Source organism: Amycolatopsis sp. NPDC043885 (genome assembly GCF_056435685.1).
Genome location: NZ_JBWKEA010000009.1, coordinates 95,573 through 153,243, shown reverse-complemented (window position 1 = coordinate 153,243; position 57,671 = coordinate 95,573). Strand labels below are relative to the sequence as shown.

Genomic DNA, 57,671 nt, shown 5'->3' with positions numbered 1-57,671 from the left:
GGGTTCTTCCAGGGTGCCGCCGCGCTGCGGTCGCGCGGGCTCGAAGCCGCCACGCTCCTGCCCTACGCCACCAAATGGTTCGAGATGATCATTTCGGTGCTTCCGATGTACGCCAAGGAAATCGACAGCGGCGACTACTCGGATCCCGCGGCCTCGGTGGACATCTTCCACGCCGGCGCCGCCGCCGACCTCGAACTGGCCGAGGAAGGCGTCGACGTCGGCTGGCAGTCGCCGATGCACGACCTCGTGCGGCGGGCCGCCGAGGCCGGGCACGGCGACCGCAGCATCGCGGTCCTGACGGAACTGCTCAGCGTTGGGGCCGCAGGGTCTTCGACCACAGCGAAGCGCCCGTAGCGTCCCTCAGGTCGACCGTGAGCGCGCCGCTTCGTCCGTCGATGTTCACCTCGCCGAAGTGCTGGAAACCGTCTGCGGGCGAGGTGTTCGCGGCGGGCGGGGCGTGCACGAACACCGCTTCCGGCCCGAAGGTCGGGTCGAGGGTGTTCGGGCCGAACGCGCCGGCGTTGAGCGGGCCGGACACGAACTCCCAGAACGGATCGAAGTCGGAAAACGACGCGCGATCCGGCGAGTAGTGGTGCGCCGCGGTGTAGTGCACGTCGGCGGTCAGCCAGACGACGTTGCGCACCCGGCGCCGCGAGATCTCCCGCAGCACCCAGGCGAGTTCGGTCTCGCGGCCGCCGGGGGCGCCGGGCAAGCCGTTGGCGACGCCCTCGATGGCCTTGCCGTCCGGGACGGTGAGACCGATCGGGAGGTCGGCCTGGATGATCTTCCAGGTGGCGGTGCTGCGGTCGAGCGCGTCGACGAGCCATCGGGCCTGGCGGTCGCCGAGGACACGGCCGGGTTTAGTCTGGTCCGAGGTGTTGGCGTCCTTGTAGGTCCGCATGTCCAGCACGAAGACCTCGGCACGCGAGCCGTGCCGGAAGTTGCGGTAGACGCGGCCGTCGACGGCCTGGCGCCGGTCGATCGGGTGCCACTCGTGGAACGCCTGGAACGCGCGGGCGGCGAGCACGTCGACGCGTTTCTCGGTGTATTCAGGGCGGTCGTTGAGGATCTCCCCGGGGTACCAGTTGTTCACGACTTCGTGGTCGTCCCACTGGACATAGGCGGGCACGTTCGCGGTGAAGCGCTTGAGGTTCCCGTCGAGCAGGTTGTAGGCGAACTGGCCGCGGTACTCGTCGAGCGTCTCGGCGACCTTCGCCTTCTCCGGGGTGACGATGTTGCGCCACACACGCCCGCCGGGCAGCGCGACGGTCTCGGTGAGCGGCCCGTCGGCGTAGACCGTGTCTCCACAGTGGAGGAACAGATCGGGGCGGCGATCGGCCATCGCGCGGTAGATCGTCATACCGCCGAGTTCGGGGTTGATGCCCCAGTTCTGCCCGGCGACGTCGCCGGACCACAGCAGCCGGACGTCCGAGCGGCCGACCGGAGCGGTGGCGAAGCGGCCGGTGACGGCCTCGCTGCGAGTGCGGCCATCGAGGTCTTCGGCGGTGACGCGGTAGTGGACCTCGGTCCCCGGCAGGAGGCCCGCGATGCGGACCTTGCCGGTGCCGCCGGTCTCCGGGCTCATCACCGGGCCGAGCACGCGGCGCGCGTGCCGGAACGACGGATCCCTGGAGACCTCCACGATCAGCCGCGAAGGCCGGTCGGCGCGCGACCAGACGATGCCGGAACCGGTGGTGACGTCGCCCGACTGGACACCGTGGGTGAGCACCGGACGGTCACGGCGGAGCAGCGGGACGGGATTCGCGGTCGCGGTTCCGGGGAGGAGCAGGCCGCCCGCGACGGCTCCGGCGCCGGTGAGACCGGCTTTGAGCAGCGTGCGGCGGTTGTGGTGGGAAGCGGTCATGGCGCGGTTCTATCCCGCGGCCACGGCCGGTGGGCCAACAGCGGTTGACCTGGTGATGAACGAACGGACGGTAGCTGTTCCGGTGGTCTCCGCGACTCTATTCGGCTTGTCACCGAATGACGTCCTTCGCGCGGCGGCCGCTCCTTTAAAACCGGCCGTCTCCAGACGGCGACGCCGTTACTGCGGTTGCTGCTGCTGGCTGGGCAGGGTCCCGGCCGCCATCCGCCGCGCCACGTCCCGCCGCAGCCACAGCAGCCACAGCCAGATCCCGAGGAAGATCACCCCGAGGATCGCCACGGCGGGCAGCGCGACGAAGAAGGCGATCAGCGCGACCTGCAACACCAGCACCGCGGGCACCGCCCAGGGCTTCTTCAGGAAACCGCACAGCACTATCAGCGCGACCGCGATGACGATCACCGACCAGCCGGTGAGCGAGCCGACGCCGCCGCCGAGTTTCGCCACCACCGGCAGCGCGAGCGCGACGGTGATGCCCTCCATGATCAGGGAACCGGCCATCACGCCACGGAATGACTTCATCGGGTCCTTGGCGGGCGGCTTCGGGGTTTCGTCGGTCACGCCGGCTCCTTACCGAACAGGGTCCTGGCCTCACCCGCGGTGACGATCGAGCCGGTGACCAGCACGCCGCCGCCCGCCAGGGGCTCCTCGGGGTCGTCGCTCTGCTCGACGAGGCCGATGGCGGTCTCGATCGCGGCGTCCAGGCTGGGCTCGGCCACGACACGGTCTTCGCCGAAGATCGAGATGGCGATGTCGTTGAGCTCGTCGAGCGGCATCGCGCGCGGGGACGAGTTCTTGGTGACGACGATCTCGGACACCACGGGTTCGAGGGCGTCCAGGATGCCGCGGGCGTCCTTCTCCGCCATCACGCCGACCACGGCGGCGAGGCGGCGGAAGGCGAACTCCTCGGCGACGGTGGTCGCGAGTGCCTTGGCGCCGTGCGGGTTGTGGGCGGCGTCGAGCAGCACGGTCGGCGCGGCGCGGACGCGCTCCAGCCTGCCGGGGGTCTCGACCTCGGCGAAGGCCTCGCGGACGGCTTCGATGACCAGTTGCTTGTCCTTGCCCGCGCCGAAGAACGCTTCGACGGCGGCCAGCGCGAGCGCGGCGTTGGCGGCCTGGTGCGCGCCGTGCAGCGGCAGGAAGATCTCGTCGTACACCCCGCCGAGACCCTGCAGTTTCAGCATCTGCCCGCCGACGGCGACCTCGCGCTCCAGCACGCCGAATTCGCTGCCCGCGCGGGCGACGCTCGCGTCGACCTCGACGGCGCGTTCCAGCAGGATCTTCTGCACTTCGGGGTCCTGCTCGGCGATGACCGCGACGCTGCCGGGTTTGATGATCCCGGCCTTCTCCACCGCGGCTTTGGCCGGAGAGCCGCCGAAGTACTCGACGTGGTCGACGCCGATCGGGGTGATGACCGCGACATCGCCGTCCACGACGTTGGTGGCGTCCCAAGAGCCGCCGAGCCCGGTCTCGATGACCGCGGCTTCGACGGGCGCGTCGGCGAAGGCCGCGAACGCCATGCCGGTGAGCACCTCGAACTTGCTCATCGGCACCGCGTCCTGGCCGCCGGCGTTGTCCACCATGTTCACGTACGGCGCGACGTCGCGGTACAGGTCGACGTACGCGGCGGCGGAGATGGGGGCGCCGTCGAGCGCGATCCGCTCGGTGACCAGCTGCAGATGCGGGCTCGTGTACCGGCCGACGCGCAGGCCCATGCGGGTCAGCAGCGCGTCGATCATCCGGGTGGTCGAGCCCTTGCCGTTGGTCCCGGCGACGTGCAGCACCGGGTAACCGCGGTGCGGCTCACCCATCAGGTTGACCAGGGCCGCGATCCGGGCGAGGGACGGCTCGATCTTCGTCTCGGGCCAGCGCTGGTTCAGCTCGGCCTCGACGGCGAGCAGTTCACGGCGCGCCTGCTGCCCGTTGGGGTCGGACGGGGCGAACTCGTCGCCCTGGTCGTCCAGTTCGTGCAGTTCCACGTCCTCCGGGGCGACGAGGTCCGGCACGGGGCCAAGCGCGAGGTTGTCCCCCAGCTGCCCGATCCCGCCGATGCCGCCCCGTGAACCGCCGCCCGCCTGGTACGCGGCGTCGGGTGCGTCCAGATCCGGGTCGGTGTCGTCGGACGGATCGTGGGCGCGGGCCCCCAATTCGTCGACACCGGCGAAACTGTCCAGATCTGCCAGGTCCGGGGATTCCCTGAAATCTTCGGAATCCCGGCCGTCACCTCGCGGCACGAACTCTCCTCTTACCCTTGCTGCCTGTCGGACCGAGTCTACGTGCGGCTTTTCCTGGCACTCTCGACGCATGGGGTTCAACCACAACGACCACTACCACCCGCTGCTGCTCGACCAGCTGCCTCCCGGCCCCGGCGTGGCGCTGGACGTGGGCTGCGGCGGCGGGCGGTTCGCGCGGCGGCTCGCGGCGACCGGGATGCACGTCGAGGCGATCGACCGGTCCGGCCCGATGATCGAGCTCGCCAGTGCCGCCGGTTCCCCGGGGCCCGGCACGATTTCCTACCGGCAGGCCGACGTGGTCGCCGAAAAGCTGCCGGAGGCGGCGTACGACTTCATCTCCTGCCTCGCGTCGCTCCACCATGTGCCGTTCGACACGGTCACGAAGCTGCGTGACGCGCTGGTCCCGGGCGGTGTGCTGGCCGTGCTCGGCCTCGGCAGGCCCAGCACGTTCGCCGACTACGCGCGGGCCCTCGTGGCCTCCCCGGTCAACGCCGTGGCCAGAGTGATCGTGTACGCGGGCGACCGGCTGAACGGCGGGGTCGATCCGCTGCCGACGGCGCCGATCGCGGAGACCTTCCCGCCGATGAACCGGATCCGGCGCGACGCGGCCCGGCTGCTGCCGGGGAGCAAGGTCCGGAACCTGCTCTTCTACCGCTATCTCCTCGTCTATCGCAGGCCCGAAGACGATCACCCGATGTGACACCCCAAGCGGGTGAAACCGGCGCTCGACCACCCGATCGGCGGCGCCGAGCAGGCCGGATCCGGTTCATTTTTGAGAGGCCATCCAGTCCGGAGATCGGGGTCCTCATGCGCTTCAGACGCGTCCTGTTCGCGGCCGTCTCGACCGTCGTCCTGCTGATCGCCTCCACCACGGCGGCCACCGCCGCCACGCGGTCCTACCGGAATTACGTCGCGCTGGGTGATTCCTACACCTCCGGACCGCTCATCCCGCTCCCCCGCCTCGACCCCCTCTTCTGCGGTAAGTCGACGCAGAACTATCCGTCGATCCTCGCCTCGGCACTGCGGGTCCGCTCCTTCACCGACATCAGCTGCGGCGGCGCCGACACCACCAACATGACGCAACGGCAGAGCGTGACCCTCGGCAGCAACCCGCCCCAGTTCAGCGCCCTGCGCGCGAACACCGACCTGGTCACGGTCGGGATCGGCGGCAACGACTACGGCGTCTTCGGCACGCTGGTCGGCACTTGCCCCACTCTGCGCGCGAGCGATCCCGCGGGGAACCCGTGCCAGGACAGGTTCACCGTCGGCGGTGTCGACACCATCAAGGCCAAGATCGCCGACACCGGCAAGAACGTCGAGAAGGTGCTGGCCGGGATCCACGCCCGCTCGCCGCGCGCCGACGTGCTCGTCGTCGGCTACCCGCGGATCGCGCCGGAACGCGGCTACTGCCCGAAGATCCTGCCCTTCGCCGAGGGCGACTACGCCTGGCTCAACGACGTCGAGAAGGCGTTGAACTCAACGATCGAGAAGGCCGTCGCGGCCGACGGCAAGGCGACCTTCGTGGACACGTTCGGTCCGTCCGCCGGGCACGACGCCTGCGCGCCGAACGGCGCGGCGTGGATCAACGGGCAGCACACGAAGCTGCTCGCCGCGGCGGCTTACCACCCGTATCGCACCGGGATGGCGGGGGTGGCCGGAGTGGTCCTCCGTCACCTCCGCTGAATGCAAGGAAAGGTCCTTTCCTCGCAAATTTTGCAAGGAAAGGACCTTTCATAGCGCTCGTCAGGAGGCGGGGAGGGCGGCCAACCGGGCGTTGATGCGCTCGATGTCCGCGACCGCGGTCTCCTTGCGGGCCCGGATCTTGCCGATCACCGGCTCCGGCGCCTTGTCGATGAAGGCCTGGTTGCCGAGCTTGGCCTCGGCCTGCGCCAGTTCCTTCTCCGCCGCGCCGAGGTCCTTCTGCAGGCGCTTGCGCTCGGCGGCGACGTCGATCGTGCCGGACAGGTCCAGTTCGACGGTGACGACACCGGCCGACAGCCCGACCTCGAGCGACGCGCTCGGCGCGAAGCCGTCTTCGGGCCGCGTGAGCCGGACCAGCGAGCGGATGGGCTCGTCGTGCCCGGTGATCTCGGCGAACCCGTCGCCGGACAGCCGCGCGGCCACCTTCTGGCTGGGCTTGAGGCCCTGGTCCGCGCGGAAGCGGCGGACCTCGGTGACCAGCTTCCGCACGTCCGCGATCCGCTTGTCCGCCACGGGATCGGCGTACGAGGCGTCGGCCACCGGCCACGGGGCGATCACCAGCGACTCGCGGCCGGTCAGCGCCGTCCACAGCTTCTCGGTGATGAACGGGATGAACGGGTGCAGCAGCTTCAGCACCGTGTCGAACACGTGCCCCAGCACCGCGCGCGTCGCCGTCACGCGGGCCTCGTCGCCCTGGAAGACCTGGACCTTCGACAGCTCCAGGTACCAGTCGCACAGCTCCGTCCAGGTGAACTGGTAGAGCGTGTCGGTGGCCTTCGCGAACTGGTAGTCCGCCAGGTACCCGGTGACGTCGTCGACGACGTTGCCGAGCCTGCCGAGGATCCAGCGGTCGGCCTCGGTGAGTTCGGTGGCCGGGGGCAGCGGGGCGTTCGCGTCCGCGCCGTTCATCATCGCGAACTTGGTGGCGTTCCAGAGCTTCGTGGTGAAGTTCCGGGAGCCCGCGACCCACTCCTCGCCGATCGGCACGTCGGTGCCCGGGTTGGCGCCCCGCGTGAGGGTGAAGCGCAGCGCGTCGGTGCCGTACTTGTCCATCCATTCGATGGGGTCGACACCGTTGCCCGCGGTCTTCGACATCTTCTTGCCGAACTGGTCGCGGACCATGCCGTGCAGCGCGATGGTCTTGAACGGCGCCTCGCCGGTGGCGTAGAGGCCGAACATCATCATCCGGACGACCCAGAAGAACAGGATGTCGTAGCCGGTGACCAGCACCGACGTCGGATAGAACTTGTTCAGGTCCGGGGTCTTCTCCGGCCAGCCGAGAGTGGAGAACGGCCACAGGCCCGACGAGAACCAGGTGTCGAGGACGTCCGGGTCCTGGGTCCAGCCCTCGCCCGAAGGCGGCTCCTCGTCCGGTCCGACGCAGACGACCTCGTCGTTCGGGCCGTACCAGACCGGGATGCGGTGGCCCCACCACAGCTGGCGCGAGATGCACCAGTCGTGCAGGTTGTCGACCCAGTCGAAGTAGCGCTTCTCCATCTCCGGCGGGTGGACGTTCACCCGGCCGTCGCGCACCGCGTCGCCGGCGGCCTTGGCGAGCGGGCCGACCTTGACGAACCACTGCAGCGAAAGCCGCGGCTCGATCGGCTCCTTCGACCGCTCGGAATGCCCGACGCTGTGCAGGTACGGACGCTTCTCCGCGACGATGCGGCCCTGCTCGCGCAGCTTCTCCCGCACCGCGACACGGGCTTCGAAACGGTCCATGCCGTCGAACTGGGTACCGGTGCCGTCGATGCGGCCCTGCTCGTCCATGATCGTGATCATCGGCAGGTCGTGGCGCTGGCCGATCTCGAAGTCGTTCGGGTCGTGCGCGGGGGTCACCTTGACCGCGCCGGTGCCGAACTCCGGGTCGACGTGCTTGTCCGCGACGATCGGGATCTTGCGCCCGGTCAGCGGCAGCTCGACCTCGGTGCCGATAAGGTGGGTGTAGCGCTCGTCGTCCGGGTGGACCGCGACGGCGGTGTCGCCGAGCATCGTCTCCATCCGGGTGGTGGCCACGACGATCGCGTTCTCGCCGTCGCCGTAGCGCATCGAGACGAGTTCGCCCTCGACCTCTTCGTGTTTCACCTCGGCGTCGGACAGCACCGACCGCAGCTCCGGCGACCAGTTGACCAGCCGCTCGGCGCGGTAGATCAGGCCGTCGTCGTAGAGCTTCTTGAAGATCGTGTTGACGGCTTTGGACAGGCCGTCGTCCATGGTGAACCGCTCACGGGTCCAGTCCACGCCCTCGCCGAGGCGCTTCATCTGGGCGAGGATCTTGCCGCCGTGCTCGTTCTTCCACTGCCAGACGCGCTCCACGAAGGCCTCACGGCCGAGCTCGCGGCGGCTGGTGCCCTCGGCGCGGAGCTGCTTCTCGACCAGCGCGTGGACCGCGATGCTCGCGTGGTCCATGCCCGGCAGGTACAGCGTCTCGTCGCCGAGCATGCGGTGGTAGCGGGTGATGGCGTCGATCAGGGTGTGCTCGAACGCGTGCCCGATGTGCAGCGAACCGGTCACGTTCGGGGGCGGGATGACTACCGTGAACGGCGGCTTGTCCGACGTGGGGTCGGCCGTGAAGTAGCCGGCGTCTACCCAACGCTGGTAGAGCGAGGCTTCTTCGTCGGCCGGGTTCCAGGTACCCGGAAGGTCGGTCTGCTGCTGCTGGGCGTTCTCGGTCACAGTTGACAAGTCTACGAACCCCCTCTATCGACTTCCTCACCGGCCGTAACGCCCGCCGCTCCCAGCCGATGAGGGGATGTCGTGACGCACTGGGGAGGGGCGGGCTCTTGGAAGACCGGCGGCTGGAGACGCATCCGGATCTGATGGATCCGGATTGGCGCGAGCACGCGGAAGTGGACGCCTGGCTCGGCGCGAAGAGGGACCTCAAGAAGCGGCGGAAACAGTCGTCGCGCCGCGGTTTCCGGGTGTCCGGCGGTCCCGTCCTCGTCCTGGCGCTGATCGCGCTCGTAGTCGCGGCGGTCGTCGTGCACCGGGTACAGGGCCGCGGCGTCAACGACGTCCCCGGCTTCGGGCAGCCTCCGAAGGCTGTCCCAGTGTCCGGCGGGGTCGACCTGAACCGGCCTTATGACCGCACCCCAGCCGCGTACTGGCGTGAAGGCATCGACGGGATCATCGTGCCGCCGGGGCGGGCCGTCGGCGATTTCACCGCCAGGGAGGTCGACGCGGCACACCGGACCGTGACGGAGGCCATCGCGGCGGCCCGGCTGGGTTCCAGGGCACTGCAGTACGCGGACGGCTCGGAACTGCTCCGTTTGCTGACCCCGAACGAACGCGTCCGGCTCGAACCGGCGCTCACCAGCGCGCTCACCGTCGAAAAGGGCAAGTACCTCACCCTCATCGGCCCGAACCGCCTGCTGCAGGTGAGCCCGCGCATGACCGGCTTCCTGACGGCGAAGCCCGGCGAGAAGGGCGAACTGGTCGTTCACGCGAGCTACACGACCGCGTACGCCTTCGACGCGCATCCGGGCGAGGCCCGGTCGCCGTCGGACATCGTCCCGTTCGTCCGCGACGAACAGGACTACGTGATCCGCAAGGCGCCGCCGTTCGCCCAAGCCGACGCCGGGCTCAGTTTCGGCGAAGGCGCGCGCTATCACTCGAACATGGCGTGCGACGCGTCCAAGGCCGGCCTCCTCGCACCCCAGTACGCTGACAAGAGCAAACCCGTCGACGGAGCGCCCGTGGTCGACGAAGTGGACACCTACGACCCGACGAAACCCCTCCCATCGACGGGTAACTGCGGGTAGCGGCCGACACGGGGGAAGAGGACGAGATGGACGAAGAGGACCGGCGGATCGAGACCCACCCGGACCTGGTCGACCCGAACTGGCAGAAGCACGCAGAGCTGGACGCCTGGCTGGGTGCGAAGAAGGAGCTCAAGAAGAAGCGCCGCAAGCAGCGCAAGGCGGCCGCGGCCTCCGGTGGCGGCTACTCCGCGCCGGGGACGAGCCGGTGGCCGGGCATCGCCGCGATCGTCGGCCTGATCGTGCTGGTCGTGGCCGCGGTAACGGTGAACGCGGTGCAGGAGCGCGGCGTCAACGAGACACCGTGGTTCCCGCTGGACGAATCGCAGATCACCCGGCTCGCCACCGACGCCTGACCCCTCGGTCGCGCGCGGGAGCGGCAAGGCGCACGATGGGGTCATGACCCGCGAAGCACCCGCGAACGACGTTGACGAGACACAGCTCGAGGTCGGGAAACCGAAGAGCTGGGCGGCCGGGATCCCCGGGGTCGCCGTCTCCCTGATGCGCGGCATGGAACAGATGGGCGCCGCGCGCACGGTGAAGACGCTGCGCCTGCTGAACCAGCGCGACGGCTTCGACTGTCCCGGTTGCGCCTGGCCGGAGCCGCGCGAGGTCGACGGCGAGCACCGCAAACTCGCGGAGTTCTGCGAGAACGGTGCGAAGGCCGTCGCCGAGGAGGCGACGAAGCGCCGCGTCGGCCGCGAGTTCTTCGCCGCGCACTCCATTCAGGAACTGGCCGGGAAGACGGACTACTGGCTCGGCCAGCAGGGCCGCATCACCGAGCCGTTCGTGCTGCGCGAAGGCGCGACGCATTACGAGCCGATCTCCTGGGACGACGCGTTCACGCTGGTCGCGGACGAGCTTCGCGCGCTGCAGGACCCGAACGAGGCGATCTTCTACACCTCCGGCCGCACCAGCAACGAGGCCGCGTTCCTCTACCAGCTGCTCGTGCGCTCCTTCGGCACCAACAACCTCCCCGACTGCTCCAACATGTGCCACGAGTCCTCTGGCGCGGCCCTCGCGGCCACGACCGGGATCGGCAAGGGCTCGGTGTCGCTCGCCGACATCCACAAGGCGGACCTGATCGTGGTGGTCGGCCAGAACCCGGGCACCAACCATCCGCGCATGCTGTCCGCGCTGGAGGAGGCCAAGGGCAACGGCGCGAAGATCATGGCGGTCAACCCGCTGCCCGAAGCCGGTCTGATGCGGTTCAAGAACCCGCAGAACGTCCGCGGCGTGGTCGGCAAGGGCACCCCGCTGGCCGACGAGTTCGCGCAGATCCGGCTCGGCGGCGACCTCGCGCTGTTCCAGGCGATCGGTCATCTGCTGCTGAAGTGGGAAGAGGAGACTCCCGGCACGATCGTCGACCGCGCGTTCGTCGAGTCGTCCACCGAGGGGTTCGAGGACTACGCGAAGCATCTGCGGGAGATCGACTGGACCGAGGTCGGCGCCGCGACCGGGCTGCCGCGGGAGCAGATCGAGCGGCTGGCACGGATGATCGCGACGTCGAAGCGGACCATCTACTGCTGGGCGATGGGCCTGACCCAGCACAAGCACGCGGTGCAGACGATCTCCGAGATCGCGAACCTGGCGCTGGTGCGCGGCATGATCGGCGAACCGGGCGCGGGCCTGTGCCCGGTGCGCGGACACTCCAACGTCCAGGGCGACCGGACGATGGGCATCTGGGAGAAGATGCCCGAGTCCTTTATGGACAGTCTTGACGCCGAGTTCGGCATCAAGGTGCCGCGGGAGCACGGCCACGACACCGTCGCCGCGATCCGCGCGATGCGGGACGGCAAGGGCAAGGTCTTCTTCGCCGTCGGCGGCAACTTCGCGTCCGCCACCCCGGACACGGAGCTGACCGAGAAGGCGCTCAAGTCGTGCTCCCTGACCGCGCACGTGTCGACGAAGCTCAATCGCTCGCACGTCGTCCCGGGCAAGACCGCGTTGATCCTGCCCACCCTCGGCCGCACGGAACGCGATGTCCAGGCCGGCGGCGAGCAGTTCGTCACCGTCGAGGACTCGATGTCGCAGGTGCACACCTCACGCGGCAGGCTGGCCCCGGCCAGTGAGCACCTGCTCTCCGAAGTCGCGATCATCTGTCATCTCGCGGAAGCCCTGCTCGGTGCCGGGCACGCGGTGCCGTGGCGGGACTTCCACGCCGACTACGACCTCATCCGCGACCGGATCGCCCGCGTCGTCCCCGGCTGCCATGACTACAACGCCCGGGTGCGCGAGCCCGACGGGTTCGTCCTCCCGCACGCGCCGCGCGATTCCCGGCAGTTCAACGGAACCGCGAACGGCAAGGCGAACTTCACCGTCTCCGAACTCGAATACCCCGAGGTGCCCGAAGGCAGGCTGCTGCTGCAGACGATGCGCAGCCACGACCAGTACAACACCACCATCTACGGCCTTTCCGACCGCTACCGCGGCATCGAGGACGCGCGGCGCGTGGTGCTCGTGAACCCCGAGGACCTGGTCTCGCTCGGGCTCGCCGACGGCGCGATGGTCGACCTGGTCTCGGAATGGCGGGACGGCGACCGCCGGGCCCCGCGGTTCCGGGTGGTCTCCTATCCGACGGCGAAGGGCTGCGCGGCGGCGTACTTCCCCGAGGCGAACGCGTTGGTGCCGCTGGATTCGGTGGCGGACAAGTCGAACACCCCGGTGTCGAAGGCGATCGTGGTGCGGCTGGAGCCGGTGACCGCACCTTAGGCTGCCCGGTCGGCGGTGTCGGGCGGGCTTGGCCGGGGTCCACCGTGAAGTGGCCAACCCACTTCGCGGAAAGGCCTCGCGCCGCCGGAGATCCTGTCGTTCGCGCGGCAAATCGATCTCGAGTGCTACGCCCTGCGCGTCCTCGGCATCCCACCATCCCGTTCCCGCTGACGCTGGGCCATCTCAATCCGGTGCCGGCCGACCGGCCGAAGGTGGACGTCAGCACCGAACCGTCCAGGTGGGCCTTCCGGTGGCGAAGAACGGCAAGGTCCCGCCGGGGGAATGAGCTCGCTCAGTTGATGCACCCGGTGTCGTCGGAGGTGATGGGCTCGTCGGTCCGGACCCCGGCCGCCCCGCCACCCGAAGACACGCCCGGTCCCTTGTAGACCTGGCCGAGGACGACCTGGACATGGCCCGCCGGAACGGAATCGGCCTTCTGGGTTTCCAGCCCGCCGAGCAGCTTCGCGATCTCCGTGGCGGGCCCGGACGCGTCGCTGAACCGGACGACGGAGGTCCGTCGTCCGGTGTCGGCCGTCGCCTCGCCCTTGCCGAATCCCTTCTCCGCCAGGAGATCCGAGACGCGAGCGGCCAGGCCGTCCTTGCCGCTCGCGTTGACGACGTCGACCTTGGGGCCGGCGGGCGCCTGCGACGTCGTGGGCTGGGCACCGATCAGGGACGCGGCGAAGGCCCGCACCTGGGCGGGGTCCACCTGCACGGCGGTCGCGGTCGGTTGCCTGGGGTTGTAGCGGTAGTCGGGGTTGACCACGGGAATCGTGTCGAAGGCGATGCCGCCGCCGGTGACGCCTCGCATCTGCCGGACGAAGTCGAGCAGGTCCCACGAGCCGTCGAGCACGACCGAACGTTTCACCGCGTCGATCAGTTCGGAGAGACGGGCCGGGTTGGCGAGCGTCCCGGCGGAGAGCACCTGCTTCGCCAGCCCGGCGAGGAACACCTGCTGACGGCGGACGCGGTCGAGGTCGCTGCGGGGCAGATCCTCGCGCTGGCGGACGAAGGCGAGCGCGTCAGCGCCCTGGATCGTCTGCTTGCCCGCCTTGAAGTTCGCACCGGACTTGATGTCCTTGGTGTCCCGCTTCAGGCACACCTCGACGCCGCCGACGGCCTTGCTGATGTCGTAGAAACTCTGCAGGTTGACCTCGGCGAAGTGATCGATCTTGACTCCGGTGAGGTCCTCGACCGCCTTCAAGGTCGCCTTCCGCGCGGCCGTGATCGCCACCTTGTCGATCTCCGCCTTGTCGGTCTTGCCCGCCTCGCGCTGCGCACTCGCCGAGGCGAACTTGGCGTGACCGAAGATCCCGTTGATCTTGGTCTTGTCCTTCGTCCCCGGCTCCGCGACCCAAGAGTCGCGCGGGATGGAGAAGGCCTTCACCGCCTTCTGGCCGTTGGGGATGCGGAGCACGATGAGCGTGTCGGTCAGGTCGTCGCCGTTCGCACCCACGCGCAGTTCACGCAGCATCTCCGGGGACAGCGGGTTGCCGTGCTCGTCGGTCCGCGAATCGCGCCCGACCAGCAGGATGTCCAGCGAACCGTCGGCGGGCTGTTCCCCCGGGTCCGGCGCTTCGATCACGTCTTCGCGGGTCACGCCGTCCAGCGACTCCAGCGTCGTGTATCCGTACGCGGTCCCGCCGAACACCGCCACCGCGAGCGCGGCGATCAGGACCTTCCCCAGCTTGTGCACGTTCCTTGGACGCGCGGGAGGCCGTCAGTGCTGCATGAGTGATCCAGTTCACATCCGCAGATGCGACGCGCCGTTCAGGTCGAGGATCGCGCCGGACGCCCACGTGGCCTCGGCGGAAGCGAGGTAGACCACCGCCGCCGCGACCTCCTCCGGCGTGCCGACCCGGCCGAACGGGCTCTCGCCGCTCGCGCCTTCGACCTTCGCCGCGACCCGGTCCGTCGCGGTGAAACCGGGCGCGACCGAGGTCACCGCGATCCCGTGCGGGGCGAGGGCGACGGCGAGCGACTGCCCGAGCGAGTGCAGCGCGGCCTTGCTCGCGCCGTACGCCGGGAACTCGGGCTCGCCCTTGAAGGCGCCCCGCGAGCCGATGTTGACCACCCTGCCTGCCTCTGCGCGCTCGATCATGTGCCGGGTCACGCAGTAGGTCACGTTCGCGGTGCCGAGCACGTTGACGTCGAGCATCCGCCGCCAGGCCCGCTGCCAGTCCTCATAGGACACTTCCGCGAGGGGATGGGCGACCGCCGCGGACGGCGCGAAGGCGGCGTTGTTCACCAGGACATCGACGCCGTCCACCAGCGCCTCCGCCTCGTCGGCGACCCGCTGCGCCACTTCGGGATCCGAGAGGTCGCCCTGGACCAGCCCGTGGCCGGAACCGCGCAGCTCGCCGAGGGTCCGCTCGGCGTCCTCCCGCTTCGAGGCGTAGTGGACGGCGACTCGGTCGCCCTTTTCCGCGAAGGCCCGCGCGATCGCCCGGCCGATACCGCGCGACGCCCCGGTCACCAGAACTCCCACGAGCAGACCTTAGCCGCCGAAGAGCTGGACGACCTTCCGGAACAGTTCGTAGACGCCGTAGGCGAACGGAACCGCGACCCACAGCCAGGCGAAGACCATCAGTCCGGTGCGGCGGCGTTCGGGGGCCTGTCCGGTCATCGGGCCTCACTCCTCGCGGGCTCGCCGGACGACGCCGGCTCGTGGTACTTCGGCTTGACCGGGCGCACCAGTTCGTTGGCCACGAAGCCGACGACCAGCAGGCCGATCATGATGAACAGCGACGTCGTGTAGAGGTCGGGGCCGACCTTGCCCGCCGCCTTCTGGCTGTCGGAGATGGCGTTGACGATGAGCGGCCCGAGCACCCCCGCCATCGACCACGCGGTCAGCAGCCTGCCGTGGATCGCGCCCACCTGGTAGGTGCCGAAGAGGTCCTTCAGGTACGCGGGCACGGTCGCGAAGCCGCCGCCGTAGAACGACAGGATCAGCATGGCGCACAGGACGAACACGAGCTTCGACGCGTTGGTGGTCAGCGCGATCACCAGGTACAGCAGCGCGCCGGCACCGAGGTAGAGCCGGTAGATGTTCTTGCGCCCCACCAGATCCGAAGTGGACGACCAGACGAACCGGCCGAGCATGTTGGTCAGCGAGAGCAACGCGACGAACCCGGCCGCGGCGGCGGTGCCGACCGGTGTCGAGGTCTCGCGGAAGAAGTCCGCGATCATCGGCGACGCCTTCTCCAGGATGCCGATGCCCGCGGTCACGTTGAAGCACAGGACCACCCAGAGCAGCCAGAACTGCGGTGTCCTGAGGGCGTTGCGCGCCGACACGTTCGCGGTGGTGATCATCGCGTTGCCGTGGTCGGTCTTCGGTTCCCAGCCGGACGGCTTCCAGCCGTCGGCGGGAACCCGGACCAGCAGGATGCCGAGGGTCATGAAGACCGCGTAGACCAGGCCGTGCACGAGGAAGGCCGTCGCGACGGTTCCGACCGACCACGGCGCCGCGCCCAGCATCTGCGAGGACCACGGAGAGGCGATCAGCGCACCACCGCCGAAGCCCATGATCGCGATCCCGGTCGCCATCCCCGGCCGGTCCGGGAACCATTTGATCAGCGTCGACACCGGCGAGATGTAGCCGATGCCGAGCCCGATTCCGCCGATCCCGCCCCAGCCGAGGACGACGAGCCAATACTGCGATGTCGCCACGCCGAGCGCGGAAAGCAGGAAACCCGAGCTGAAACAGACCATCGAGACGAACATCGCCCAGCGCGGCCCGTTGCGTTCGACCAGCGTCCCGCCGAACGCGGCCGACAGCCCGAGCATCACGATGCCGAGCTGGAACGGCAGAGCGCTTTCCGTTCCGCTGAGCCCGAGGGTCTTCTCCAACGGCGGTTTGAAGACGCTCCACGCGTACGCCTGCCCGATCGACAAGTGGACGGCCAGCGCGGCGGGCGGCACCAGCCAGCGGCTCCAGCCCGGCGATGCGACGATGCGGGAACGGTCCAGGAAGCCGACAGCCATCCGGCGCCTCCGTACTCTGAGGATGTGCACTGGGAATGTATTACTTAATTCCCGACGTTGCAGTACTCAAGTGTCGAACAATCGGTCAGAAGGGTGGACAAGTGGGCAGGGTGACGGTGCGGCGTCCGGTGCGGAAGATCTCCGCGGCGAAGGACGTACGGCGGCCCGACGTGCTCGCGGCCGAAGAACCGCTGGAGATCCGCGTCGGCGGCAAGGCACTCGCGGTCACCATGCGGACACCCGGCAACGACGTGGAACTGGCGCACGGGTTCCTGCTGTCGGAGGGCGTGCTCACCTCGCGCGAGGACGTCGCGGTCGCGCGGTACTGCGACGGCGTCGACGACCAGGGCCGCAACACCTACAACGTCTTGGACATCGCGCTGGCCGATGGGGTGGCTCCGCCGGAGACGGGCGTCGAGCGGAACTTCTACACCACGTCCTCGTGCGGCGTCTGCGGCAAGGCCGCGCTCGACGCGGTGAAACTGAAGAGCCGGTTTTCGCCGGAGAAGTCCGAGTTCGCGGTGAGCACCGGAGTGCTGTCGAAACTCCCGGACACGCTTCGCGCACACCAAAAGGTCTTCTCCAGCACCGGCGGGCTGCACGCGGCCGCCCTGTTCGACGGTGACGGGAACCTCGCCGTCGTCCGCGAAGACGTCGGCAGGCACAACGCCGTCGACAAGGTCCTCGGCTGGGCGCTGCAGGAGAGCCGGATCCCCGCGTCGGACGTCGGACTGCTGGTGTCCGGCCGCGCCTCGTTCGAACTGGTGCAGAAGGCCGCCATGGCCGGGATCGGCCTGCTGGCGGCGGTTTCCGCGCCGTCGTCGCTGGCCGCGGAACTGGCCGACGAGAACGGCATGACCCTCATCGGTTTCCTGCGTGGCGACAGCATGAACCTCTACAGCGGCGAACAGCGGGTGCTCGGCCTCGTGAGTGGTAACGACGGTTAGAGAGGGGAAGGTCAAATGTGGCGTGCTGCGCGCTGGAGGCCCGGCCTGCCGGACTGATCGCGACCCCACTGTCTACAAAGGACACAAAAACACCCCGCGTGCCCGATTTGGGCGCTTTGTGCGGGAGTCGTGAGTGGCGATTCGGGTTCTAACCGTCTTTACCACTCACGACCCCGGCAAGAAGCGGACATCATGACATCAATCGGGCGCGCAATCGGCGTGAAGCCGCCCAGGTGGACACGTCACGCCGGAGCCGGCCGGCAAGCCAGTCCGGAACCCTGTTGTCCAGCGCGGCGATTTCATCACGAAGTCGGCGAAGACGGCCCGCGTGACAGGGAGTCGATCACGCCACGTTTGCCCTTCCCCCCGTTAGAACCGTCCTTACCACTCACGAGGACCTTTACTCGGAGGCGACCCAGTTGCCGTGGAAGCCGTTCGGGACCCGGTCCGGCAGGTGCACGGCACCGACGGTCTCCAGGGTCCCCGCGTCCAAAATGGTCAGCTCGCTCTTCTGCGTCGCGGCGTCGTAGACGAAGCCCATCAGCACGCCCTCGTCCTCCCCTGCGTCCACAGAGGACGGAACGAAGACGAACTCCCCCACCTGGCTGCCCGCACCGAATTCCCTCGAAGCGACCGAACGGTTCCACAGGTCGTGCTTGAGCAGTGCACCGGAGGACGCCGATCCGTCCCTTGTGGACACCGAGTAGCCGTAGCGGTGCCGCCGTCCCACCAAACGCTCGTCGACACGCGGGAACTCCTGCCCCTGGTCGTCGAGGCGTTCTTCGACGACCTTGCCGACGGTCAGGTCGATGGTCCAGCGATCCAGGGTCGGCGGGCCCTCTGCGGGTCCGAGCAGTTCCGTGTCGAACATCTTCGGGTGCCGGACGACGTCCAGCACGATGTCGTCGCCGTCGTCGTAGGCGTTCATCGGGTGGAAGACGTAGCACGGCTCGATCTCGAACCAGCGGACGTCGCCGTTGCCGCCGTCGCGCGGCATGACCCCGATCCGCGCCGGGTACCTCGGGTTCCAGCGGTACGGCAGGCCCGCGTTGCCCGAGATCCGCTGACGCAGCTTCGCCCCGAAGGGATCCGGCACCTTCACCTTGCCCACCAACGCGGACATCACGAGCCGCGCGGGCGCGCGCAGGACCGACGGCACGGACGCGGCGACGGCCTGGTCACTGTCGAAGGTGACCGGGAGGTCGTAGAAGACCACGTGCTTCTCGGTCAGGGAGAAGTCGTGCATCATCGGCGAGCCGGCGACCTCGATGTCGACCGTGCGGCGCGCACGGCCTTGCGCGTCGATCACCGAGTACTGGACCTTGTTGCCCGAACCGAAGAAGTACGACACGGCGTGCAGTTCGCCGGTCTCCGGATCACGCTTCGGATGGGCGGTGTAGCCGCCCGGCAGCGTGCCGTCGAAGTCGCAGGCACCGACGGTGTCGAGTTCGTCGGTCAGTTCGAAGCTGGTCGCGCCGCCTTCGATCAGCGCGAGGGTCTTACCCGCATGGCCGATCACGTTCGTGTTGGCCCCCAGGGACGCGGTCACACCGCCGCCCCAGCTCTCGCCAAGCTCCCCGGACAGCCGCGGATTGCGCACCCAGCGGTTGCGGTACCACTCGGCGCGGCCGTCCCGCAGCCGGACGCCGTGCACCATGCCGTCGCCCATGAACCAGTGGTAGGTCGCCGGGTCCACTTCGGACAGCGGGTTCGGCCCGTTCCTCAGATAGCGCCCGTCCAGGTACTCCGGGACATGCCCGGTGACGCGCAGTTCGGTGATCGTGTGCTCACGGCTGACCGGGGCGAAGTTGCCTTCGAGGAACTTGTTGCCCATAACTGGCCCCCTAGCGCTGGAATAACGATGTTATATACTCGTTTATAACAGGGTTATGAGACACTGGCAAGCATGGCACCGAAACCCTCCGCCGCCGAGGTCAAGGCCAAGCTGATCGAGGCGGCGATCCGGCTGCTCTCGGACGGCGGCCCCGAGGCGCTCCAGGCCCGCAAGCTGGCGGCCGAGATCGGCGCGTCGACCATGGCCGTGTACACCCATTTCGGCGGGATGGGCGCGCTGGTGGACGAGGTCGCGCGCGAGGGGTTCCGGCGGCTGTCGGCGAATCTGGGCGAAGTCGGGGAAACCGACGACCCGGTGGCCGACATCCTCACCCTGGCGCTGGCGTACCGGCGGACCGTGGTGGACAACCCGCAGCTCTACGCGGTGGCCTTCGGCCAGAGCCAGCCCAGCGGGCAAAAGGCGGCGCTGGGCGACATGACCAAAGAGGAGACCCGCCAGAACGCCAGCGAAGAGGGCATCGAGGCGTTCGGCTTCCTCGTCCGCGCGGCGAAGCGGGTGACCGACACGGGCCGGTTCCGCCCGGCCCCGGAGTTCGCGGTCGCCGCCCAGCTCTGGAGCGCCGTGCACGGCTACATCACGCTGGAGGTCGCCGGCCACTTCGGCGACGGCGACAATGGTGTGGACCACATCCTGATTCCCCTGGCCACCGCCCTCGGCGTGGGTCTCGGCGACACTTACGAGGCCGCGACGCGGTCCGCGCGGATCTCGATCGAGGCCTGGCGCGCGAAAGAGGGAAACATCGGCACCTGATCCGGCGATACCCCGGTCACAGGTCGGTGAATCGTGCAACCTTCGAGCGGAAACGCTCGTCTGACCTGGTGGAAGCTCACGGGGGAACGGGGATCGGTGATCGAGGACGACCAGGGGCACACGACGCTGCCGGGGGTGGACGGCGCCCGCCGGTGGCTGAGCCGTCGTTCCGTGCTGATCGCCGGCGCCTCCGGTCTCGGAGTCGCCGGGCTCGCGGCCGGAACGGCCACCGGAGCCCTCCCGTTCAGCGAAGCGCTCCAGCGGGCACTCGGCGTCGCGTCGCCGACGCCGGCCACCCAGCTGGGCAAGCCCCGCGTCGAACGCGTCTACTCCGAAGCCCGCGGCCGCGAGGTCGATCTCGTGCTCATGCTGCCGACCAAGGCACCGCCCAAGGGCCTGCCGATGTCGCTGATGCTGCACGGTCTCCACGGCACCGCCCGCCACGCGGCCCCGACCGGGCTGCTCAAGCAGCTCAGCAGCGACGTCGCGCGCAAGGCGGTCCCCCCGTTCGGCTTCGTCGCCGTCGACGGCGGTGACCACTACTGGCACGAGAACCAGCCCGGTGACAACCCGATGGCGATGCTGCTCGAAGAGGTCCCTCGCTGGCTGGCCGCACGCGGCCTCGGCGGCCGGGACGGGCAGCCATTCGCCGCCACCGGGCTTTCGATGGGTGGCTTCGGCGCGCTGCTGTACACCCGGCGCCGCCTGGAACGCCGTCGTCCGCCCGCCGCGGTCGCGGCGCTCGCGCCCGCGCTGATCACGTCGTGGGCCGAGATGAGCAAACGGCGCGCGTTCCGTGACGCCGCCGACTGGGGCTCACTGGATCCGTTGCGCCACATCGATGTCACCAAGAGTGTGCCGACCGGCATCTGGTGCGGGACCGAGGACCCGTTCATCGGCGGGGTGCGGAAGTTCATCTCCGAAGCGCGTCCCGTGGTCGCGCACACCGCGCGCGGCAAGCACGGCGACACCTTCAACCGCACGGTCGTGCCGAGCCTGATCGCGTTCCTCGGCAAGCACGTCCCGAAGCACGCCTGAATTCAGACGCGGAAGTAGATCCTGGTCACGGTCGACCCCGGTCTGAGGTACTGCCTGACCAGGTCGGCGACCTGGTTCACCAGCACCAGGCCACGTCCGCCGAGCTGTCCCGGCGAAGCGGGACGACGGCCGGCCAGCGGATCGCTCAAGGTGCCTTCGTCGATGACCTCGCAGAGCACGTGGCCCTCGTCCCGCCAGACACGGACGACACCGTGGCCCGAACCGTGCAGCACGCTGTTGGCGGACAGTTCCGCCACGGCGAGCACGAGATCCTCCACCCGGTCCTGGGCGAGCCCGCTCTCTTCGGCCCTGGTCTGCGCGAACCTGCGCACCGCGGCGAGCCTGCCGAGGTCGAAGCGGAACGCGTCGGCCGACCGCGGCTCGGGCAGCGGCAGGTTGTACTTCTCGACGACCGCGTCGGGCGCGTAGCCCGCGCTCGGGCGATCTCCGCCGGCACCGGACAGGGTCGGATGGGTCCGCTCGGCGTCGGCGAGGACGTCGTCTTCGAGCCGCGTCCGGTCGTAGGGGCACAGGATGCTGAGGTCGCGGTCACCGAAGGCGAAGTTGATCAGCGCTTCGTGCTGCGCGCACGCCGGGTACTCGACGGCCGAGCGGCCCGCCCAGATCGGCTCGCCGATGATCCGGACCGGCCCCGGCCGGTTGTCCGCGAACGCGAGCAGCACACAGGGAAGGATGCGGCCCGGATTCCGGCCCGCTTCGCTCATGTCGATGAGTTCGACCTCGGCGGCGGAATCCCCCAACGCCCTTTCGATCAGGGCCAGGTTCCTGCCCGGCACGGCCACCGCGACAGGCTCGTCGTGCTTCAAGCCCTCCAGGATGTACGGAATCGTACCGTCCAGGTACTCGGAGTCACCGGAGTAGAGCAGGCCCACATGAGAGAAGGGACCCGCAGTGACTGTCACAGAGTCGTCTTACCCCGTTCGGGGAGTTCTGAAACCCTGCTAACGGAGGGAGATCGAAAAAGAGTGCCAGGCCCGATCAGCCGAGCCAGCGTCCCGCCATCGAGATCAACCAGAATCCGGCGAGCGTCGCACCGGTGAACAGGCCGGTCCAGGCGACAAGCGACTGGTTCGCCTCCGCGCTCCGCGCCGCCTTGACGCGGATCAGCGCGTACGCCGAAACGGCGAAGAACGGCAGCGGGATCAGGGGCAGCGGCGAGAGGCGCACGACACCGGCCACCAGGCAGGTCGCCACCAGCACGCCCAGCGCGATCGTCAGCGCGCGCGGGATCCACGGATGCCCGCGGTAGGCCCCGACGACGATGCGTTCGGTGAGCTCGACGAGTCCCCTGACCTCGCGCGGACTCGCGGCTGCCAGCTCGGGAGCCTCGTTCTCGTCCTTCGTGGGAGTCAGCGGCACCTTCGCATCCTATCCCGGTCCGGTCACCGGCCGGACCGGACCGGAGAAACCGACGCCCCGGCCGGAAGGATCCGGCCGGGGCGTCGGTGACGACAGCGTACTTTCAAAGATGCGTTCTCTAGGCGGACTTCTCGCCGCGCTCGCTGCTGCGACGGCGTGACGGCTGACGCGCCACGATCGTCGGGTTCACGTTCTCGCGGACGGTCTGCTCGGTGATGACGACCTTCGCGACGTCGTCGCGGCTGGGGATGTCGTACATGACCGGCTGCAGGACCTCTTCCATGATCGCGCGCAGGCCACGGGCGCCGGTGCCGCGGAGCACGGCCTGGTCGGCGATGGCCTCGAGCGCGGTCTTGGTGAACTCCAGCTCGACGTTGTCCATCTCGAAGAGCTTCTTGTACTGCTTCACCAGCGCGTTGCGCGGTGTGGTCAGGATGCTGACCAGCGAGTCCTTGTCGAGGTGGGTCACCGTCGCGACGACCGGGAGGCGGCCGATGAACTCCGGGATCAACCCGAACTTGATCAGGTCCTCCGGCATGGTGTCGGAGAAGATGTCGCTCTCGTCGATCTCGGCCTTGGTGCGGATCTCCGCGCCGAAACCGAGGCCGCGCTTGCCGACCCGCTCGTTGATGATCTTCTCCAGCCCGGCGAACGCGCCTGCCACGATGAACAGCACGTTCGTCGTGTCGATCTGGATGAACTCCTGGTGCGGGTGCTTGCGGCCGCCCTGCGGCGGCACCGACGCGGTGGTGCCCTCGAGGATCTTCAGCAGCGCCTGCTGCACACCCTCGCCGGACACGTCGCGGGTGATCGACGGGTTCTCCGACTTCCGGGCGATCTTGTCGACCTCGTCGATGTAGATGATGCCCGTCTCGGCGCGCTTGACGTCGTAATCCGCCGCCTGGATCAGCTTGAGCAGGATGTTCTCGACGTCCTCGCCCACGTACCCGGCTTCGGTGAGCGCCGTGGCGTCCGCGATCGCGAACGGGACGTTCAGCATCTTCGCGAGGGTCTGGGCCAGATAGGTCTTGCCGCAGCCCGTCGGGCCCAGCATCAGGATGTTGGACTTCGCCAGTTCGACGGTCTCGTCCTTGGAATCCTTGGGCCCGGCCTTGTCGTCGGACTGCACACGCTTGTAGTGGTTGTACACCGCCACGGCCAGCGACCGCTTCGCGTCGTCCTGGCCGATGATGTACTGCTCGAGGAACTCGTGGATCTCGGCGGGTTTGGGCAGCTCGTCGAGCTTGACCTCACCGGCCTCGGCCAGTTCCTCTTCGATGATCTCGTTGCAGAGATCGATGCACTCATCGCAGATGTAGACCCCGGGGCCGGCAATGAGCTTCTTCACCTGCTTTTGGCTCTTGCCGCAGAAAGAACATTTCAGCAGGTCGCCGCCGTCACCGATCCGTGCCATGGCCGTTGACCTCGTCCCCTCCGGCGCGATATGCGCCTGACTGTCTTACCGCCCCGGTCACGGATGACCGCTCGGAGCCTCACACACTGCCACTGACGGTACCCGCCCGATGCCGTCGGCGGGAGAACCAACGCCACATCTGAGCACGCCAGAAGCTGACCATAGACCAGGGATCCGGTGCGTGTCGTCTCCCGACACGCACCGGTCCCCTCCCGCGATCAGCTGCTCGAAGCCTTGCGGTATTCGAGCACCTCGTCGACGATCCCGTACGCCTTGGCCTCGTCGGCCGTCAGGATCTTGTCGCGCTCGATGTCCTTCTTGACCTCGTCGGCGTCCTTGTTCGTGTGCTTCGCCAGGATGACCTCCATCTGGCGCCGCACCCGCTGGATCTCGTTGGCCTGGATCTCCAGGTCCGACACCTGGCCGTACGTGCCCTCGGTGGCGGGCTGGTGGATCAGCACACGCGAGTTCGGCAGGGTGAACCGCTTGCCGGGGGTACCGGCGGCCAGCAGCACCGCGGCGGCCGAAGCGGCCTGGCCGATGCACATGGTGACGATGTCGGGGCGGACGTACTGCATCGTGTCGTAGATCGCCATCAGCGCGGTGAAGGAGCCACCGGGCGAGTTGATCAGGATCATGATGTCGCGGTCCGGGTCCTCGTGCTCGAGGTGCAGCAGCTGGACCATGACGTCGTTCGCCGACGCGTCGTCGATCTGCACGCCGAGCATGATCTGGCGCTCTTCGTACAGCTTGTTGTACGGGTTCGATTCCTTGATGCCGTAGCTCGTGCGCTCGACGTACGAGGGCAGGACGTACCGCGACTGCGGCAGCTGGAGCCGCGACTGCATCCCGGGCACCTGCGACCCGTTCGGAAGCTGGAAGTCGTTCATTGAAATTCTCCTGTGTGCCGGGCGCGGATCAGCTGTTGGGAAGCGGGTTCTCACGAGTGAGGACCTGGTCCACGAAGCCGTAGTCCTTCGCCTCCTGCGCGGTGAACCAGCGGTCGCGGTCACCGTCCTTGACGATCTGCTCGACCGTCTGGCCGGTCTGCTCGGCGGTGATCCGGGCCAGCTCCTGCTTCCACTTGCCGAACACCTCGGCCTGGATGGCGATGTCGGAGGCCGTACCGCCGACCCCCGCGGAGGGCTGGTGCATGAGGATGCGCGCGTGCTGCAGCGCGTACCGCTTGCCGGGCGTGCCGGAGGAGAGCAGGAACTGCCCCATCGACGCGGCCAGGCCCATCGCGTAGGTCGCGACGTCCGGGCGGATCAGCTGCATGGTGTCGTAGATCGCGAAACCCGCGGTGACCGAGCCACCGGGCGAGTTGATGTAGAAGCGGATGTCCGACTCGGAGTCGTCTGCGTCGAGCAGCAACAACTGGGCGGTGATCCGGTTGGCGACCTCGTCGTTGACCTCGGAGCCGAGGACGACGATGCGCTCCTGGAGCAACCGCTCGAAGACCGAGTCGGTGAGGTTGAGCCCTGCGGTACCGGTCCGCGCCTGGGGCGTGTGCTGCGTCACGTCATGCCTGCCTTTTCGCCGACGGCGGCGGGTGGAACCTTCGCCGCCGCGTATGTCCAGATGCTTGAGATCTTGCAACCGACCCTAACGAACTTGGGCGGTGCAGAATGCCTGACACCGCCCAAGTTCGCTTACAGCTTTACGGTCCGTTTCGGACGGACCGGATATTCCCTACTCGGCCGCAGTCTTCGCGGGTTCCTCGGTGACCTGCGTCTCCTCGGTTGCGGGACCGAAGAGCTCTTCGAGGTCGACCGTGGCGCCGGAAGCGTCGGTCACGGTGGTCTTGCGGACCACCGAGGCCAGCGCCTTGCCGCGACGGACGTCGGCGTAGATCGCGGTCAGCTGGCCGGACTGCTGCGCCCGCTGGACGTACTCGTCCGGGCTGACGCCGAAGCGCTGCGCCTGGTAGATGATCCGTTCGGTGAGCTCGCCGTCGTTGACCGACGTCTGCTCGGCGTCGGCGATGCTGTCCAGCAGCAGCTGCGTGCGGACCGCCTTCTCCGACTCCTCGCGGACCTCGGTGTCGAACTCCTCGATCGTGCGGCCTTCGGCCTCGAGCGCCTTCGCGAACTGCGCCTCGTCGTGGTCGAAGGGGTGGATCGCGTCGTGCTTGCGGTTCTCGATCTCGGCCTCGAGGACCTTCTCCGGGATCGCGACCTCGGTGCGCTCGAGCAGCTCCTCGAGGACCTTGTCGCGGGCCTGGACGCCCTGCTGCATCTTCTTGACGCGGCCGAGCCGCTCGCGAAGGTCGGCCTTCAGCTCGTCGATCGTGTCGAACTCGCTCGCCATCTGGGCGAACTCGTCGTCCGCCTCGGGCAGCTCGCGCTGCTTGATGGTCTGCACGGTGACGGTGACGTCGGCGTCCTTGCCGGTGTGCTCGCCGGCGACCAGCTTCGTGGTGAAGGTCTTGGTCTCGCCGGCGTTCGCGCCGATGATCGCCTCGTCGATGCCGTCGACGAGCTGGCCGGAGCCGATCTCGTAGGACAGGCCGGTGGTCGAGGCCTCCTCGACCTCCTGACCGTCGACGGTGGCCGCGAGGTCGATCGAGACGAAGTCGCCGTTCTCGGCCGGGCGGTCGACACCGGTGAGCGTGCCGAACCGGGCGCGCAGCTCGTCGAGCTGCTCGTCGACCTCGGCGTCGGTCAGTTCGACGTCGTCGACGCTGACCGAGAAGCCCTCGAGGTCGGGCAGCGAGATCTCCGGGCGGATGTCGACTTCGGCGGTGAACTCGAGGACCTCACGGTCCTCCAGCTTGGTCACCTCGAACTCGGGCTGGCCCAGCGTGCGGACCTCGCCCGCGCGCACGGCTTCCATGTACTTGGCCGGAATGACCTCGTTGACGACCTCGTCGAGCACCGGGGCTCGCCCGATCCGGCTTTCCAGCACGCGAGCCGGCGCCTTGCCCGGACGGAAGCCGGGGATGCGCACCTGCTGGGCGATCTTGCGGTAGGCGCGGTCGAAGTTCGGCTTGAGCTCGTCGAACGGCACCTCGACATTGATCTTGACTCGCGTCGGGCTGAGCTGCTCGACGGTGCTCTTCAACGTATTCTCCTCGAGCGGTAAACGATGTGTTTGAGCATCCGCATGTCGTCGACGGCGGATGTGCCCTGGTCACCTTGCAGACCGGGCCGACCGAGTCTAGGCCGTGGCCTGTGGGTCTGTTCGATGGGGTTCGTGATCCAGGTGGTTCCCGGCGGTGCGGGCGGATCGGCCTCGTACCGGGTCGTACTCGGCCGCGTCCGCCCGTGCCGTGTCGCTCGCCGGTCCGTTCCCGGGGCCATCACCACCGCCTCGTGCTCGGTCACCATGCCCAGCAGAGCTTTCGGGGCGTGTCCGGCGAACCACCCACCGACCACCCGATCGGACCAGTTTTCGGTTCTTCTCTGTTACGAACCGACCCTTTCCTGGACACGGATGCGTGCCACGCTTCACCATCGGGCGCCATGACGAGGCGTTTCGGCGATCGGATGAAGTTTACAAACCAATACTAATTGTCTACGGTGTGACAGCTTGTCCCGGTAGCATCGACCGAGGGGAACGATCGATGACCGTCGCCGTAACCCGGTCCGAGGACACGGGGGAATCACCCGAGAGAAGACTGAGACGCGGCGTGCCCAACCCGCGTCTTCCGCTGCCGGTGGTCTCGGTGCCGACAGTGTTGTTGTTCATCGGCGGCGCCATGGTCTGGACGGGCGCCACCTGGCTGGTCGTCAACGAGACCGGGCCGCTCTGGGTGACCATTCCCCTGCACGCGCTCGTCACCTTCACCATGTTCACCGTGCTGCACGAGTCGACGCACCACGCGGCCGGGCAGCTCACCTGGGTCAACGAACTGCTCGGCAGGCTCGCGATGCCGTTCGTGGCGGCCTACGGCTCCTTCCCCCTGGTGCGGTACATCCATCTGGAGCACCACCGCAACACCAACGAGGACGCCCACACCGATCCCGACGCCTGGACCGCGCACGGCCCCTGGTGGCAGTTGCCGCTGCGCTGGCTGACCATCGACTTCTGGTACGCCCGCTTCTACGTGGCGCGGCAGCGCACGCGGCCGCCGTCGGAGCGGGCCGAGACCGCGGCCGTGGTCACGCTGAGCCTCGCCGCGTTCGCCTGGCTGACCGTGAGCGGTCACGGCTGGGAACTGCTGATGGTCTACCTGATCCCGCAACGCGTCGGACTGGCCGTGCTGGCCTGGTGGTTCGACTGGCTGCCGCATCACGACCTCGGCGCGCGGCGGCAGAACCGGTTCGGCGCCACGCGCGTCCGCGTCGGGCTCGAATGGCTGATGACACCGATCATGCTGTGCCAGAACTACCACCTGGTGCACCATCTCCACCCGGCGATCCCGTTCTACCGGTACCTGCGCACGTGGCGGGACAACCGCGACGCGTACCTCGCCAGGGACGTCCCGATCGCGACCCCGTGGGGCCGCGATCTGACGTCGTCGGAGTATCGCGAATGGCGTCAGCTCACCGGCTCGTTCGACGAGGAACCGCCCGCACCGCAGCCCCGGCGGCCGAGCCGGTTCCATTCGCTGCGGGTCGCCGAGGTCCGGCCGTTGTGCGAGGGCGCCGTCACCGTGACGTTCGACGTCCCGGAACGGCTGCGGGAGACCTTCCGGTTCACCCCCGGCCAGCACCTCGTCATCCGCGCGGAGGTCGACGGCGAAGAGGTGCGGCGCGCCTACTCGATCTGCTCGACGCCGGACTCCGGTGTGCTGCGGATCGCGATCAAGCATCAGCTCGGCGGCGCGTTTTCGACGTTCGCCAACACGGAACTCGCGGCGGGCGACGCGCTGGACGTCCTGCCCCCGGACGGCGAGTTCACGCTGACCCCGGCGCGGAGTCGCGCGGGCCGGTACGTCGCGCTCGCCGCGGGCAGCGGGATCACGCCGATCCTGTCGATCCTGACCGCGACCTTGCAGGACGAGCCGAACAGCAAGGCGACCCTGCTCTACATCAACACCTCCGGCGCCAGCACGATGTTCGCCGACGAACTCGGTGCCCTCGCCGCGCGGCTGGGCGGGCGGCTGCACGTCGTGCACTACCGCACCGACGAACGCGACCCGGACCTGCGCGCGCAACGACTCGAGAGGCCGTTCGACATCGTGGGCGAGGCGCTCGCCATCTCGCACGAGCGCTACCAGCGCGGCCGCCTGGACGGCACCCGTCTCCGCGCGCTGCTGCAGTCGCGGCTGCACCCGGCGAAGGTGGACGAGTGGTTCCTGTGCGGCCCGCGCGACCTCGTCGACATGGCCCGCCGGACCCTCGCGGACCGGGACGTGCCCGAGGAGAACGTCCATTTCGAGCTGTTCCAGGGCGCGCTTCCCGTCCGCCCCGCACGGCGGCCGGGCCCGACGCTGACGGTGACCGCGGGCGGGAAGACCGCCGAAATCCCCGCGACGGTGGGCGAAACCGTGCTCAGCGCCGCGCTCCGGCACGGCGTCGACGCGCCGTACGCGTGCATCGGCGGGGCCTGCGGCACCTGCCGGGCGACGGTGGTGCGGGGCAGCGCGCGGATGGACGTGCACTACGCCCTCGGGGACGACGAGGTCGCGGCGGGGCGGATCCTGACCTGCCGGGCGGTGGCCACCTCTCCCGAGCTGGGCGTGGACTACGACCGCTGACGCTTCCCAGCGACGCCGGAGGGTAGTGAAGGCCTCCTTCACTACCCTCAGGGTAGGCAAGGAGGCCTTCACGGACCGGCCTCCACCACAGAAGCACACAGCGGGCTCACAGGCGGGACACAACGCGCGCATACGACCGCGGCGCACGCTCGGCTCATGGCAACCGGCTCGGCCCCGTCCACCGGCCCGCGCCGGTGGCCCCGGCCCGGGCGGCTTTCCCTGCGCGCCAAGCTGACCGGCTCGATGGTGCTGCTGCTCACCTTCGTCTGCCTGGTGATCGGCGTCGCCGGCGAGATCGCCTTGCGGTCGTTCCTCACCCGCCAGATCGACGATCAGCTCTCGGCCGCGTCGGCCCGCGCCCACGACTTCGCGAGACGGCCACCGGAGGACGGCCTCGGTCCCGATCCGCTCAACGCGCCGGGCCAGGCCTCCGGGACGCTCAGCGTGCGCTTGTCCGGTGACCGGGTGTTGTACGCGGGAGTCCTTACCGTGCAAGGACTTCCCCAGGGCCTCTCGGCCGAGCAGGAGTCCGGCCTGTTCATGATCCCGGCAGACCGGCCGCCACTGACACTGACGCTCGGCGGCCTGGGCGACTACCGCGTGCAAGCCGTCTCGATCCCGGGTGGCGTGGTCGTCACCGGGCTCCCGCTCGCGCCGATGCAGGACACCTTGGCCACCCTCCGGTGGATCCTGTTCGGGGTCGCGGCGGCGGGGGGCGCCGGCGCCGGGTTCCTCGGCGCGTTCGCGGTCCGGCGCACGCTGCGGCCGCTCGACCGGGTCGCGGCGACCGCGGGCCGGGTGTCGGCCATGCGGCTCGACCGCGGACAGGTCGCGCTTTCCGTGCGGGTGCCCGAGATCGACACCGATCCGCGGACCGAGGTGGGCCAGGTCGGTTCGGCGCTGAACCTCATGCTCGGGCATATCGCGCGGGCGCTGGAAGCACGGCACGCCAGCGAGACCCGGGTCCGCCGGTTCGTCGCCGACGCGAGCCACGAGCTTCGCACCCCGCTCGCGGCGATCCGCGGGTACGCCGAACTCGCCGGCCGCGGCAGCGCGCTGGCGCCGCCGGAGGTCGCTCACTCGATGTCCCGGATCCAGTCCGAGGCCGCGCGGATGACGACCCTGGTCGAGGATCTCCTGCTCCTGGCGAGACTCGACGCGGGACGGCCACTCGAAGCGGGCGAAGTCGACCTGACCCGGCTGGCCGCGGACGCGGTCGGCGACGCGTATGTCGCAGGCCCGGAGCACCGCTGGGAACTGCGGCTCCCGCCAGGCCCGGTGCTCGTCCGCGGTGACGTCCAGCGTCTGCATCAGGTACTGGCGAACCTGCTGTCCAACGCGCGCACGCACACCCCGCCGGGCACCACGGTGATCACCGCGCTGACCCGCTCGCCCAGCGGGGCCGCGGTGCTGACCGTCACCGACGACGGCCCCAGTATCGCGCCCGAACTCCTGCCGAGCGTGTTCGAGCGGTTCGCCCGAGGCGACTCCTCCCGGTCCCGGGCCGCGGGCAGCACCGGGCTCGGGATGGCGATCGCGTCGGCCATCGTCGTGGCCCATCACGGCACGATCGAGGTGCACAGCCGTCCGGAACGCACCGAGTTCGCCGTCCGGCTGCCGGTGATCGGCTCCTCACAGCGGGTGCACAGCTTCGGCACAACCACGCCCCAGGTCGGCCCCCGACGCTGACGCCATGACCCTCCTCGCCTCCCGCGACGAAGCCGATCGAACCGCTCACCCCGCCCGGGACAAACCGGCCGATCCGCGCTGGGTCCGGCCGTCCGTGGCCGCGCTTCTGCTCGCGACCGCCGTCCTGTATCTCTGGAACCTCGGGGAATCCGGCTGGGCCAACGCCTTCTACTCCGCGGCCGCGCAGGCCGGTTCGGCGAGCTGGAAGGCGTTGTTCTTCGGTTCCAGCGACGCCGCGAACGCGATCACGGTCGACAAGACACCGGCCGCGTTGTGGTTGATGAGCCTTTCCGCGCGCCTGTTCGGCGTCGATTCCTGGAGCGTCCTGGTGCCGCAGGCGTTGATGGGCGTCGGTTCGGTGGCGTTGCTGTTCGCCGCGGTGCGCCGGACTTCCGGTCCGGCGGCGGGTCTGCTGGCGGGTACCGTCCTCGCGCTCACCCCGGCCGCCGCGCTGATGTTCCGGTTCAACAATCCCGACGCGCTGCTCGTCCTGCTCCTGACCGCGGGCGCCTACTGTGTCGTCCGCGCGCTGGAGAAGGCGAGCCCGCGCTGGCTGGCGCTGGCCGGGGTCGCCATCGGGTTCGGCTTCCTCGCCAAGATGCTGCAGGCGTTCCTGGTACTGCCCGCGTTCGCGCTCGCCTACCTGATCGCCGCGCCGGCGCCGGTGGGCCGCCGCCTGCTGCACCTGCTCGGCGCTTTGAGCTCAACCCTCTTGTCAACCGGCTGGTACCTCGCCGTCGTCGCGCTGTGGCCCGCCGCCGACCGGCCGTACATCGGCGGCTCGCAGGAGAACAGCCTGTGGGAGCTGGCTTTCGGCTACAACGGGCTCGGTCGCATCACCGGCGACGAGGTCGGCAGTGTCGGCGGAAGCCCCAACGGCGGCTGGGGCGGCACGGGCTGGGACCGGTTGTTCGGCAGCGAGATGGCGGGCGGGATCGCGTGGCTGCTTCCGGCCGCCGTCGTCGCGCTGGCCGCCGGGCTGTGGTTCACCCGCCGCGCGCCACGCACCGATCGCGGGCGTGCGGCGCTGATCGTCTGGGGTGGCTGGTTCCTGGTGACCGCCGTGGTGTTCAGCTATATGGGCGGCATCATCCACGCGTACTACACGATCGCGCTCGCGCCTGCCGTCGCCGCTCTCGTCGGGATCGCGAGCACCCAGTTGTGGCGCGCGCGAGGGAATCCGGCCGCCGCGGGCACCCTGAGCGCCGGGATCGGCTTGACCGCGTTGACGGCGTACCTCCTGCTGTCACGGCGATCCGAGTGGCTTCCCGGGTTGTCGATCGCGATTCTCGTGTCCGGTCTCCTGTGCGCTCTTCTGGTGTTCTTCGCCTCGCGATTGCCCGACCTGGCAAGGCGACTGGTCGCCGTCGGCGCTCTGGTCACCGTTCTCGCGGGCACCGGCGCGTACACCGTCGCGACGGCCGCCACGCCGCACTCCGGCGCTCTTCCATCCGCAGGGCCGGAAACGGGCGGGGGTATGCGGATGGGTGGCGCCGGCGGACTGCTCGGGACGAGCCTGCCCGGAGACGACCTCGCCGCCCTGATCCGGCAGGACAGTGCGAAGTACACCTGGGCGGCGGCGACCGTGGGCTCCAACAACGCGGCGGGCTATCAGCTCGGCAGCGGCGCGCCGGTGATGGCCGTCGGCGGGTTCAACGGCACGGATCCGGCTCCGACACTGGAACAGTTCCAGCACTACGTCCGAAGTGGACGGATCCACTACTTCCTCGGCGAAGGCATGATGATGCGCGGGGAGACCGGCAGCGACGCCGCCGAGCGGATCGCCGCCTGGGTCGCGGACACCTACACACCGGCCACTGTGGACGGTGTCACCGTCTACGACCTGAGCCGGTGAATCCCGTGACAGGACACAGCGACCGCACAGCTCGGGCACAAGGCGACCTCAGCGCGACGACCGAGATTGACACCATGACAACCGCGATCCTCTCCGGCGCCGACTCCGGCCGCCGCCCCGCCATCGCCCCGGACGGCTCCCCCGTCCTCGACGTCGTCATCCCCGTCTACAACGAGGAGACCGACCTCGAACCGTGTGTCCGGCGGCTGCGCGCGCATCTCGTGGAACAGTTCCCGTACCCGTTCCGGATCACCGTCGCGGACAACGCCAGCACCGACGGCACCCTGCGGGTCGCCGAACGGCTGAGCCGCGAGTTCGACGACGTCGAAGTCCGCCACCTCGAAGAGAAAGGCCGCGGCCGGGCACTGCGCTCGGTCTGGTCCGCTTCGGACGCTCCGGTGCTCGCCTACATGGACGTCGACCTCTCGACCGATCTGGCCGCGCTCGGCCCCCTCGTCGCGCCGCTGCTCTCCGGACATTCCGACCTCGCCATCGGTAGCAGGCTCGCCCGCGGCGCGCGGGTGGTGCGCGGACCGAAGCGGGAGTTCATTTCCCGCTGCTACAACCTGATCCTGCGCGGCACGCTCGCGGCGAGGTTCAGCGACGCGCAATGCGGATTCAAGGCGATCCGCGCCGACGTCGCCGAACGGCTGCTCCCCCATATCCGGGACACCGGCTGGTTCTTCGACACCGAACTGCTCGTGCTGGCGCAGAAAGCCGGGCTGCGGATCCACGAGGTCCCCGTCGACTGGGTGGACGATCCGGACTCGTCGGTGAACATCATCGCCACCGCGACCGCCGATCTCAAAGGGATCGCACGGCTGACCAAGGCGACGATGACCGGGCAGATCCCGATCAGCGGCCTTCGCGAGCAGCTGGGCCGCGCGCCGATCCAGGTGCGGGCGCCGGGCGTGGCACCCAGCCTGGTGCGGCAACTGGTGCGGTTCGCCGCCGTCGGCGTCGCCAGCACCATCGCCTATCTCGTGCTGTTCCTGCTGCTGCGGACGTTCACCGGCGCGCAGGCCGCGAACCTCGTCGCGCTGCTGGTGACGGCGATCGGCAACACAGCGCTCAACCGGCGCCTGACCTTCGGCATCCGCGGCCGGGAAGGCGCCGGGCTGCACCAGTTCCAGGGCCTCATCGTGTTCGGCCTCGGGCTCGCGCTCACCAGTGGTGCGCTGGCGCTGCTGCACACGATGACGGCCCCCGGCCTGCCGCTCGAGATCACCGCGCTCGTGCTCGCGAACCTCGCGGCCACCGTCCTGCGCTTCCTGCTGCTGCGCGGCTGGGTGTTCCGCCGCCCCGCCACCGAGATGGAGAGCTGACCCATGACCACCGCACTCGCTTCCCGGGCGGAACCCGGCCACGCCGAGGAAAACGCCACGAAGCCGCCCGGCCGGTGGGTTCGGCCGGCCGTCTTCGGGCTGCTCGCCGCCACCGCACTGCTGTACTTCTGGAACCTGACCGCCTCCGGCTACGGCAACTCGTTCTACGCCGCGGCGGTGCAGTCCGGCACGCAGGACTGGAAAGCCTGGCTGTTCGGCTCACTCGACGCCGGGAACGTGCTCACCGTCGACAAGCCGCCGGCCGCGCTCTGGGTGACGACGGCGTTCGCCCGGCTTTTCGGTTTTTCCAGTTTCACCGTGCTGGCCCCGCAAGCGCTGATGGGGGTCGCCTCGGTCGGCCTGCTGTACCTGACAGTGAAGCGGACCTCCGGACCCGTCGCCGGCCTGTTCGCCGGGGCGGCGTTCGCCGTCACCCCGGTCGCCGCGCTCATGTTCAAGTTCAACAACCCCGACGCGCTGCTGACGCTGCTGCTGATCGCCGGCGGGTACTGCACGATCCGCGCGATCGAAAAGGCGAGCCCGCGCTGGCTGGCCTTCGCCGGCGTCGCCGTCGGGTTCGGCTTCCTGACCAAGATGATGCAGGCGTTCCTGGTGCTGCCCGCGTTCGGCCTCGCCTACCTGATCGCGGCGCCGACCACGCCGGTAAAACGCTTGCTTCACTTGCTCGGAGCTTGGGGCTCGACCGTCCTGTCAGCCGGCTGGTTCATCGCGCTGGTCGATCTGTGGCCGACCGAGTCCCGGCCGTACATCGGAGGTTCGGACGGCGACAGCCTGCTCGAACTGGCCTTGGGCTACAACGGCCTCGGCCGGATCTTCGGCATGGGCGGCGGCGTGATGGTCGGCGGCCCGAACGGGGCTGTGAGCGGCTCGGCCGGTGGGAACGTCGGCTTCGGCGGCGAGAGCGGCCTGCCCCGGATGTTCGGCGCGAGCTTCGGCGGCGAGGTGTCGTGGCTGCTGCCCGCCGCGCTCATCGGGCTGGCCGCGGGGCTGTGGTTCACCCGGCGGGCCGCCGTCACCGACCGGACGAGGGCCGCGCTGATCCTGTGGGGCGGCTGGATGCTCGTCACCTCGCTGGTGTTCAGCTTCATGAGCGGCATCGTGCACCCGTACTACGCCGTCGCGCTGGCGCCGTCGATCGCCGCCGTGGCGGCGATCTCCGGGACCTCGCTGTGGCGCGGCCGGGCGTATCTCGCGCCGCGGGTGTTCCTGTCGCTGATGATCGCGGCCAGCGCCGTCTGGGCGTACATCCTCCTGGACCGCAACGCCGGCTGGCTGCCCGCGCTGCGCTGGATCATCGCCGGGCTCGGCCTGCTGACCGCGACCATCGTGCTCGTGGGTATCCCGCCCGCGCGCCGACTCGTCGCCGTCGTCGCGACGGCCGCCGTGCTGACCGTCGGCCTCGGCACCACCGCGTTCGGCGTCGAAACCGCTTCGCAGGCGCACTCCGGCTCGATCCCGATCTCCGGCCCGGCCACCGGTGGCGAGCGCGGAATGGGCATGGAAGAGGGGTCCTCGGCGGAGATCGGGGCCGTTCTCGCCGCCACCACGACGAAATGGGCGGCCGCGACGTCGAGTTCGCAGTCCGCGGCGAACCTCGAACTCGCGAGCGGGAAGTCGGTGATCGGCATCGGTGGCTGGAGCGGCAGGGATCCGGCTCCGACACTGGCGGAATTCCAGCAGTACGTGGCTGACGGCGACATCACCTACTACGTCGAAGGCGGCCGCGGCGGTGGGCCGGGTGGTGGCTCGAACGAGATCTCCGAATGGGTCGCCGAGAACTTCACCGCCACCACGATCGGCGAGCAGACGGTGTACCACCTGCTTTCCTGAAAATGCGTCGACAAAGGTTGGGGCGCACGGGAATCCTGGACGGCGTGAATCGGCCGTACCGCTGGGATCTCGTGCGCCCCGACCAGCTCGGGACGCTACTGGAGCGCGCCGGAAAGCCGACGCTGTGGTTTCTGGACGAGCTGATCGAATGCGCCGCGAAGGTGATCGCCCGCGCCGGTGACGCGGATCTGTACTTCGTCGGGCGCTCCGCGGACAGCGTGCACGACCTGCTGAGCGGAACCCCTTGGCGGGAAAGGATCCACCAGTTGCCGCTGTCGTTCGCGGGCACCTGGGACGGCCTGCCGGAGTCCGATGTGGACACCCTTCGCGGATATCTCGCCTCGGCGGGCCTGAGCCCGCACGACCTGGCGCGCGGACGGCCGAAGGTATTCGTCGACCTCGTCTACACAGGACAGACGTTCACCGGGCTCTACGGACTGCTGCGAAGGTGGATCGACGATGAACGCGAGGCCTGGAGCATCATCCGCGGACGGCTCCGGTTCCTCGGGATCACCATCCGCGAGGACACGAGCCCGTCGGCCTTCCGCTGGCAGCAGCAGTTCACCTGGCCCGCCGACCTGCCCGCGCACGCCGTGCGGAACATCTCGCTCGACGAGCCGGTCTGGCTCTACTTCGGGAACACCCAGCCCAAGCTCACGGCGTCGTTCCCGCGGCCGCGCTGGTCGGACGAGAACGGCCGCGCGCCGGAGCATTCGGAAAAGCGGCTGCGGGGGCTGGCCGAGGCGGTCGCGATCGTCGAGGCGGGGCGCTCGAAGGCGGGGCGGGACCTGCTGGTGCGGCATCTGCGGAAGGAACCGGCGATGGCGGAGAGCTGGCTGCGGACGCTGATCACGCGACTGCGCTGATCTGGCCACGTGACTCGCGTGCTTGGCGGCGTAACTCGCGTGATCAGACGCCGTGCACCCGAGTTACGCCTCCAAGCACGCGAGTTACGCCGCCAAGCACGCGAGTTACGGGTTTCGTCCCGGCGAAGGGGCCCGGCCGCACACGACGCGTGACCGACAGCCGCCCGACACCGAACCCTCAGGTCGTCCACAGGAAACAGGCGGATCCTGGAAGTGGGCAGGGAATCACCCAGGGGTGAGGAGAAGACCATGAGGGAGCTTCCACACTGGCACACGGCGAGCGCGCGGGGGCCGCGCGAGCACAACGCGGACGCCGTCGCGGCGTACGCGGCCCCGGGCGGCAGGGGGATGGTGTTCGCGCTGGCCGATGGAGTCGGAGATCACCCGAACGCGGCACGCGCGGCCCGGACGGCGGCCTCAGCGGCGGCAAGGACACCGGTCGACCAGGGGGCGGCCGGGGCCGTTCTCGCAGCTCAGCGGGCTGTGCTCGCCCTCGGCGAGACCGGTGACTGCGTCCTCGTCGTGGCCGTGCGGACCGACGAGGGGTATGGCATCGCGTGGGTCGGGGACGCACGGGCGTACGCTTGGGACGGTTACACCGTGCGGCAGGTGACGAAGGACCATACGCTCGCGCAGTACTTCCGCGACCACGGACAACCCGTGACACCGCGGATGGAACACGTCGTCACCACCAGCGTCCGCACGGCCGGTGCGCACGAGATCGGCACGGCCAGCGTCACGACCGGCGGACTTCTGCTCACCAGCGACGGTGTGCACAAGACGCTCAGCGGCCCGACCATGCTCGACATCCTCGGGATGCCGGACAGGGCGGCCACCGAGCTGGTGCGGACGGCGGTCTCGCTCGGTGGCTCCGACAACGCCACCGCGCTCGTGGTGGATCCGCCCGGCGCGGAGGTCACCACGGAAAAGTTTCGCGTCGCGGCCTGAACCGGGCGGTCAGGCCGCGACGCGATCCCGTTTGAGCTGCCGGTACTCACGCAGGACCAGCACGACGATCACCACGTCGAGGGCGGCGAAGAACGGAAGCGCGAGTGAGTGCGTGTGGATCGCGCGGAAGATCTCGTAGACCACGAACGCCGAGAGCACCACGGCGGCGACGGGGTACGCCCGCATCACCTTCTTCGCCAGCGCCCAGACCAGGCCGAGTTTGATGAGCCCGTGCGCCACGAGGTACACGACGGCGAACGTCCGGCCTTCGGCGAAGTGACCGGCGGCGAGTTCGAGGTGCCGGGCCAGCGTCCCTTCGGGGTCGCCGAGCAGATCCCGGGTGACGACGGCGTGCGCGAAACCGGAGATGACCGACGCCGGCACGATCAACAGGATCAGCCCGCCCACCAGCTGTAACGCGCCGTCGAGCCCCTTCAGGGTGATGGCGATCCGGAACAGCTTCTCGGTGCTCATGTCACCTCACCCTGCCGCACCCCGCCGCCGCGCGCAGCCGCCGTCACCGGAACAGGCGGTCCCGGCAGGTCGGGCACCGCTCGTGGCGGGCGGTCCGCCCGGAGAGGTCCCTGCCGTAGAAGGGGAAGCACGGCGCACCGCAGAGGGCGAGATAGATCCGCCCGCAGCGCAGCGGCCGCTCGCCGACCTGGTGGGCCACGACCAGCGCCCGGTGGTGCGCGCCCGCTTCGGGCAGCCAGCCGTTCTCGGGCAGCATCGCGAGCACGTCGGCGTTGACGTCGTCCGAGCGGCGGAGCAGTGCCGTACCCAGTTCGGTGAGCCGTTCCCCGAGATCACGGAGGACGTCGGCGCGCGGCACGTCCTCCTCGACCATCCGGGTGACGAAGCTGATGTCGGTGCTCAAGGAGCCGTGGAGGTCCCGGAGCCGGTCGAGCAGGCGGTGATCCATGTCCTTCCATTAAGACGTTGCGCCCGGGCAAGGAAAGACTCAGGAGGCGTAGGTGACATGGCCGTCCATGACCGTGGCGGTGATCGGGATGTCGCGCAGGCCCGCCGGCGACAGCCGTGCCGGATCCACCGCGGTGACGACCAGATCCGCCACGTCCCCGACGGCCAACCCGGTCCGGCCACCTGACGACGCCGCGAGCGCGGCCTCCAGCGGCATGGCCTGCTCGGGATGCCACGGCGGACGCTCGTCGTCGGTGCGGCTGACCGCCGACGCGATCGCGTCCCAAGGGTCCAGCGGCGCGACCGGCGCGTCCGAGCCGAACTCCAGCGTCACCCCGGAGCGATGCAACGCGCCGTACGGGAAGGCCCGATCGGTCCAGCCGCGCCAGTGCCGGTCGGCGACGTCGCGGTCGTCCGGCTGATGGGCGGGCTGCACACTCGCCACGACTCCCAGCTCGGCGAAACGCGCGACGTCCTCGGCGCGCAGCAGTTGCGCGTGCTCGATACGGCCCGCGCGGCCGACCTTCGCGAAGGCGTCGAGCGCGATCTTGTTGGCGTGGTCGCCGATCGCGTGCACCGCGGGCGAAAGGCCGTGCTCGGATGCCTTGCGCATCAACGATTCCAGCTCCTCGGGCGGCAGTTCGAGCAGTCCGTGGGACTCGGTTTCGGCGTAGTGACCCACGCAGTACGCGGTGCGCGTGTTCAGCGAACCGTCGACGAACAGCTTGAACGGGCCGACCGTGAGCAGCCCGCCGCTGTCCTCCAGGACGTCCCCGGACCGGTGGCCGCGTTCGATGGCGGTGTCGAGCAGGTACTTCGCGATCACGCAGGAAACCCGGACCGGCAGGGGTTTCCGTGCCAGCCGTCGCCGCCAGTCGGTGACCGTGTCGGCGTATTCGTAGTCGACGATCCTGGTGACACCGCGGGCGGCCGCCGCGTCGAGGGCGTCGGCCACCCAGCCGTCGATGACGTCCTCGGGAGCGATCGGGAGTTCGGCCGTCGCGCTCATGCAATCGTTCTCCAGCAGCACCCCGGTCGGATGCTCGCGGCCGATGAGCTTCAGCGCGGCCGGGCTGAGCCACAACGTGTGGAGGTCGGCGCTGAACAGCGCGACCGGATGCCCTGGCAAGGCCTTCCGCAGCAGATCCTTGTGCGGGGCGTCGGGCCAGAGACCGTCGCGGAACCCGGCACCGAGCACGAGCTCGCCGGGCGGCGCGGGATGCGCCAGCAGATGGGCGAGCACGAGATCGACCGCGTGCGCCGCGGAGGTCGCCTCCCCCAGCGGGATCCGGCGGCGCGCGGCCGACCACTGGGCGGTGTGCACATGCGCGTCGACCAGACCGGGCAGCAGGGTGCCGCCGTGCCCGTCCAGGATCTCCGACGCCTCACCCGCCTGCCCCGGGCCCGCGATGGCCGCGATCCGGCCGCCCTCGATCCGCACGTCCGACAGGGAACCCGCCAAGCCGACCCGGACCCGGCGCAAGAGAAGATCGTCCACGCCCTCACCTTGCCAGCCCGCCCGCGTTTAGTCCTCTGGATGCGCTCCTTGCGCACGCCCCCGACCGCGTTTCGTCCTCTGAACGCGGTGGTTCGCGATGCCAACTACCGCATTCAGAGGACGAAATGCGCGGGATCAGGAGCGGGCGAAGGTGAGCTTTCCGAGCGCGGCGACCAAAGGCGCGAGTTCGGGGAGTTCTTCGGCGGCGGCGAGCGCCTCGGTGAGGACGGTGTCGTGCGTCGGCCGTGCGGCCGCGAGCAGCTCCTGCCCCGCCGGAGTGACCTCCGTGTAGATCCCCCGCCGGTCGTCCGGGCACAGGTACCGCTGCAGCAGCCCCCGGTCCTCCAGCCGCGACACCAGCCGGGTCGTCGCCGACTGGCTGAGCACGACGGCGTTCGACAGCTGGTTCATCCGCAGGTGGAAACCGTCCTGACGGGCGAGCACGTCCAGCACGGTGTACTCGCTGACGGACAGCGAGTGCTGCTGCGCCAGCGCGCGCTCCAGCGCGTCCTCGATCCGCGCGTGCAATGCGGCCAGAGTCCGCCAGCCCTGCGCGCGTGCCTCCACGGCGTCGTCGGCCAGTGACACGGTTCACCTCTTCCCCGGTTGCCCGAGCTTCGTTGCGTCATGCATCATCAAGCGTGTGCAATATACGGCGCGTGCAACTATTTCAGACGCCCGTAGTTGCCAACGCCAGACAACACCACTCTACGGGAAGAAGTGAGCCTCCAATGCCTGCCGCTCTGCTCGCACTGGCGATCAGTGCCTTCGGTATCGGCACCACCGAGTTCGTGATCATGGGCCTGCTGCCCGAGGTCGCGGGCGACTTCGGCGTGTCCATCCCCTCCGCCGGGCTGCTGATCTCCGGATACGCGCTGGGCGTCGTGGTCGGCGCCCCGCTGCTGACCGCGCTCGCGTCGCGGGTGCCACGTAAGACGGTGCTGGTCGGCCTGATGGTCCTGTTCATCGCCGGCAACGTCGTTTCCGCGCTGGCCCCCACCTACGGCCTGCTGATGACCGGCCGCGTGGTCGCCGCGCTCTCGCACGGCGCGTTCTTCGGTGTCGGCGCCGTCGTCGCCGCCTCACTGGTCGCGCCGAACAAGCAGGCCGGCGCCATCGCGATGATGTTCACCGGGCTGACCGTCGCCAATGTCCTCGGCGTTCCCGCCGGGACCGCGCTCGGCCAGGCACTGGGCTGGCGTTCGACGTTCTGGGCGGTCAGCGCGCTCGGCGTGATCGGCCTGATCGGGATCCTCGCGCTGGTCCCCGTGCAGGCGACGACGAAGAGCGCCGGACTGCGCAGCGAACTGGCCGTGTTCCGGCGTCCGCAGGTGTGGCTCGCGCTGGCGATGACCGCGCTCGGCTTCGCCGGGGTGTTCGCGTCCTTCACCTACATCGCCCCGATGATGACCGAGGTCGCCGGCTTCTCCCCCGGCGCGGTGACCTGGCTGCTGGTGCTGTTCGGCGGTGGCCTGTTCGTCGGCAACCTGCTCGGCGGCAAGGCGGCCGACCGGTCGCTGATGCCCAGCCTGTATGTCATCCTCGCCGTGCTCGCGGCCGTACTGGTCGTGTTCGTCTTCACCGCGCACTCCCAGCTCCCCGCCGCGATCACCATCGCGGTCTTCGGCGCCGCCGGTTTCGCGACCGTCGCGCCGCTGCAGGCACGCGTCATGAACAAGGCCGAAGGCGCGCCCGCGCTGGCTTCGGCGGCCAACATCGCCGCGTTCAACCTCGGCAACGCCGGAGGCGCGTGGCTCGGCGGCAAGGCCATCGACGCCGGACTCGGCTACACCGCGCCCAACTGGATCGGCGCCGCGCTCGCGCTCGCCGGACTGCTGGTCGCGGTCTTCTCGGGCATGCTCGACCACGGGCGGCGAAAGGCTCGTCGCGCCGAACTGGCCCCCGCCGCCTGAACCGGAAACACCCACGAAAGGAACGCAAGTGACCGACATTCCCACCGTCGAGCTCAACAACGGGGTGGAGATGCCGCAGCTCGGGTTCGGCGTCTTCCAGGTGCCGGACGAGGAGACCACCGCCGCGGTCAAGGCCGCGCTGGACGCGGGCTACCGCAGCATCGACACCGCCGCCATCTACGGCAACGAAGCGGGCGTCGGCAAGGCACTCGCCGAGTCCGGGATCGCCCGCGACGAGCTGTTCATCACCACCAAACTGTGGAACAGCGAACAGGGCTACGACGCCACGCTGAAGGCGTTCGACGCCAGCATGGCCAAGCTGGGCCTCGAGCAGCTGGACCTCTACCTCATCCACTGGCCGACACCGGAGCGCGATCTCTACCGCGACACGTGGAAGGCCTTCGAGAAGCTCTACGCCGACGGCCGGGTGCGCGCGATCGGCGTGTCCAACTTCCAGCCCGCGCACCTCGAACGGCTTCTCGACGCCGGCTCGGTGACCCCGGCGGTCAACCAGGTCGAGGTGCACCCGTACCTGCAGCAGGCCGCGGTGCGCGAATTCGACGCGAAGCACGGCATCGCGACCGAGGCGTGGAGCCCGCTGGCCAAGGGCGGCGACCTGCTCGGCGAGGGCGCGATCACCGCGCTGGCCTCGAAGCACGGCCGCACGCCGGCGCAGATCGTCCTGCGGTGGCACCTTCAGCTCGGCAACGTCGTCATCCCGAAGTCCGTGACACCGTCGCGGATCAAGGAGAACCTCGACGTCTTCGGGTTCACGCTGTCGGAGGAGGACATCGCTTCGCTGTCCGTGCTGGACCGCGGTGAGCGGACCGGGCCGGATCCCGACACCTTCAACGTCGCCTAGCCATAAGGCTCGTGAGTGGTAAGGACGGTTAGAACCGTCCTTACCACTCACGAGGCTCCGGGCTTTCCCAGGTAGCGGGCGTAGCGCTTTGTTTTCGCACGAGCCCGCTGTGTAGCCGGTTACTATTCGGCCGCACAGACGGCACTTGTGCGAAAAGAGGTAACCGGACGATGCAGGCCCGAGGACGCGCCGTCCTCGCGACACTTCTGCTCGTGGCGTTCCCAGTGGTGGTCGTCGCGGTGGGTGTCGCCAGTGTGCTGGCGGGCCTGCGGATCCAGGGCAAGATCGGCACCTACGTCATGCTCGGCGGGCTCGCGATCATGATCGCGCTCGGCTTCGGGCTGCTGAGCGCGCTGCGGGCGCGGCGTCCACCGATCGAGGGGCCGCGGCTGGACCGCGACGCGCATCCCGCGCTGTGGGAGATGATCGACGACCTCGCCGCCCAGGTGAAGACGCGTCCGCCGGACGAGATCGTGCTGATCGGCGAGATCAACGCCGCGGTCAGCGAGGACGCCCGGTTCCTCGGTCTGCGGCCGGGCCGCCGCACGATGCTGATCGGGCTGCCGCTGCTGGCCGCACTGAGCGTGAGCGAACTGCGCGCGGTGCTCGCGCACGAACTCGGCCACTACAGCGGCGGCCACACCCGCCTGCTCGCGCTGACCTACCGCGGCACCCAGACGCTCGCCTTCACCGTCGACAGGCTGGACGGTGGTCCCGCCAGGGCCCTGCTCTCCGCCTACTCGAAGCTGTACCTCCTGGTCGCGCGGTCGGCGAACCGGCGGCAGGAACTGCAGGCCGACGAGGCGTCCGTGCTCGCGGCGGGCAGCCGGACGGCGGCCGCGGCGCTGCGGAAGGTCGCGACGCTGAGCCCGCTGTGGAAGGACTACTCCGAGCGCTATCTCTCGCTCGGCGCGACGGCACGGCGTACTCCCGCCGTGTTGCTGGGGTTCCGGTCGTACCTCAACCACCCCGTCCAGCGGGACTGGGTGACCGAGTACGCCGACGACATCATCGACGGCGAAGAGCTGTCGAAGTACGACAGCCATCCGCCCACGAAGCGGCGGATCGCCGCGCTGGCGGGCGTGCCGGACAACCCGGTGAAGCCGGACGCGCGGCCGGGCTGGTCGCTCCTGGGCGCGCCGAAGATCGACGTGCCCGAGGCGGAGCTGGAGGTGCTGGTCCGCGACGTCGGACCGCGCGCGGACTGGGACGAGGTCGTCAAACGCGCGGGCCGCGCGTCGGTGGCGGAGGGCGCGCGAATGCTGACCTCGGCCGGGATCGAGAGCAGGCTGGCGCCGCGCGGCACGATCGGCGAGGTCGTGCGGGTGCTGCGCGACGGAGACGCCGACGCGCTCGCCAAACCCCTGCGGGCACCGTCCCGCGAGGAGGGCCTCGAACTGCTCACCGAACTGTTCGCCGACACCGTCACCGCCGCGATGATCGACAACGGCGTCGCCGCGCACCGCCTGAACTGGGGCGGCGGCTGGGAACTGTGCCTCGGCGACGGCGAGCCGTTCGACGTCGCCGAACTGGTCGGCCCGGCGGTGCGGAGCCCGCGCGCGGTCGACGAACTGGTCCACAACCTGCAACTGCTGAGCGTGCCTGCCGGGTACTTCTGCAAGCAGGAACCCCAGCCCGAGCCGGATCCCGCCGAAGCACGGATGCTCGGGATGTTCACCGCGCTCAAGGCCAAGCGGAAGCTCTACGACCTGATCGTCTGCGACACCGAAGTGGTGCTGCTGCCGATGGCGCGTTCGGTGCTGATCCGCCGCGGCCTCGCCGGCCTGATCGGGGCGCGCGGCGTGTCGGACCGCAAGCGGATCCGGAAGCTGCGCGAGCGCGGCCTCGACGATCTGCGCGCCGAACCGGGCGCCCGGCGGATCCCGTTCCCGGACATCGTCGCGGGCGGTTTCCCCCGCCGGAAGCTCACCGCGTACCTGACGCTGGAGTTGTCCGACGGCGAGACGCTGGAACTGGCCTTCACCGGCAACACCGAGGACTTCGGGACCGCCCACGACGAACTGACGGCGTTCTTCGGCTCGCTGAGGGCTTGACGCTCCGCGACGTCGTGAGTGGCGATTCGGGTTAGAACACGAATCGCCACTCACGACCCCACGCAGAACTGCACATACAGACATCAAACGGACATCAGATGCAACGGAAACGTCCTTTATGGACACAAGGCACTGCCGACTCCCATCGACCATGCCGCGAAGGCCTCATTACCACCCGAAGTCGGCGCGCAGGGCCGCCGCATGAGTTACCTGACGGCCCGGCCGCCCCGAATCGCCTAAGGCTTGATCCCCACACCGCCGAGGCTCAGGTGGTTCAGCTCGGTCAGCGGGGCGAGCCGCGGGCCCTCCGGCCACCATTCGTGCAGGTGGACGACGCCCGGCTCGAGGAACTCCAGCCCGTCGAACAGTGACTCGATCTCGTCGCGGCCGCGGTGCACGGTGCGGTGCCCGGTGCTCGCCATGAGGTCGTCGAGCTTCCGGGCGAGCGCGCCGCGTGCGCCCTCGCCCGGAGTGAAGTCGTGGGTGATCAGCACGTAGGAGCCCGGCGCGATCGCGTCGACGTAGGCGCGGACGACGGCCCGCGCCTCGCCGAGGTCTTCGATGTGGTGCAGCACCGAGTTCAGGATCACCGCGATCGGGCGGTCGAACTCGAGGTGCTGGGCGACCACCGGATCGGCGAGGGTCTGCTCCGGATCGGCCGGATCCGCGCCGCTCACGTGTACGAGGAGGTCCTCCAGCAGCGCCAGCCCGTGCGCCTGGACGACCGGGTCGTGGTCGACGTACACGACCAGCGCGTCCGGGTTGTACCGCTGCGCCGCCTGATGCGTGTTCTCCGAGGTGGGCAGGCCGGAGCCCAGGTCGAGGAACTGGTCGATACCGCGGGCGTCGGCGAGGAAGCGGACCACCCGGTTCGCCCAAGAGCGGAACTCCTTGGCCATCGCCGCGGCGTCGGGGGCGATGGCGAGCAGGTCCTCGACCGCCCGCCTGTCGACCTCGTAGTGGTCGTGCCCGCCGAGAAGGACGTCCTTCATCCGGGCGAGGTTGGGCTTGCTGTAGTCGAGGGGAAGCGGGCGCCTCGGCACAGACCGGACCTCGTCCGAAGTCATGGACACGTTCCACCCTTCAGCCGCGCACGGGCAACGTGAACGCGCCCACGGCTCCCCTCGACATCGACGGACCGTACACAGATTACGACATGGCGTGCATCCAAGTGAACCTCCCCAAGGGCCTTGCCTACCTGCGGCGATCACCCGAAGACGAGCTCACGCCACGTGACACCGCCATCGGTGGTGCGGTACACCGCGGACCCACCTTCGGCGTCGGGAAGGCCGTCCACGACCACGCCGACCCGCTCGTCCGGGAAGTCCAGATCGTTGAGGCAGACGCCGCGGCCGCTGAGCACGGTCGTCGTCCAGGTCGATCCGCCGTCGGCGGTGCTGTGCAGGAATCCGGTGCCGCCGCCTTCCGCCGCGACGGTCGCCGCCGAGGGCGAAGCCGCGCTGAAGCTCTGGTTGATCCCGAGGGTGGGCGCCTGCCCCGTCCCGGTGAAGTACCCGCCGAGCTTCGGCGCGCGCCACAGCCGCCGGACGGTCGCCCCCGGCTGCGGCGTCCCCGGTCCCCCGCTGCACAGCGCCAGCACCTGTCCCCGCCGGACTCCGCTCAGCGAAGCCGTACTGTCCGCCGGGCAAGGCGCCGGCGCGGCCACGAAGGACAGGCCGTCCGACGACGTCCAGTACTTCTGGACGCGGTAGTCCGCCCCCATCGAAACCTGGATCCCGCCGCTGGTGGCGATGTCGCCGTAGGTCGAGGAACCGGTCACGGTGAATCCCGGGACCGGCAGGAGCAGCCGCGTGCCGGAGATCCCGGCGTACAGCGTCGTCGTCGACGGGGTGCCGAATCCGGTGACCATCGCGAACACCCGCGGACCCGCTTCGGCGATCTTCGAAATATAGAAGGGTTCCCGGACCCCGGCGAGGCGGACCTCGGACCATTTGACGCCACCGTCGTGGCTGGCGAGCAGCCTGGTGCCGTCGGAGAGGAACGCGACGCGCTCGTCGACCACCGTGAGTTTGACCTGATTGTGGTTGTCCGGCAAGGAGATCGGCGGTTCACCGACGCGGCGCCACCGCTTCCCGCCGTCGGTGGTCGACAGCAGGGACGCGCACCATCCGGGTTTGCCGCACGGCGAGAACCCGAGGACGAAGCCGTGCCGCGGCCCCGTCCAGCTCGTCGAGGCGGGAGCGAAACCCTTGGGCACCAGCGCATCGGCGGCGGCGGGCGGGGTGAAGACGGCCAGGGCGGTCAGTGCGGTGGCGGCGAGCGCGGCCCACCGGTTCGGCTTCATGACCACGGGACGTCCGGCACCCGCCCGGGTTGCCCGCCGTTCGGGGTGAACCCGCAGATCATCTCCGGTACGCTCGCAAACCTTGTTTCGCCCGGGGCCGGACCGGGTATACGGCGTTCGGCCGGTGAGACGGAGGTAGCACCGATGGACGACGCGGGTGCGCGTGCTGGTGGTGATGAGGAAGAAGACCCCGGGACCACTCAGCGCCGGTTCAGCCTGAACGTCCACGACCCGGACCATTTGCCGCGCAAACTCGCCGGCCGGTACGAGGTCGGGGAGCTGCTCGGCCGCGGCGCGACCGCGCGCGTGTTCCGCGCCTGGGACCTGCGCGAAGGGCGCGAAGTCGCGCTGAAACTGTTCCACGCGGACACGATGGCCAGGGACGAGCGCCGCCGGGAGCAGGAGATCCAGACCCTCAGCGCGGTCCGACACCCCGGGCTCGTCCCGCTGTACGACGCGGGCTCCGACGACGGCTACACCTACCTCACGATGCGCCTGGTCGAAGGCCCGAACCTCGCCCAGCGCCTGCGGTCCGGCCCGCTCCCCCAGGACGAGGTCGTCGAGCTGGCCGCCCGGCTGACCGACGCGCTCGCGCATGTCCACGCGCACGGCATCACCCACCGTGATCTGAAACCGGCGAACATCCTGATCGACGACGACGGTCCGTTGATCGGCGACTTCGGAGTGGCTCACGCCTTCGACGCGACCAGGGTGACCGAGACCGGCGGCGTCGTCGGAACGGCGGCGTACATGGCGCCCGAACAGGTCCGCGGCGAGAACGTCGGCCCGCCCGCCGACATCTATTCGCTCGGCCTCGTCCTGCTCGAATGCCTGTCCGGGGAGCGGGAGTACACCGGGACGCCGGTCGAGGCCGCGGTCGGGCGGCTGCACCGCCCGCCCCGAATCCCCGGCGGACTGTCGGCGACCATGACGACCTTGTTGCGCGGGATGACCGCGCGGAAGCCGTCGCAGCGGCCGACGGCCGCGGCCATCTCACGGATCCTGCTGGAGGATTCCACCGGGACGAAGGTGGTCCGGCTCGCGCCCGCGACCCGTAAGCGAGCGGCCGTGGTCGCCGCCGTCAGCGCGCCCGCCGCCGCGATCACCCTCGGCGTCATGCTGGCGCTCAACCAGACCGGGGTGCCCGCGCCTGCCCAGCCGAACGGAATGGTCCCCCCTGCGGTGACCGGATCGTCCGGCCCGGCGGCAGGCCGGGGACCGCAGTCCTCGGAGGCCGTCGAGGTGCCCACCCGCGGCCCGAAGGCGAGCAACGGCACGGTCGTGGTCACCGAAGCCGTCCCGGCTTCCGCGAAGCCGACCGGCACCACCGGAAGCACCAGCGCCACCACGGCACCGGACGGCACGACCGCTTCGAGCGACCGGCCCAGCACGTCGACGAAGCCGAGCAAGGGCAGGCCTGGGCCTCCGACGAAGAGCAGCAGGCCAGGGCCCCCCGGCTGAGCGACCGCGCAGCAGAGTGTGTCCACTGTGGACGATGATGGGAGACGGCGATGACCTACATCAACGACCCGCGAGAGCCGCAGGAAGAGATCGTCGAAGAGACACCCGCCAGGATCCGCGTCGTGCGTGTCGTCAACGCCGTCGTCCACGCGGTGTGCTGGATCTTCGCGCTGGTGCTGATCGTGCACATCCTGCTGGTGTTCGGCGAAGCCAACCCGGGGAACGGGTTCGCGCGGCTGATCGATCAGTGGTCGCGCGCTGTCTCGCTCGGCCTGCGGAACCTGTTCACCCCGGAAGGCCTCAAACTGCGCACCCTGTTCAACGACGGTCTCGCCGCGTTGCTGTGGCTGATCATCGGCGGCGTGGTGACCGACCTCGTCTCGCGGATCGGCCTCCCCGGCCCGAAGCGGGTCTGGTACCGGCGATCGCTCAGTTGAGCGAGCCCGGCTTCCCCTCCGGGGCGTCACCCGCCTGGGCCTGCTCGGCCTGAGCGTCGGTGACCTCCGGGGCGGCCGTGGTCTCCGCGGGCCGCGGGCGTTCCGGCTCGTGCTCGGTCTCGAAATGCTCGCGGCACCAACGGCCGTAGCGTCTGGCATGCACGGTCATCGCGGCACCTCCTTCTCCGCCACCCACGATCCCTCAGATCTGTGACGTGCGCCACTCGTTTATCCGGCGAACGCGGTGACGATCGCGGCGCAGAACGCGGGCAGGTCGTCCGGATTGCGGCTCGACGTGAGGTTGCCGTCGATGACGACCTCCTGGTCGACGACGGTGCCGCCGGCGTTGCGGATATCGGTGCGCACGCTGGGGTACGACGTGAGCGTGCGGCCGCGGACGACGTCGGCCTCGACCAGCGTCCACGGCCCGTGACAGATCACGCCGACGGGTTTGCCGCTGGTCACGAACTCGCGCACGAAGCGGACCGCGTTCTCGTCCGCGCGCAGATTGTCCGGATTCATCGTGCCGCCCGGCAGCACTAGCGCGTCGAAGTCGTCGACCGTGACGTCCTTGACGACGCGATCCACGGTGAACTTGTCCGCCTTGTCGATGTCGCCGTTCATGGCCTGGATCTCACCGGGCTCCAACGAGACGACTTCCGCCGTCGCCCCGGCGTCGGTGACCGCCTTGCGCGGCTCGACCAGCTCGACCTGTTCCACGCCGTCCGCGGCGAGGATGGCCACGCGGCGTCCGTTCAGCGATGTCGCCATCGGGTTCCCTCCTGAGGTCGTCGTCGCTCTCGGACTACCCCGGACCGCGACCGCCGAACCATGGGTATGAACTCCCGCCGCGGCGGGTATCAGCTCCCATGCGACTTCGGCGAGCGGACCTGGGGTCCCCCGGTATCCGGAGGCGGCGCGGAGGTCGTGGTTTCGGCTACCTGACCCCGGACGGCAAGCCGCTGAAGGACAGGGAAACGATCGAGCGGATCGACCGGCTGGCGATCCCGCCCGCGTGGCGGCGCGTGTGGATCTCCCCGCACGAGAACGCCCACATCCAGGCGGTCGGCATCGACGACGCCGGGCGGAAGCAGTACCTCTACCACCCCGAATGGCGACGGGCCCGGGACGAGGAGAAACACGAGCGCGTCCTCGCGCTGGCACGAAAGCTGCCCAAGCTGCGCGAAGTGGTCCGGGAGGATCTCGACTCGCGCGGCCTGAAACGGGAACGCGTGCTCGCCGGCGCCCTGCGCATGATCGATCTCGGGGTCTTCCGCACCGGCGGCGAAAGCTACGCCGACGAGCACGGCACCCACGGGGTGGCGACGTTGCTGTGCGAACACGTCGAACTCCGCGGCGAATGCCTGGTGTGCGACTACCCCGCGAAGCACGGCATCCAGCGGAAGGTCCGGCTGCGGGACGAGGCACTGGCACGGCTGGTCCGCTCCCTCCGGCGGGTGCGGGGCGGCGACGTGCGCCTGCTCGCCTATCGCAACGGTGACGGCTGGCACGAGGTGAAGGCCGACGACATCAACGACCGGCTCCGGGAAATCGTCGGGGACGGCTTCACCGCCAAGGATCTGCGCACCTGGAACGCCACCGTCCTGGCCGCGTCGGCCTTCGCGGACACGGAAAAACCGTCCAGCGAACGAGGATTGAAGCGGGTCGAGAAGGCCGTGATGACGGAAGTCGCCGAAGGGCTCGGGAATACGCCCGCCGTGGCGCGGAGGTCCTATGTGGACCCACGGGTGATCGAGGCGTACCGGCGGGATCGGACCGTCGAACGCGCGGTACGGCGAGCCGCGAAGGCGGCCAGTCCCGACGAAGCCCGCGGCATCGTGGAGCGGGCAGTGGTGCGGCTACTGAACGGGTCGTGAGGCTTCGATGGCGAGGACGGCGATGTCGTCGTGCGCCCCGCTGCCGAGCCATTCCCGCACCGCGGAACGGATCCGGGCGACGACCTCGCGGCCGGACAGCCCCTGGCACCCGGACAGCAGTTCACGCAGCCGTTCGTCCCCGAACAGATCCGGCGGCCGCTCGTGGTGCCGCGCTTCGGTGATCCCGTCGGTGTAGAGCAGGCAGACGTCGCCCTCGGCCAGCCGGATGGCCGTCTCGGCGAACCGGGCCTGCGGCGAGATCCCGACCAGCGTGCCGGGCAGGGTGATCTCGTCGACCCCGCCGCGGCGGCGCACCACCAGCGGCGCGGGATGCCCGCCGGAGGCCAAGGTGACGTCGAGACCGTCTTCGCCCGCCAGCACCGAACCGAGCACCAGCGTGGCGAACCGGCCGCTGCCGCCGGTGATGAGCAGGGAGTTCAGCAGGCTCAGCAATGTCGTGTTGTCGTGCTCGACGAGGTCGAGCGCGGCGAGGGTCTGCCGGACCCGGCCGGTGAGCGCGGCCGCCTCGGCACCCTTGCCGCAGACGTCGCCGAGGACGAACATCGCGCTGCCGTCCTCGCGCGGCAGGACGTCGTAGAAATCGCCGCCGACGTCGAGCAGCCCGCTCGACGGCTCGTACCAGACGTCGAACTTGACGCCGTGCACATCCGGCGGCGGTGTCGGGCGCAGCGTGGTCTCCAGACCGCGCGTGGCCTCTTCCTGGCGGGCGTAGCGGTGCGCGTTCGCCAGCGCCGTCCCGGCGGCGCGGGCGAACTCGGTCACCGCTCGCGGGTGGTCCTCGCCGAACGCGGGCGCGCCGCGCCTGCCGAGCACCACCGCGCCGGTGACCCCGGATCCGCCGTCGAATCCCAGTGAGACCACGGTCACCGACGAATGGACGGCGAGCCGTTCCGCGACGATCGCCGGCAGGGTCGCGATCTCCTCCTCCGGGACCGCTTTGGCTTCGAGTTCGTCCGTGGAGGCGAAAGTGCCGGCGAGCACCGGCGCCAGCTGGGCGGGGACGCGCCTGATCCGGCCGTGCCCGTGGGTGGTGCGGTGATCGCAGCTCCACCACTCCCACCGGCCGCGAGTGGTCGGCAGCAGCACGAAGACACAGTCGGCGAGTTCGGCCGCGGCGACCTCGGCGATCACCCTCGCCGTCCCGTGCCTGCCCCGCGCGGAGGCGAGCCTGGGCGCCGAGGCGGCGAGGAAACCGTCCACGCGCGGGCCGTCGGCCGCGACCGCGGAGGTCACCGTCCACGCGTGCCAGCCGCCGGGCAACGTCCGGATCCGCGCGGGGAACCGGCGGCCGGTGTGCTCGACATGCCCGACGTCGGGGCCTTCGGCGGTGAGCACCGGGCGGCCGCCGCCGAACAGCTCACGGGCGGCGGGATTCGACCAGCGCAGCGCGCCGCCGACGTCCTGCACGAGCACCGCGTCACGGACGTCTTCGAGCAGCTCGCGCCAGAACCGCCCGGATTCGGGCAGGGCTCCCTCACTCGTCGGGGGCGACGACTCCGAGGGGAGCGACGTCGAGGCCGGGGCGGGCCGTGACACCATTCCCGGACCTCCTCCTGCCTTGCGGGTAGCGCAGTGTGAGCGGGCGGACTGGCTCGAAGTGTAGGTCGAATCATGGCACGCTGATGCGACGACCATGGCTTGGCATGCGTGGTGGAGAGGGTCGACACAGATGACACAGCACTCCCAAAGGGACCGGATCCCCGTGGAAGGTGGTGGCGGCCAGGTGGACGAAGCGACCCTGGAACGCCTGCTCGCGGCGGCTCGTGACCTCGGGGACGGCAACTTCCGGCGGCGGCTCGTGGCGCACGGGGACGGACTCGCGGCCCAGCTCGCGGGCGCCTTCAACGACATCGCCGAACGGAACCAGCGACTGGTGACCGAACTCCTGCGCGTCCGCGAGGCGGTCGGCAAGGAAGGCAGGCTGACCGAGCGGGTGGCGGCCGAGATCGGCCCCGGCGGCTGGGCCACCGCGGTGGATGTCGTCAACGGGCTGATCGAGGACGTGAGCAGGCCCACGGCCGAGCTCAACCGCGTGCTCGGGGCGGTCGCCGAGGGCGATCTGTCCGAACCGATGCCGCTGGAAGTCGGCGGGCGGCCGCTGCAGGGTCAGTTCGCCGAAGTCGCGAAGACGGTCAACGGCCTGATCAAGCAGCTTTCGCGGTTCGCGACCGAGGTCACCAGAGTGGCCCGCGAGATCGCCACCGAAGGACGGCTCGGCGGGCAGGCCGAGGTCCCTGGCGTGGCGGGCACCTGGCGTGATCTCACCGACAACGTCAACGTCATGGCCAGCAATCTGACCGACCAGGTGCGCAACATCGCCCAGGTGACCACCGCGGTGGCGCGCGGCGACCTGACCCAGAAGATCAACGTCGACGCGCGCGGCGAGATCCTGGAGCTCAAGAACACCGTCAACATCATGGTCGACCAGCTCTCGGCGTTCGCCGACGAAGTGACCCGCGTGTCCCGCGAGGTCGGCAGCGAAGGCCGTCTCGGCGGTCAGGCGCAGGTCCCCGGCGCCGCGGGCACGTGGCGCGACCTCACCGACTCGGTGAACCTGATGGCGGACAACCTGACCGACCAGGTCCGCAACATCGCCCAGGTGGCCACCGCGGTCGCGCAGGGCGACCTCTCGCAGAAGATCAACGTCGACGCCAAGGGCGAGATCCTCGAACTCAAGAACACGCTGAACACCATGGTCGACCAGCTGTCCTCGTTCGCGGACGAGGTCACGCGGGTGGCGCGCGAGGTCGGCAGCGAAGGCCGTCTCGGCGGCCAGGCGACCGTGCCGGGCGTGGCGGGCACCTGGCGCGGGCTCACCGACTCGGTGAACCAGATGGCGGACAACCTGACCGACCAGGTCCGCAACATCGCCCAGGTCACCACGGCGGTGGCGAAGGGCGACCTGACGCAGAAGATCACGGTCGACGCGCGCGGCGAGATCCTCGAACTGAAGACGACCGTCAACACGATGGTCGACCAGCTCTCGGCGTTCGCCGACGAGGTCACCCGGGTCGCCCGCGAGGTCGGCACGGAAGGTCAGCTCGGCGGCCAGGCGCAGGTGCCCGGGGTCGCCGGGACCTGGCGCGACCTCACCGGGTCGGTCAACTTCATGGCGAACAACCTCACCGCGCAGGTCCGGAACATCGCCCAGGTGGCGACGGCGGTGGCGAAGGGCGACCTGTCGCAGAAGATCGCCGTCGACGCCAAGGGCGAGATCCTCGAACTCAAGAACACGCTGAACACCATGGTGGATCAGCTGTCGGCGTTCGCGGACGAGGTCACCCGGGTCGCCCGCGAGGTCGGCAGCGACGGGCGGCTCGGCGGTCAGGCACAGGTGCCCGGCGTGGCCGGGACGTGGAAGGACCTCACCGACAACGTCAACTTCATGGCGAAGAACCTGACCGACCAGGTCCGGAACATCGCCCAGGTCACCACCGCCGTCGCGAAGGGCGACCTGACGCAGAAGATCATCGTCGACGCGCGCGGCGAGATCCTGGAGCTCAAGAACACCGTCAACATCATGGTCGACCAGCTGTCGGCGTTCGCCGACGAAGTCACCCGGGTGTCCCGCGAGGTCGGCACCGAGGGCAAGCTCGGCGGCCAGGCCCAGGTGCGCGGTGTCGCCGGGACATGGAAGGACCTCACCGACAACGTCAACGTCATGGCCACCAACCTCACCGACCAGGTGCGGAGCATCGCGACGGTGACGACGGCGGTGGCGAACGGCGACCTGTCGAAGAAGATCTCGATCGACGCGCAGGGCGAGGTCGCGGTCCTCGCCGAGACGATCAACAGCATGGTCGAGACGCTGCGCGCCTTCGCCGACGAGGTCACCCGCGTCGCCCGCGAGGTGGGTACGGAAGGCATCCTCGGCGGCCAGGCCCGCGTGCCGAACGTGGCGGGCACGTGGAAGGCGTTGACGGACAACGTGAACGTCATGGCCGACAACCTGACCGGCCAGGTCCGCAGCATCGCGACGGTGACCACCGCGGTGGCGCAGGGCGATCTGTCGAAGAAGATCGACATCGACGCGCGCGGCGAGATCCTCGAACTCAAGACCACCATCAACACAATGGTCGACCAGCTCTCGGCCTTCGCCTCTGAAGTCACCCGCGTCGCCCGCGAGGTCGGCACGGACGGCACGCTCGGCGGTCAGGCGGAGGTGCCCGGTGTCGCGGGCACGTGGTCGCGGCTGACCGAAAGCGTGAACCAGCTGGCCGGGAACCTGACCACGCAGGTGCGGGCGATCGCGCAGGTGGCCACCGCGGTGACCGCCGGCGATCTGACCCGGCACATCACCGTCGACGCGTCCGGGGAGGTGGCCGAGCTCAAGGACAACATCAACCAGATGATCGCGAACCTGAAGGAGACCACCCGCGCGAACCGCGAGCAGGACTGGCTCAAGACCAACTTGGCCAGGCTGTCCGCGCTCATGCAGGGCCACCGGGACCTCGCGTCGGTGGCGTCGTTGATCCTGTCCGAGCTGACCCCGCTCGTGTCGGCGCAGCAGGGCGCGTTCTTCCTCGCCCGCGAAGACGAGCAGGAAGAGGTGGTCCTGGAGAGCATCGCGACCTACGGGCTGGCGAAATCCCAGACGGGCCTGCGGTTCTCCCCCGGCGAGTCGCTCATCGGACAGGCCGCCGTCGACCGCCGCACGATACTGGTCCACGAAGCCCCGCCGGAGTACGCGCTCATCTCCTCCGGGCTGGGTTCGGCCGCGCCGGTCAACGTGATCGTGCTGCCGGTGCTGTTCCAGGGCGAGGTGCTCGGGGTGCTGGAACTGGCGACCATCAACGCCTTCAGCACCGTCCACATCGACCTGCTGGAGCAGCTGAAGGAGACCATCGCGGTCAACGTCAGCACCATCCAGTCGAACTCGCGCACCGAGGCGCTGCTGACCGAATCCCAGCGCCTGGCGCAGGAACTGCGCGCGCGGTCCGAGCAGTTGCAGGCGCAGCAACGGGAACTGCGGCGGTCCAACACGGATCTGGCGGAGAAGGCGGCGCTGCTGGCGCAGCAGAACCGCGACATCGAGGTCAAGAACAGCGAGATCGAACAGGCGCGGCAGGAGCTCGAAGAGCGTGCCGGGCAGCTGACCATGGCGTCGCAGTACAAGTCCGAGTTCATGGCGAACATGTCGCACGAACTGCGGACCCCGCTCAACAGCGCGCTGATCCTCGCGAAACTCCTTTCGGAGAACCCGGACGGGAACCTGTCGGAGAAGCAGGTCCAGTTCGCCCGGACGATCTACTCGGCGGGCAGCGACCTGCAGCAGCTGATCAACGACATCCTCGACATGGCCAAGGTCGAGGCCGGTCACCTGGACCTGCAGATGTCCGACGTCACGCTGCCCGAACTGGTCGAGTACGTCGAATCGATCTGCCGTCCGCTCACTTCGGACAAGGGCCTGGAGTTCGCCGTCCTGATCGACCCGCCGGTGCCGTCGTCGATCCACACCGACGAACACCGTTTGCAGCAGGTACTGCGGAACCTGCTGTCCAACGCGGCGAAGTTCACCGACGAGGGCGGGGTGCGCCTGCACATCCGGATGGCCGATCCGGGCGAGGTCGAAGCCGACTCGCTCCGCAACGCCCCCGGCGTCCTCGCGTTCGCCGTCGAGGACACCGGGATCGGCATCGCGCCGGACAAGCTCGCGATCATCTTCGACGCGTTCCGCCAGGCCGACGGCACCACCAGCCGCAAATACGGCGGCACCGGGCTGGGGCTGTCGATCAGCCAGCAGCTGACGGAACTGCTCGGCGGCGAACTGCGCGTCCGCAGCGAACCCGGCAAGGGCAGCACGTTCACCCTGTACCTGCCGGTGAGCGCGGCGAACCTGGTGGTCCCCACCACCGCCGCGGCCGACGGTGTCCCGCTGATCATGGCCGTGCCGCAGGTGGCCCCCTCCGCGCCGTCACAGCGGTTCCACGGCGAGAAGATCCTGATCGTCGACGACGACCTGCGCAACGTCTTCGCGCTGGCCGCCGTGCTGGAGCGCAACGGCCTGGAGGTCATCTACGCCGAGACCGGCGTCGCGGGCATCCGGGCGCTGGAACGGCACGAGGACACCGCGCTCGTCCTGATGGACGTGATGATGCCCGAACTGGACGGCAACGCCACGATCACCGCGATCCGCGCCGAGGCCGCACACGAAGACCTGCCCGTGATCGCCGTCACGGCGAAGGCGACCGCGGAGGACAAGGCGCGGACGCTCGCTTCGGGCGCGGACGACTACGTGACCAAGCCGGTCGACACGGACAAGCTGCTGGACCTGATCGCCGCGCACCTCGAGGCGGATGCCGCCTCCAGCGGCCTCTCGCAGGCCGTGACGGGCGCCGGTGACGAATCGGAAGTCGGCGCGGACTGAGACTTCGGTCCAGGTGGTCGTGAGTGGCGTTTCGGGTTCTCCCCCGAAACGCCACCCCCGACCCCCCCGCGAAATCGCCCAGCCCGGCACCAACCAGACATCGGGTCAGAGAAAGTGTCGGCTCC

General features: G+C 69.5%; 47 protein-coding genes (1 of these 47 cut by a window edge). 23 read left to right on the top strand and 24 right to left on the bottom strand.

Annotated elements, in window-relative coordinates; all coding sequences use genetic code 11:
- On the top strand, positions 1-354 hold the end of the coding sequence (locus AC069I_RS25520; protein ID WP_478266546.1) for an NAD(P)-dependent oxidoreductase. The gene continues 540 nt to the left of window position 1, outside the view; only the last 354 of its 894 coding nucleotides appear in the window; its start codon lies beyond the left edge, outside the window; the stop codon is at positions 352-354.
- On the opposite strand, the gene AC069I_RS25515 is transcribed toward AC069I_RS25520, so the two are convergent.
- The 3 genes from AC069I_RS25515 to folC all read right to left on the bottom strand — a co-directional run bounded on the left by AC069I_RS25515 (position 308) and on the right by folC (position 4,113).
- Complete coding sequence (locus tag AC069I_RS25515) at positions 308-1,864, bottom strand: alkaline phosphatase D family protein (protein ID WP_478232168.1); 1,557 nt, start codon at positions 1,862-1,864, stop codon at positions 308-310. The genes AC069I_RS25520 and AC069I_RS25515 overlap by 47 nt on opposite strands.
- A gap of 177 nt (positions 1,865-2,041) precedes the next feature.
- Positions 2,042-2,440, bottom strand: a complete 399-nt coding sequence (locus tag AC069I_RS25510; RefSeq protein ID WP_034316250.1) for a DUF4233 domain-containing protein — start codon at positions 2,438-2,440, stop codon at positions 2,042-2,044.
- Positions 2,437-4,113, bottom strand: a complete 1,677-nt coding sequence (gene folC / locus AC069I_RS25505) for a bifunctional tetrahydrofolate synthase/dihydrofolate synthase (RefSeq protein WP_478227653.1) — start codon at positions 4,111-4,113, stop codon at positions 2,437-2,439. Before folC ends, AC069I_RS25510 begins: the two co-directional genes overlap by 4 nt.
- A 70-nt stretch (positions 4,114-4,183) precedes the next feature.
- Here folC and AC069I_RS25500 point away from each other — a divergent pair, with 70 nt between their 5' ends.
- Positions 4,184-4,813: a class I SAM-dependent methyltransferase gene (locus AC069I_RS25500; protein WP_340685508.1), complete on the top strand. Its 630-nt coding sequence runs from the start codon at positions 4,184-4,186 to the stop codon at positions 4,811-4,813.
- A 107-nt stretch (positions 4,814-4,920) separates the two neighbouring features.
- Complete coding sequence (locus AC069I_RS25495; protein WP_478266545.1) at positions 4,921-5,796, top strand: SGNH/GDSL hydrolase family protein; 876 nt, start codon at positions 4,921-4,923, stop codon at positions 5,794-5,796.
- A gap of 60 nt (positions 5,797-5,856) precedes the next feature.
- Here AC069I_RS25495 and AC069I_RS25490 read toward each other — a convergent pair whose 3' ends face one another.
- Complete coding sequence (locus AC069I_RS25490; RefSeq protein WP_478266544.1) at positions 5,857-8,490, bottom strand: valine--tRNA ligase; 2,634 nt, start codon at positions 8,488-8,490, stop codon at positions 5,857-5,859.
- Between the two features lie 107 nt (positions 8,491-8,597).
- On the opposite strand from AC069I_RS25490, the gene AC069I_RS25485 reads away from it, so the two are divergent.
- From AC069I_RS25485 to AC069I_RS25475, 3 genes are read left to right on the top strand one after another with little or no spacing between them, the layout of a single operon-like run.
- The gene (locus AC069I_RS25485; RefSeq protein WP_478266543.1) at positions 8,598-9,575 is read left to right on the top strand and encodes a hypothetical protein; all 978 of its coding nucleotides are present in this window, start codon (positions 8,598-8,600) and stop codon (positions 9,573-9,575) included.
- A gap of 26 nt (positions 9,576-9,601) precedes the next feature.
- Positions 9,602-9,928, top strand: a complete 327-nt coding sequence (locus AC069I_RS25480) for a hypothetical protein (RefSeq protein WP_478227649.1) — start codon at positions 9,602-9,604, stop codon at positions 9,926-9,928.
- Between the two features lie 43 nt (positions 9,929-9,971).
- Complete coding sequence (locus tag AC069I_RS25475; RefSeq protein WP_478227648.1) at positions 9,972-12,284, top strand: FdhF/YdeP family oxidoreductase; 2,313 nt, start codon at positions 9,972-9,974, stop codon at positions 12,282-12,284.
- Positions 12,285-12,576: 292 nt separating this feature from the next.
- Here the strand turns inward: AC069I_RS25475 and AC069I_RS25470 are convergent, their stop codons facing one another.
- Genes AC069I_RS25470 through AC069I_RS25455 form a run of 4 tightly spaced genes read right to left on the bottom strand, consistent with a single transcriptional unit; the run spans position 12,577 to position 16,268 of the window.
- Positions 12,577-13,980, bottom strand: a complete 1,404-nt coding sequence (locus AC069I_RS25470) for an LCP family protein (protein WP_478266542.1) — start codon at positions 13,978-13,980, stop codon at positions 12,577-12,579.
- Positions 13,981-14,028: 48 nt separating this feature from the next.
- Entirely contained in the window at positions 14,029-14,772 is a 744-nt protein-coding gene (locus AC069I_RS25465) for an SDR family NAD(P)-dependent oxidoreductase (protein ID WP_478266541.1), read from the bottom strand.
- A 9-nt stretch (positions 14,773-14,781) separates the two neighbouring features.
- Complete coding sequence (locus AC069I_RS25460; protein ID WP_340685516.1) at positions 14,782-14,910, bottom strand: MFS transporter small subunit; 129 nt, start codon at positions 14,908-14,910, stop codon at positions 14,782-14,784.
- Positions 14,907-16,268, bottom strand: a complete 1,362-nt coding sequence (locus AC069I_RS25455; RefSeq protein WP_478227645.1) for an L-lactate MFS transporter — start codon at positions 16,266-16,268, stop codon at positions 14,907-14,909. The genes AC069I_RS25460 and AC069I_RS25455 overlap by 4 nt, the downstream gene beginning before the upstream one ends.
- Positions 16,269-16,369: 101 nt before the next feature.
- Between AC069I_RS25455 and fdhD the strand changes: the two genes are divergently transcribed.
- Positions 16,370-17,215: a formate dehydrogenase accessory sulfurtransferase FdhD gene (gene fdhD, locus AC069I_RS25450; protein ID WP_478266540.1), complete on the top strand. Its 846-nt coding sequence runs from the start codon at positions 16,370-16,372 to the stop codon at positions 17,213-17,215.
- 400 nt (positions 17,216-17,615) lie between these two features.
- Here the strand turns inward: fdhD and AC069I_RS25445 are convergent, their stop codons facing one another.
- Positions 17,616-19,049: a carotenoid oxygenase family protein gene (locus AC069I_RS25445; RefSeq protein ID WP_478266539.1), complete on the bottom strand. Its 1,434-nt coding sequence runs from the start codon at positions 19,047-19,049 to the stop codon at positions 17,616-17,618.
- A gap of 72 nt (positions 19,050-19,121) precedes the next feature.
- On the opposite strand from AC069I_RS25445, the gene AC069I_RS25440 reads away from it, so the two are divergent.
- Together AC069I_RS25440 and AC069I_RS25435 are read left to right on the top strand one after the other, a co-directional pair.
- Positions 19,122-19,820, top strand: coding sequence for a TetR/AcrR family transcriptional regulator (locus AC069I_RS25440; RefSeq protein ID WP_478266538.1), 699 nt, complete (start codon positions 19,122-19,124; stop codon positions 19,818-19,820).
- A gap of 96 nt (positions 19,821-19,916) precedes the next feature.
- Positions 19,917-20,858, top strand: coding sequence for an alpha/beta hydrolase (locus tag AC069I_RS25435; RefSeq protein WP_478227641.1), 942 nt, complete (start codon positions 19,917-19,919; stop codon positions 20,856-20,858).
- Between the two features lie 2 nt (positions 20,859-20,860).
- Here AC069I_RS25435 and AC069I_RS25430 read toward each other — a convergent pair whose 3' ends face one another.
- From AC069I_RS25430 to tig, 6 genes are all read right to left on the bottom strand, one after another.
- Positions 20,861-21,781, bottom strand: a complete 921-nt coding sequence (locus AC069I_RS25430) for an anti-sigma factor RsbA family regulatory protein (RefSeq protein WP_478266537.1) — start codon at positions 21,779-21,781, stop codon at positions 20,861-20,863.
- A gap of 76 nt (positions 21,782-21,857) precedes the next feature.
- The gene (locus AC069I_RS25425) at positions 21,858-22,238 is read right to left on the bottom strand and encodes a hypothetical protein (protein WP_478227639.1); all 381 of its coding nucleotides are present in this window, start codon (positions 22,236-22,238) and stop codon (positions 21,858-21,860) included.
- A gap of 118 nt (positions 22,239-22,356) precedes the next feature.
- Positions 22,357-23,652: an ATP-dependent Clp protease ATP-binding subunit ClpX gene (gene clpX / locus AC069I_RS25420; RefSeq protein WP_016332355.1), complete on the bottom strand. Its 1,296-nt coding sequence runs from the start codon at positions 23,650-23,652 to the stop codon at positions 22,357-22,359.
- A 218-nt stretch (positions 23,653-23,870) separates the two neighbouring features.
- On the bottom strand, positions 23,871-24,542 hold the full coding sequence (locus tag AC069I_RS25415) for an ATP-dependent Clp protease proteolytic subunit (protein ID WP_340687665.1): 672 nt from the start codon (positions 24,540-24,542) through the stop codon (positions 23,871-23,873).
- A gap of 28 nt (positions 24,543-24,570) precedes the next feature.
- A complete protein-coding gene (locus AC069I_RS25410) occupies positions 24,571-25,173 on the bottom strand; it encodes a ClpP family protease (RefSeq protein WP_016332353.1) in 603 nt (200 codons plus the stop codon).
- Positions 25,174-25,344: 171 nt separating this feature from the next.
- Entirely contained in the window at positions 25,345-26,715 is a 1,371-nt protein-coding gene (gene tig, locus AC069I_RS25405) for a trigger factor (protein ID WP_340687664.1), read from the bottom strand.
- Between the two features lie 568 nt (positions 26,716-27,283).
- Between tig and AC069I_RS25400 the strand changes: the two genes are divergently transcribed.
- The 7 genes from AC069I_RS25400 (at position 27,284) to AC069I_RS25370 (ending at position 37,830) form a co-directional block, all read left to right on the top strand.
- Positions 27,284-29,296, top strand: coding sequence for a fatty acid desaturase (locus tag AC069I_RS25400; RefSeq protein ID WP_478266585.1), 2,013 nt, complete (start codon positions 27,284-27,286; stop codon positions 29,294-29,296).
- 156 nt (positions 29,297-29,452) lie between these two features.
- A complete protein-coding gene (locus tag AC069I_RS25395) occupies positions 29,453-30,985 on the top strand; it encodes a sensor histidine kinase (protein WP_478266536.1) in 1,533 nt (510 codons plus the stop codon).
- A 4-nt stretch (positions 30,986-30,989) separates the two neighbouring features.
- Positions 30,990-32,840 carry an ArnT family glycosyltransferase gene (locus AC069I_RS25390; protein WP_478266535.1) on the top strand — a complete coding sequence of 617 codons (1,851 nt, stop codon included), beginning with the start codon at positions 30,990-30,992 and terminating at the stop codon, positions 32,838-32,840.
- A gap of 74 nt (positions 32,841-32,914) precedes the next feature.
- Positions 32,915-34,165 carry a bifunctional glycosyltransferase family 2/GtrA family protein gene (locus tag AC069I_RS25385; RefSeq protein ID WP_478266534.1) on the top strand — a complete coding sequence of 417 codons (1,251 nt, stop codon included), beginning with the start codon at positions 32,915-32,917 and terminating at the stop codon, positions 34,163-34,165.
- A gap of 3 nt (positions 34,166-34,168) precedes the next feature.
- Positions 34,169-36,016 carry an ArnT family glycosyltransferase gene (locus AC069I_RS25380; protein WP_478266533.1) on the top strand — a complete coding sequence of 616 codons (1,848 nt, stop codon included), beginning with the start codon at positions 34,169-34,171 and terminating at the stop codon, positions 36,014-36,016.
- Positions 36,017-36,060: 44 nt separating this feature from the next.
- Complete coding sequence (locus AC069I_RS25375) at positions 36,061-36,882, top strand: hypothetical protein (RefSeq protein WP_478266532.1); 822 nt, start codon at positions 36,061-36,063, stop codon at positions 36,880-36,882.
- A 249-nt stretch (positions 36,883-37,131) separates the two neighbouring features.
- On the top strand, positions 37,132-37,830 hold the full coding sequence (locus AC069I_RS25370; RefSeq protein ID WP_478227633.1) for a PP2C family protein-serine/threonine phosphatase: 699 nt from the start codon (positions 37,132-37,134) through the stop codon (positions 37,828-37,830).
- A 9-nt stretch (positions 37,831-37,839) separates the two neighbouring features.
- Here the strand turns inward: AC069I_RS25370 and AC069I_RS25365 are convergent, their stop codons facing one another.
- From AC069I_RS25365 to AC069I_RS25350, 4 genes are all read right to left on the bottom strand, one after another.
- The gene (locus AC069I_RS25365) at positions 37,840-38,304 is read right to left on the bottom strand and encodes a DUF2127 domain-containing protein (protein ID WP_478227632.1); all 465 of its coding nucleotides are present in this window, start codon (positions 38,302-38,304) and stop codon (positions 37,840-37,842) included.
- A gap of 43 nt (positions 38,305-38,347) precedes the next feature.
- Positions 38,348-38,752 (bottom strand): hypothetical protein, encoded by a 405-nt coding sequence (locus AC069I_RS25360; protein ID WP_340687656.1) that lies wholly within the window; start codon positions 38,750-38,752, stop codon positions 38,348-38,350.
- Between the two features lie 39 nt (positions 38,753-38,791).
- A complete protein-coding gene (locus AC069I_RS25355; protein ID WP_478227631.1) occupies positions 38,792-40,249 on the bottom strand; it encodes an amidohydrolase in 1,458 nt (485 codons plus the stop codon).
- A gap of 135 nt (positions 40,250-40,384) precedes the next feature.
- Positions 40,385-40,837: a MarR family winged helix-turn-helix transcriptional regulator gene (locus AC069I_RS25350; RefSeq protein WP_478227630.1), complete on the bottom strand. Its 453-nt coding sequence runs from the start codon at positions 40,835-40,837 to the stop codon at positions 40,385-40,387.
- Positions 40,838-40,980: 143 nt separating this feature from the next.
- Between AC069I_RS25350 and AC069I_RS25345 the strand changes: the two genes are divergently transcribed.
- From AC069I_RS25345 to AC069I_RS25335, 3 genes are all read left to right on the top strand, one after another.
- Entirely contained in the window at positions 40,981-42,162 is a 1,182-nt protein-coding gene (locus AC069I_RS25345; protein ID WP_478227629.1) for an MFS transporter, read from the top strand.
- A 28-nt stretch (positions 42,163-42,190) separates the two neighbouring features.
- Positions 42,191-43,024: an aldo/keto reductase gene (locus AC069I_RS25340; protein WP_478227628.1), complete on the top strand. Its 834-nt coding sequence runs from the start codon at positions 42,191-42,193 to the stop codon at positions 43,022-43,024.
- Positions 43,025-43,194: 170 nt separating this feature from the next.
- Complete coding sequence (locus AC069I_RS25335) at positions 43,195-45,078, top strand: M48 family metalloprotease (RefSeq protein ID WP_478266531.1); 1,884 nt, start codon at positions 43,195-43,197, stop codon at positions 45,076-45,078.
- 236 nt (positions 45,079-45,314) lie between these two features.
- On the opposite strand, the gene AC069I_RS25330 is transcribed toward AC069I_RS25335, so the two are convergent.
- Together AC069I_RS25330 and AC069I_RS25325 are read right to left on the bottom strand one after the other, a co-directional pair.
- Positions 45,315-46,145, bottom strand: coding sequence for an SAM-dependent methyltransferase (locus AC069I_RS25330; protein ID WP_478227626.1), 831 nt, complete (start codon positions 46,143-46,145; stop codon positions 45,315-45,317).
- 140 nt (positions 46,146-46,285) lie between these two features.
- Positions 46,286-47,383, bottom strand: a complete 1,098-nt coding sequence (locus AC069I_RS25325; protein ID WP_478227625.1) for a sialidase family protein — start codon at positions 47,381-47,383, stop codon at positions 46,286-46,288.
- Positions 47,384-47,527: 144 nt separating this feature from the next.
- Between AC069I_RS25325 and AC069I_RS25320 the strand changes: the two genes are divergently transcribed.
- Together AC069I_RS25320 and AC069I_RS25315 are read left to right on the top strand one after the other, a co-directional pair.
- Positions 47,528-48,844 (top strand): protein kinase domain-containing protein, encoded by a 1,317-nt coding sequence (locus tag AC069I_RS25320; protein WP_478227624.1) that lies wholly within the window; start codon positions 47,528-47,530, stop codon positions 48,842-48,844.
- Between the two features lie 50 nt (positions 48,845-48,894).
- Positions 48,895-49,281: a hypothetical protein gene (locus tag AC069I_RS25315; RefSeq protein WP_478227623.1), complete on the top strand. Its 387-nt coding sequence runs from the start codon at positions 48,895-48,897 to the stop codon at positions 49,279-49,281.
- Here AC069I_RS25315 and AC069I_RS25310 read toward each other — a convergent pair.
- Together AC069I_RS25310 and AC069I_RS25305 are read right to left on the bottom strand one after the other, a co-directional pair.
- Positions 49,274-49,450 (bottom strand): hypothetical protein, encoded by a 177-nt coding sequence (locus AC069I_RS25310; protein ID WP_340687646.1) that lies wholly within the window; start codon positions 49,448-49,450, stop codon positions 49,274-49,276. The two genes, AC069I_RS25315 and AC069I_RS25310, sit on opposite strands and share 8 nt — an antisense overlap.
- Before the next feature lie 59 nt (positions 49,451-49,509).
- Positions 49,510-50,052, bottom strand: coding sequence for a type 1 glutamine amidotransferase domain-containing protein (locus AC069I_RS25305; protein WP_340687645.1), 543 nt, complete (start codon positions 50,050-50,052; stop codon positions 49,510-49,512).
- A gap of 98 nt (positions 50,053-50,150) precedes the next feature.
- On the opposite strand from AC069I_RS25305, the gene AC069I_RS25300 reads away from it, so the two are divergent.
- Positions 50,151-51,158, top strand: a complete 1,008-nt coding sequence (locus AC069I_RS25300) for a DNA topoisomerase IB (RefSeq protein ID WP_478266530.1) — start codon at positions 50,151-50,153, stop codon at positions 51,156-51,158.
- Here the strand turns inward: AC069I_RS25300 and AC069I_RS25295 are convergent.
- On the bottom strand, positions 51,141-52,718 hold the full coding sequence (locus tag AC069I_RS25295; protein WP_478232194.1) for a SpoIIE family protein phosphatase: 1,578 nt from the start codon (positions 52,716-52,718) through the stop codon (positions 51,141-51,143). The genes AC069I_RS25300 and AC069I_RS25295 overlap by 18 nt on opposite strands.
- Before the next feature lie 130 nt (positions 52,719-52,848).
- On the opposite strand from AC069I_RS25295, the gene AC069I_RS25290 reads away from it, so the two are divergent.
- The gene (locus tag AC069I_RS25290) at positions 52,849-57,546 is read left to right on the top strand and encodes a HAMP domain-containing protein (RefSeq protein ID WP_478227619.1); all 4,698 of its coding nucleotides are present in this window, start codon (positions 52,849-52,851) and stop codon (positions 57,544-57,546) included.
- The last annotated feature ends 125 nt before the right edge of the window (positions 57,547-57,671 follow it).

Bases quoted from the DNA above. Each gene is read 5' to 3' on its own strand.
- AC069I_RS25305 (WP_340687645.1), bottom strand. From the start codon at position 50,052: ATGGCGACATCGCTGAACGGACGCCGCGTGGCCATCCTCGCCGCGGAC.
- AC069I_RS25330 (WP_478227626.1), bottom strand. From the start codon at position 46,145: ATGACTTCGGACGAGGTCCGGTCTGTGCCGAGGCGCCCGCTTCCCCTC.
- AC069I_RS25415 (WP_340687665.1), bottom strand. From the start codon at position 24,542: ATGAACGACTTCCAGCTTCCGAACGGGTCGCAGGTGCCCGGGATGCAG.
- AC069I_RS25500 (WP_340685508.1), top strand. From the start codon at position 4,184: ATGGGGTTCAACCACAACGACCACTACCACCCGCTGCTGCTCGACCAG.
- AC069I_RS25480 (WP_478227649.1), top strand. From the start codon at position 9,602: ATGGACGAAGAGGACCGGCGGATCGAGACCCACCCGGACCTGGTCGAC.
- AC069I_RS25295 (WP_478232194.1), bottom strand. From the start codon at position 52,718: ATGGTGTCACGGCCCGCCCCGGCCTCGACGTCGCTCCCCTCGGAGTCG.
- AC069I_RS25515 (WP_478232168.1), bottom strand. From the start codon at position 1,864: ATGACCGCTTCCCACCACAACCGCCGCACGCTGCTCAAAGCCGGTCTC.
- AC069I_RS25440 (WP_478266538.1), top strand. From the start codon at position 19,122: ATGGCACCGAAACCCTCCGCCGCCGAGGTCAAGGCCAAGCTGATCGAG.
- AC069I_RS25310 (WP_340687646.1), bottom strand. From the start codon at position 49,450: ATGACCGTGCATGCCAGACGCTACGGCCGTTGGTGCCGCGAGCATTTC.
- AC069I_RS25495 (WP_478266545.1), top strand. From the start codon at position 4,921: ATGCGCTTCAGACGCGTCCTGTTCGCGGCCGTCTCGACCGTCGTCCTG.
- AC069I_RS25380 (WP_478266533.1), top strand. From the start codon at position 34,169: ATGACCACCGCACTCGCTTCCCGGGCGGAACCCGGCCACGCCGAGGAA.
- AC069I_RS25445 (WP_478266539.1), bottom strand. From the start codon at position 19,049: ATGGGCAACAAGTTCCTCGAAGGCAACTTCGCCCCGGTCAGCCGTGAG.
- AC069I_RS25370 (WP_478227633.1), top strand. From the start codon at position 37,132: ATGAGGGAGCTTCCACACTGGCACACGGCGAGCGCGCGGGGGCCGCGC.
- AC069I_RS25460 (WP_340685516.1), bottom strand. From the start codon at position 14,910: ATGACCGGACAGGCCCCCGAACGCCGCCGCACCGGACTGATGGTCTTC.
- AC069I_RS25325 (WP_478227625.1), bottom strand. From the start codon at position 47,383: ATGAAGCCGAACCGGTGGGCCGCGCTCGCCGCCACCGCACTGACCGCC.
- AC069I_RS25290 (WP_478227619.1), top strand. From the start codon at position 52,849: ATGACACAGCACTCCCAAAGGGACCGGATCCCCGTGGAAGGTGGTGGC.
- AC069I_RS25365 (WP_478227632.1), bottom strand. From the start codon at position 38,304: ATGAGCACCGAGAAGCTGTTCCGGATCGCCATCACCCTGAAGGGGCTC.
- AC069I_RS25335 (WP_478266531.1), top strand. From the start codon at position 43,195: ATGCAGGCCCGAGGACGCGCCGTCCTCGCGACACTTCTGCTCGTGGCG.
- AC069I_RS25345 (WP_478227629.1), top strand. From the start codon at position 40,981: ATGCCTGCCGCTCTGCTCGCACTGGCGATCAGTGCCTTCGGTATCGGC.
- clpX (WP_016332355.1), bottom strand. From the start codon at position 23,652: ATGGCACGGATCGGTGACGGCGGCGACCTGCTGAAATGTTCTTTCTGC.
- AC069I_RS25320 (WP_478227624.1), top strand. From the start codon at position 47,528: ATGGACGACGCGGGTGCGCGTGCTGGTGGTGATGAGGAAGAAGACCCC.
- AC069I_RS25475 (WP_478227648.1), top strand. From the start codon at position 9,972: ATGACCCGCGAAGCACCCGCGAACGACGTTGACGAGACACAGCTCGAG.
- AC069I_RS25300 (WP_478266530.1), top strand. From the start codon at position 50,151: ATGCGACTTCGGCGAGCGGACCTGGGGTCCCCCGGTATCCGGAGGCGG.
- AC069I_RS25360 (WP_340687656.1), bottom strand. From the start codon at position 38,752: ATGGATCACCGCCTGCTCGACCGGCTCCGGGACCTCCACGGCTCCTTG.
- AC069I_RS25385 (WP_478266534.1), top strand. From the start codon at position 32,915: ATGACAACCGCGATCCTCTCCGGCGCCGACTCCGGCCGCCGCCCCGCC.
- AC069I_RS25390 (WP_478266535.1), top strand. From the start codon at position 30,990: ATGACCCTCCTCGCCTCCCGCGACGAAGCCGATCGAACCGCTCACCCC.
- AC069I_RS25315 (WP_478227623.1), top strand. From the start codon at position 48,895: ATGACCTACATCAACGACCCGCGAGAGCCGCAGGAAGAGATCGTCGAA.
- AC069I_RS25455 (WP_478227645.1), bottom strand. From the start codon at position 16,268: ATGGCTGTCGGCTTCCTGGACCGTTCCCGCATCGTCGCATCGCCGGGC.
- AC069I_RS25395 (WP_478266536.1), top strand. From the start codon at position 29,453: ATGGCAACCGGCTCGGCCCCGTCCACCGGCCCGCGCCGGTGGCCCCGG.